The organism is Rhizobium sp. BE258, assembly GCF_031457345.1.
GTDB lineage: Bacteria > Pseudomonadota > Alphaproteobacteria > Rhizobiales > Rhizobiaceae > Rhizobium.
In genome coordinates, this window is the sequence record NZ_JAVDWL010000001.1 from 281781 (window position 1) to 338022 (window position 56242).

The 56242-nt window shown below is 63.2% G+C and carries 53 protein-coding genes (2 of these 53 only partly in view); 27 read left to right on the top strand and 26 right to left on the bottom strand.

Annotation, left to right across the window (positions count from 1 at the left end):
• From J2X43_RS01440 to cueR, 6 genes are all read left to right on the top strand, one after another.
• Positions 1-2658 carry the end of an alpha-2-macroglobulin family protein gene (locus tag J2X43_RS01440; RefSeq protein WP_310290264.1) on the top strand. Its footprint begins 2817 nt before the window's first position, so 2658 of the gene's 5475 nt are visible here — the last part of the coding sequence; its start codon lies off the left edge, out of view; it ends in the stop codon at positions 2656-2658.
• A complete protein-coding gene (gene pbpC, locus J2X43_RS01445; RefSeq protein WP_310290265.1) occupies positions 2658-4739 on the top strand; it encodes a penicillin-binding protein 1C in 2082 nt (693 codons plus the stop codon). The genes J2X43_RS01440 and pbpC overlap by 1 nt, the downstream gene beginning before the upstream one ends.
• Positions 4740-4818: 79 nt before the next feature.
• Positions 4819-5382: a dihydrofolate reductase family protein gene (locus J2X43_RS01450; RefSeq protein ID WP_310290268.1), complete on the top strand. Its 564-nt coding sequence runs from the start codon at positions 4819-4821 to the stop codon at positions 5380-5382.
• Between the two features lie 129 nt (positions 5383-5511).
• A complete protein-coding gene (gene treY, locus J2X43_RS01455) occupies positions 5512-7950 on the top strand; it encodes a malto-oligosyltrehalose synthase (protein WP_310290270.1) in 2439 nt (812 codons plus the stop codon).
• 95 nt (positions 7951-8045) lie between these two features.
• Positions 8046-10565, top strand: a complete 2520-nt coding sequence (locus tag J2X43_RS01460; protein ID WP_310290273.1) for a heavy metal translocating P-type ATPase — start codon at positions 8046-8048, stop codon at positions 10563-10565.
• A 9-nt stretch (positions 10566-10574) separates the two neighbouring features.
• A complete protein-coding gene (gene cueR, locus J2X43_RS01465) occupies positions 10575-10970 on the top strand; it encodes a Cu(I)-responsive transcriptional regulator (RefSeq protein WP_310290275.1) in 396 nt (131 codons plus the stop codon).
• 2 nt (positions 10971-10972) lie between these two features.
• On the opposite strand, the gene J2X43_RS01470 is transcribed toward cueR, so the two are convergent.
• Entirely contained in the window at positions 10973-11245 is a 273-nt protein-coding gene (locus J2X43_RS01470) for a type II toxin-antitoxin system RelE/ParE family toxin (RefSeq protein WP_112388915.1), read from the bottom strand.
• Positions 11229-11453: a TraY domain-containing protein gene (locus tag J2X43_RS01475; RefSeq protein WP_310290280.1), complete on the bottom strand. Its 225-nt coding sequence runs from the start codon at positions 11451-11453 to the stop codon at positions 11229-11231. The genes J2X43_RS01470 and J2X43_RS01475 overlap by 17 nt, the downstream gene beginning before the upstream one ends.
• Positions 11454-11573: 120 nt before the next feature.
• Here J2X43_RS01475 and J2X43_RS01480 point away from each other — a divergent pair, with 120 nt between their 5' ends.
• Genes J2X43_RS01480 through J2X43_RS01490 form a run of 3 tightly spaced genes read left to right on the top strand, consistent with a single transcriptional unit; the run spans position 11574 to position 13607 of the window.
• Positions 11574-12113, top strand: a complete 540-nt coding sequence (locus tag J2X43_RS01480) for a sigma-70 family RNA polymerase sigma factor (protein WP_112388913.1) — start codon at positions 11574-11576, stop codon at positions 12111-12113.
• The gene (locus J2X43_RS01485) at positions 12100-12870 is read left to right on the top strand and encodes an anti-sigma factor (protein ID WP_310290284.1); all 771 of its coding nucleotides are present in this window, start codon (positions 12100-12102) and stop codon (positions 12868-12870) included. Before J2X43_RS01480 ends, J2X43_RS01485 begins: the two co-directional genes overlap by 14 nt.
• A gap of 20 nt (positions 12871-12890) precedes the next feature.
• Complete coding sequence (locus J2X43_RS01490) at positions 12891-13607, top strand: Bax inhibitor-1/YccA family protein (protein WP_112388911.1); 717 nt, start codon at positions 12891-12893, stop codon at positions 13605-13607.
• A 128-nt stretch (positions 13608-13735) separates the two neighbouring features.
• Here the strand turns inward: J2X43_RS01490 and J2X43_RS01495 are convergent, their stop codons facing one another.
• The 3 genes from J2X43_RS01495 to J2X43_RS01505 form a co-directional block, all read right to left on the bottom strand.
• On the bottom strand, positions 13736-14851 hold the full coding sequence (locus J2X43_RS01495) for an RHE_PE00001 family protein (RefSeq protein WP_310290287.1): 1116 nt from the start codon (positions 14849-14851) through the stop codon (positions 13736-13738).
• A gap of 76 nt (positions 14852-14927) precedes the next feature.
• Positions 14928-15647 carry a histidine utilization repressor gene (gene hutC, locus J2X43_RS01500; RefSeq protein ID WP_310290290.1) on the bottom strand — a complete coding sequence of 240 codons (720 nt, stop codon included), beginning with the start codon at positions 15645-15647 and terminating at the stop codon, positions 14928-14930.
• Positions 15648-15705: 58 nt separating this feature from the next.
• A complete protein-coding gene (locus tag J2X43_RS01505) occupies positions 15706-17052 on the bottom strand; it encodes a formimidoylglutamate deiminase (RefSeq protein ID WP_310290293.1) in 1347 nt (448 codons plus the stop codon).
• Positions 17053-17168: 116 nt separating this feature from the next.
• On the opposite strand from J2X43_RS01505, the gene hutI reads away from it, so the two are divergent.
• From hutI to hutU, 3 genes are read left to right on the top strand one after another with little or no spacing between them, the layout of a single operon-like run.
• A complete protein-coding gene (gene hutI / locus J2X43_RS01510; protein WP_310290295.1) occupies positions 17169-18419 on the top strand; it encodes an imidazolonepropionase in 1251 nt (416 codons plus the stop codon).
• Entirely contained in the window at positions 18416-19951 is a 1536-nt protein-coding gene (hutH, locus tag J2X43_RS01515) for a histidine ammonia-lyase (RefSeq protein WP_310290297.1), read from the top strand. The genes hutI and hutH overlap by 4 nt, the downstream gene beginning before the upstream one ends.
• 1 nt (position 19952) lies before the next feature.
• Complete coding sequence (gene hutU, locus J2X43_RS01520; protein ID WP_310290300.1) at positions 19953-21638, top strand: urocanate hydratase; 1686 nt, start codon at positions 19953-19955, stop codon at positions 21636-21638.
• Positions 21639-21640: 2 nt separating this feature from the next.
• On the opposite strand, the gene J2X43_RS01525 is transcribed toward hutU, so the two are convergent.
• Both J2X43_RS01525 and J2X43_RS01530 read right to left on the bottom strand, forming a co-directional pair.
• A complete protein-coding gene (locus J2X43_RS01525) occupies positions 21641-22030 on the bottom strand; it encodes a type II toxin-antitoxin system VapC family toxin (protein WP_310290303.1) in 390 nt (129 codons plus the stop codon).
• Positions 22027-22290, bottom strand: a complete 264-nt coding sequence (locus J2X43_RS01530) for a type II toxin-antitoxin system Phd/YefM family antitoxin (protein WP_112516477.1) — start codon at positions 22288-22290, stop codon at positions 22027-22029. The genes J2X43_RS01525 and J2X43_RS01530 overlap by 4 nt, the downstream gene beginning before the upstream one ends.
• A gap of 74 nt (positions 22291-22364) precedes the next feature.
• Between J2X43_RS01530 and J2X43_RS01535 the strand changes: the two genes are divergently transcribed.
• A complete protein-coding gene (locus J2X43_RS01535; protein WP_405049553.1) occupies positions 22365-22949 on the top strand; it encodes a HutD family protein in 585 nt (194 codons plus the stop codon).
• 30 nt (positions 22950-22979) lie between these two features.
• On the opposite strand, the gene J2X43_RS01540 is transcribed toward J2X43_RS01535, so the two are convergent.
• From J2X43_RS01540 to J2X43_RS01555, 4 genes are read right to left on the bottom strand one after another with little or no spacing between them, the layout of a single operon-like run.
• The gene (locus J2X43_RS01540; protein ID WP_310290307.1) at positions 22980-23792 is read right to left on the bottom strand and encodes a 3-methyl-2-oxobutanoate hydroxymethyltransferase; all 813 of its coding nucleotides are present in this window, start codon (positions 23790-23792) and stop codon (positions 22980-22982) included.
• A gap of 12 nt (positions 23793-23804) precedes the next feature.
• Positions 23805-25028, bottom strand: a complete 1224-nt coding sequence (locus J2X43_RS01545) for an FAD-dependent oxidoreductase (protein WP_310290310.1) — start codon at positions 25026-25028, stop codon at positions 23805-23807.
• Positions 25029-25037: 9 nt separating this feature from the next.
• On the bottom strand, positions 25038-25352 hold the full coding sequence (locus J2X43_RS01550) for a MocE family 2Fe-2S type ferredoxin (RefSeq protein ID WP_112388900.1): 315 nt from the start codon (positions 25350-25352) through the stop codon (positions 25038-25040).
• A gap of 24 nt (positions 25353-25376) precedes the next feature.
• Positions 25377-26462 carry a fatty acid desaturase family protein gene (locus J2X43_RS01555; RefSeq protein WP_310290315.1) on the bottom strand — a complete coding sequence of 362 codons (1086 nt, stop codon included), beginning with the start codon at positions 26460-26462 and terminating at the stop codon, positions 25377-25379.
• 135 nt (positions 26463-26597) lie between these two features.
• On the opposite strand from J2X43_RS01555, the gene J2X43_RS01560 reads away from it, so the two are divergent.
• Positions 26598-27626 (top strand): LacI family DNA-binding transcriptional regulator, encoded by a 1029-nt coding sequence (locus J2X43_RS01560; RefSeq protein WP_310290318.1) that lies wholly within the window; start codon positions 26598-26600, stop codon positions 27624-27626.
• A gap of 156 nt (positions 27627-27782) precedes the next feature.
• A complete protein-coding gene (locus tag J2X43_RS01565; protein ID WP_310290321.1) occupies positions 27783-28595 on the top strand; it encodes a TIM barrel protein in 813 nt (270 codons plus the stop codon).
• On the opposite strand, the gene cobM is transcribed toward J2X43_RS01565, so the two are convergent.
• Entirely contained in the window at positions 28592-29356 is a 765-nt protein-coding gene (gene cobM, locus J2X43_RS01570) for a precorrin-4 C(11)-methyltransferase (RefSeq protein ID WP_310290323.1), read from the bottom strand. The genes J2X43_RS01565 and cobM overlap by 4 nt on opposite strands.
• Positions 29353-30591, bottom strand: coding sequence for a precorrin-6y C5,15-methyltransferase (decarboxylating) subunit CbiE (gene cbiE / locus J2X43_RS01575; protein ID WP_310290326.1), 1239 nt, complete (start codon positions 30589-30591; stop codon positions 29353-29355). The genes cobM and cbiE overlap by 4 nt, the downstream gene beginning before the upstream one ends.
• Between cbiE and J2X43_RS01580 the strand changes: the two genes are divergently transcribed.
• A complete protein-coding gene (locus J2X43_RS01580; RefSeq protein ID WP_310290329.1) occupies positions 30590-31360 on the top strand; it encodes a cobalt-precorrin-6A reductase in 771 nt (256 codons plus the stop codon). The two genes, cbiE and J2X43_RS01580, sit on opposite strands and share 2 nt — an antisense overlap.
• Here the strand turns inward: J2X43_RS01580 and J2X43_RS01585 are convergent.
• Genes J2X43_RS01585 through J2X43_RS01610 form a run of 6 tightly spaced genes read right to left on the bottom strand, consistent with a single transcriptional unit; the run spans position 31324 to position 36100 of the window.
• The gene (locus tag J2X43_RS01585; RefSeq protein ID WP_310290332.1) at positions 31324-32088 is read right to left on the bottom strand and encodes a precorrin-3B C(17)-methyltransferase; all 765 of its coding nucleotides are present in this window, start codon (positions 32086-32088) and stop codon (positions 31324-31326) included. The genes J2X43_RS01580 and J2X43_RS01585 overlap by 37 nt on opposite strands.
• Positions 32085-32816, bottom strand: coding sequence for a precorrin-2 C(20)-methyltransferase (locus J2X43_RS01590; protein WP_310290335.1), 732 nt, complete (start codon positions 32814-32816; stop codon positions 32085-32087). Before J2X43_RS01590 ends, J2X43_RS01585 begins: the two co-directional genes overlap by 4 nt.
• A complete protein-coding gene (locus J2X43_RS01595) occupies positions 32813-33445 on the bottom strand; it encodes a precorrin-8X methylmutase (protein ID WP_112388891.1) in 633 nt (210 codons plus the stop codon). Before J2X43_RS01595 ends, J2X43_RS01590 begins: the two co-directional genes overlap by 4 nt.
• Before the next feature lie 2 nt (positions 33446-33447).
• Positions 33448-34791: a precorrin-3B synthase gene (gene cobG, locus J2X43_RS01600; RefSeq protein WP_310290341.1), complete on the bottom strand. Its 1344-nt coding sequence runs from the start codon at positions 34789-34791 to the stop codon at positions 33448-33450.
• A 56-nt stretch (positions 34792-34847) separates the two neighbouring features.
• Entirely contained in the window at positions 34848-35606 is a 759-nt protein-coding gene (gene cobF / locus J2X43_RS01605; RefSeq protein WP_310290344.1) for a precorrin-6A synthase (deacetylating), read from the bottom strand.
• Between the two features lie 14 nt (positions 35607-35620).
• Positions 35621-36100, bottom strand: a complete 480-nt coding sequence (locus tag J2X43_RS01610; RefSeq protein ID WP_310290347.1) for a DUF2938 domain-containing protein — start codon at positions 36098-36100, stop codon at positions 35621-35623.
• A gap of 154 nt (positions 36101-36254) precedes the next feature.
• Between J2X43_RS01610 and J2X43_RS01615 the strand changes: the two genes are divergently transcribed.
• The 9 genes from J2X43_RS01615 to J2X43_RS01655 all read left to right on the top strand — a co-directional run bounded on the left by J2X43_RS01615 (position 36255) and on the right by J2X43_RS01655 (position 45394).
• The gene (locus J2X43_RS01615; protein WP_310290350.1) at positions 36255-37181 is read left to right on the top strand and encodes a dihydrodipicolinate synthase family protein; all 927 of its coding nucleotides are present in this window, start codon (positions 36255-36257) and stop codon (positions 37179-37181) included.
• A gap of 131 nt (positions 37182-37312) precedes the next feature.
• Positions 37313-37885, top strand: a complete 573-nt coding sequence (locus tag J2X43_RS01620; protein WP_112388886.1) for a GbsR/MarR family transcriptional regulator — start codon at positions 37313-37315, stop codon at positions 37883-37885.
• Between the two features lie 4 nt (positions 37886-37889).
• Positions 37890-39593, top strand: coding sequence for a thiol reductant ABC exporter subunit CydD (cydD, locus tag J2X43_RS01625; RefSeq protein ID WP_310290354.1), 1704 nt, complete (start codon positions 37890-37892; stop codon positions 39591-39593).
• Positions 39590-41281, top strand: coding sequence for a thiol reductant ABC exporter subunit CydC (gene cydC, locus J2X43_RS01630; protein ID WP_310290360.1), 1692 nt, complete (start codon positions 39590-39592; stop codon positions 41279-41281). The genes cydD and cydC overlap by 4 nt, the downstream gene beginning before the upstream one ends.
• Positions 41282-41353: 72 nt before the next feature.
• Positions 41354-42934, top strand: a complete 1581-nt coding sequence (locus tag J2X43_RS01635; RefSeq protein ID WP_310290363.1) for a cytochrome ubiquinol oxidase subunit I — start codon at positions 41354-41356, stop codon at positions 42932-42934.
• Positions 42935-42939: 5 nt separating this feature from the next.
• Positions 42940-44091 (top strand): cytochrome d ubiquinol oxidase subunit II, encoded by a 1152-nt coding sequence (gene cydB / locus J2X43_RS01640; protein WP_310290365.1) that lies wholly within the window; start codon positions 42940-42942, stop codon positions 44089-44091.
• A gap of 12 nt (positions 44092-44103) precedes the next feature.
• Positions 44104-44214 (top strand): cytochrome bd-I oxidase subunit CydX, encoded by a 111-nt coding sequence (gene cydX, locus J2X43_RS01645; protein ID WP_112388881.1) that lies wholly within the window; start codon positions 44104-44106, stop codon positions 44212-44214.
• Between the two features lie 18 nt (positions 44215-44232).
• Positions 44233-44637, top strand: coding sequence for a hypothetical protein (locus J2X43_RS01650; RefSeq protein WP_310290369.1), 405 nt, complete (start codon positions 44233-44235; stop codon positions 44635-44637).
• 139 nt (positions 44638-44776) lie between these two features.
• Positions 44777-45394, top strand: coding sequence for a TerC family protein (locus tag J2X43_RS01655; RefSeq protein WP_112597985.1), 618 nt, complete (start codon positions 44777-44779; stop codon positions 45392-45394).
• Positions 45395-45447: 53 nt separating this feature from the next.
• On the opposite strand, the gene J2X43_RS01660 is transcribed toward J2X43_RS01655, so the two are convergent.
• The 6 genes from J2X43_RS01660 to J2X43_RS01685 all read right to left on the bottom strand — a co-directional run bounded on the left by J2X43_RS01660 (position 45448) and on the right by J2X43_RS01685 (position 53432).
• A complete protein-coding gene (locus J2X43_RS01660) occupies positions 45448-46491 on the bottom strand; it encodes a siderophore-interacting protein (RefSeq protein ID WP_310290372.1) in 1044 nt (347 codons plus the stop codon).
• Positions 46488-48476, bottom strand: coding sequence for a Fe(3+)-hydroxamate ABC transporter permease FhuB (fhuB, locus tag J2X43_RS01665; RefSeq protein WP_310290374.1), 1989 nt, complete (start codon positions 48474-48476; stop codon positions 46488-46490). Before fhuB ends, J2X43_RS01660 begins: the two co-directional genes overlap by 4 nt.
• Complete coding sequence (locus J2X43_RS01670; protein WP_310290376.1) at positions 48460-49332, bottom strand: ABC transporter substrate-binding protein; 873 nt, start codon at positions 49330-49332, stop codon at positions 48460-48462. Before J2X43_RS01670 ends, fhuB begins: the two co-directional genes overlap by 17 nt.
• Before the next feature lie 5 nt (positions 49333-49337).
• The gene (locus J2X43_RS01675; protein WP_310290378.1) at positions 49338-50117 is read right to left on the bottom strand and encodes an ATP-binding cassette domain-containing protein; all 780 of its coding nucleotides are present in this window, start codon (positions 50115-50117) and stop codon (positions 49338-49340) included.
• Between the two features lie 84 nt (positions 50118-50201).
• On the bottom strand, positions 50202-52376 hold the full coding sequence (locus J2X43_RS01680) for a TonB-dependent siderophore receptor (protein WP_310290380.1): 2175 nt from the start codon (positions 52374-52376) through the stop codon (positions 50202-50204).
• A gap of 171 nt (positions 52377-52547) precedes the next feature.
• Positions 52548-53432, bottom strand: a complete 885-nt coding sequence (locus J2X43_RS01685) for an AraC family transcriptional regulator (RefSeq protein WP_310290382.1) — start codon at positions 53430-53432, stop codon at positions 52548-52550.
• Between the two features lie 141 nt (positions 53433-53573).
• Here J2X43_RS01685 and J2X43_RS01690 point away from each other — a divergent pair, with 141 nt between their 5' ends.
• Both J2X43_RS01690 and J2X43_RS01695 read left to right on the top strand, forming a co-directional pair.
• A complete protein-coding gene (locus tag J2X43_RS01690) occupies positions 53574-54032 on the top strand; it encodes a YbaK/EbsC family protein (RefSeq protein ID WP_310290384.1) in 459 nt (152 codons plus the stop codon).
• Between the two features lie 81 nt (positions 54033-54113).
• Complete coding sequence (locus J2X43_RS01695; RefSeq protein WP_310290386.1) at positions 54114-55121, top strand: Tim44 domain-containing protein; 1008 nt, start codon at positions 54114-54116, stop codon at positions 55119-55121.
• A gap of 16 nt (positions 55122-55137) precedes the next feature.
• Here the strand turns inward: J2X43_RS01695 and J2X43_RS01700 are convergent, their stop codons facing one another.
• Positions 55138-56242 carry the 3' portion of an L-fuconate dehydratase gene (locus J2X43_RS01700; RefSeq protein WP_310290388.1) on the bottom strand. Its footprint extends 173 nt past the window's final position, so only the last 1105 of its 1278 coding nucleotides appear in the window; its start codon lies off the right edge, out of view; the stop codon is at positions 55138-55140.

Here is a 56242-nt window from a genome sequence, read left to right on the forward strand (position 1 = left end):
GCCGGCTGGTTCGTCGAGACGACCTCGACGGAGACGCCAGATGGTCTCGAAATCGCTCTCGACAAGGACAGCTACAAGGTCGGCGAAACGGCCAAGCTGAAGGTCACCTCGCGCTATGGCGGCGAGCTGATGGTCACCGCGGGTTCCGAGAACCTGGTGGCTGTGCAGAACGCCACGATGGGCGAGACCGGCGGTGAAGTCGATATTCCCGTCACCGCCGATTGGGGTGCGGGTGCCTATGTCACCGCCACTCTATTCCGCCCCGGCGACAGCCAGGACAATCACATGCCGATGCGCTCCATCGGAATCAAATGGCTGAAGGTCGATCCCGAGCAGCGGGCGCTGCAGGTCAAGGTCGATGCACCTGACAAGATGCTGCCGCGCGGGCCACTGAATATCAGTCTCGCAGTTGCCGGTGCCGGCGCCAACGAGGATGCCTATGTGACGGTTGCCGCCGTCGATGTCGGCATTCTCAACCTGACGCGCTATGAGGCGCCAAACCCCGAGGACTGGTATTTCGGCCAGCGCCAGCTCGGTCTCGAAATCCGCGACCTCTACGGCCGCCTGATCGACGGATCGCTCGGCGCAACCGGCAAGCTGCGCACCGGCGGTGACGGCGGCGCCGTGGCGCTCTCGGCCAGCCCGCCGACGCAGAAGCTCGTCGCCTTCTTCTCAGGACCGGTCAAGCTTGATGCTGAAGGCAAGGCGAATGTCAGCTTCGACATTCCCCAGTTCAACGGCACAGCCCGCGTGATGGCGGTTGCCTGGTCGAAGGACGGCGTCGGCCATGGCGTCAAGGATGTCATCATCCGCGATCCCGTCGTTGTCACCGCCAGCCTGCCGCGCTTCCTGGCGCCGGGAGACAAGGCCGAACTGCGCCTCGACATCGCCAATACCGATGCGCCAGCAGGCGACTTCAAGGTGGCGATATCAGGGAATGACGCTGTCGGCGTCGATGCCGCCTCGGCTTCCAAGACGATCCATCTCGATGCTGGCGCCAAATCCGACCTGACGCTTGCCGTGATCGGCACGCAGCCCGGCCAGGGTTCCGTCTCGATCAACCTCTCCGATGCCTCGGGCCTCTCGCTCGACCAGACTGTAGACGTGCCGGTTCGCCCGGCTTCGCTGCCGGTCACCGAGCGCCGCGTCATCGCGCTGAAACCGGGGGCCTCGTTGAAGATCGACAAGGAGCTGCTGGCCGACAGCGTGCTGCCCGGCGCCTCCGTCAGCGTGAACGTCACCCGCTCCGCCGCCTTCGATATCCCGGCGCTGCTGATGACCCTCGACCGTTATCCTTTCGGCTGCGCCGAGCAGACGACGAGCCGCGCCATGCCGCTGCTCTATCTCGGCGAACTCGCCAAGCAGGCAGGACTTGAAGACGACGCCGATGTGAAGAAGCGGGTGCAGGACGCGATCTACCGCGTGCTCTCCTACCAGGCATCCGCAGGCAGCTTCGGCCTCTGGGGACCTGACTCAGGTGACCTCTGGCTCGATTCCTACGTCACCGACTTCCTGACCCGCGCCCGCGAAGAGAAATACGACGTGCCGGATCGGGCGCTCGTGCAGGCGCTCGAGAACCTGCAGAACGCGCTCAGCTACGACGTCGACGTCAAGACGCAGGGCGACAATATCGCCTATGCGCTCTACGTTCTCGCACGCAACAAGAAGGCGGCGATCAGCGATCTGCGTTACTACGCCGACACGATGATCAACGACTTCCCGACGCCGCTCGCCAAGGCCCATATCGCCGCGGCGCTGGCGCTCTACGGCGATGCGACACGCTCGAAGAACATCTTCGTCGATGCACTGCAGATGACCGAGACGTCGATGGTCCAGCGCGTCAATCTTTCGCGCACCGATTACGGCTCGATCCTGCGCGATGGCGCGGCGATCCTCGCGCTGGCGGCTGAAAGCCGTCCGGTTCCGCCCGTCATTCCGGAGCTCGCTAAGGCCGTCGCCAAGGAGTTCAACCGCTCGAAATGGACCAGCACCCAGGAACAAGCCTGGATGCTGCTCGCGGCCCGCGCCATCCAGAGCGGTGACGATGCGCTGAAGGTCGATGTCAACGGTGCCGAACATACCGGCTCCTACATGGCGTCGATGAGCGGTGATGCGCTGCTGAACAATCCGCTGACGCTGACCAGTGGCACCAGCGACACGGTCTCCGCCGTAGTGACGACGGTTGCCGCTCCAGTGACGCCGCTACCCGCCGGCGGCGACGGCTTTGCGATCGAGCGCAGCTACTACACGCTCGCTGGCGAGGAAGCGAATGTCAGCGAAGCCAAGCAAAACGAGCGCTATGTCGTCGTGCTGCATGTGACCGAAAGCAATAACTGGCCGTCGCGCATCGTCGTCACCGACCTGCTGCCGGCCGGTTTCCAGATCGACAATCCGAGCCTGGTCGATAGCGCCCAGCTGACGAATTTCGACTGGATCGGCGAGCAGACGGCCGCCCATACCGAGTTCCGCGACGACCGCTTCGTCGCGGCCTTCAACCGCTCGGAAGGCGACAACCGCGAGATCAATGTCGCCTATGTCGTGCGCGCCGTGACCCCCGGCACCTACGATCATCCGGCTGCCGTCGTCGAGGACATGTACCGGCCGCAGCTCTCGGCCCGCACCGCGACCGGCAAGATGGAGGTTGTCGCAGCACAATAATGCGGCTCTGGCACAGGCTCACCATTGCATCGGCCGCCGGCGTGATCTTCGCCGGCGCGCTGGCGCTTGGCCTCGATGCGCTCGACAAGGCCTACCCGCCGCCGCTCGATACTGCCGGGCAGGTCTCTGCCGAAGTGCTGGATGCCGACGGCCAGCTGCTGCGCGCCTTTGCAACGCCCGAGGGACGTTGGCGGTTGAAGACGGATGTGTCCGACGTCGATCCGCAATTCCTGCGCATGCTGGTCGCCTATGAGGACCGGCGCTTTTATGACCATCGCGGCATCGATCCGCTGGCGATCGGCCGGGCAGCAGTGCAGCTCGCCACCAGCGGCCGAATTGTCTCCGGCGCCTCGACGCTGTCGATGCAGGTGGCGCGGCTGATCGAGCCGCGCAGCGGCCGCTCGCTGTCGGCCAAGCTGCTGCAGGTGGTGCGCGCGATCCAGATCGAACGGCGGCTATCGAAGGAGCAGATCCTCGATCTCTATCTGACCCACGCCCCCTATGGCGGCAACCTTGAAGGTGTGCGGGCAGCAAGCCTTGCCTATTTCGGCAAGGAGCCGAAGCGGCTGACGGTGGCACAGGCCGCTCTACTCGTCGCCTTGCCGCAGCTTCCAGAAAAGCGGCGCCCCGACCGCAATCTCGCCGCGGCCGAAGCCGCGCGCAAGCGGGTGCTGGAGCGTGTCGCAGTCGCCGACGCCGTCGGTGATGGTGAAGCCGGGCGCGCCGAGGCGACGCTGGTGCCAGCGCGGCGCATGCAGTTGCCGGCGCTTGCGGCGCATGTTGCCGAAGCGGCGCTGCGCAAGGCGCCCAAAGAGCGCGAGCACAAGACGACGCTGAAGAAACAGGTTCAGGAAGGGCTGGAGCTGACCGCCAGGAACGCGGCCATGCGGCTCGGCCCGAAGCTGTCGATCGCCATGGTGATGGCCGACGCCCGCTCCGGCGAGATCGTCGGCGAGGTCGGCTCGGCCGATTATTTCGATGCCAGCCGCTCCGGCTGGATCGACATGACCCGCATCAGCCGCTCACCGGGCTCGACGCTGAAACCCTTCATCTATGGTCTCGCCTTCGAGCAGGGCCTCGTCGCCCAGGAAACCATCATCGAGGACCGTCCGGCGGATTTCTTCGGCTATAGGCCGCGCAATTTCGACATGAGCTATCAGGGCGACGTGACGATCCGCGAGGCGCTGCAGCTGTCGCTGAATGTCCCGGCCGTGAAGCTTCTCGATGCCGTGAACCCGACGCGGCTGATGGTGCGCTTCCGCCGCGCCGGGGTGCAGCCGAGCCTGCCGCCGAACGAGACGCCGGGTCTGGCAATTGGCCTCGGCGGCGTCGGCATCACGCTGAAGGATCTGGTGCAGCTCTATACGGCGCTCGCCAACAACGGCCAGCCGGTCAGGATCGGCGATGGCGTGACCGGCATTCCCGGCAAGATCGATGGCGAGCCGTTGCTGGAGCCCGTCGCCGTCTGGAACGTCGCCGATATCCTCTCCGGCGTCATTCCGCCCGCCGGCGCGCCGCAGCGCGGCATCGCCTACAAGACGGGCACGAGTTACGGCTACCGTGACGCCTGGTCGGTTGGCTATGACGGCCGCTATGTCCTCGGCGTCTGGGTCGGCCGCCCTGACAACGGTGCAGTTCCCGGCCTCACGGGATACGGCACCGCAGCCCCGATCCTCTTCGAAGGTTTCGCCAAGTCCGGCATCGCTACGACTCCGCTGCCCCATCCGCCCTCCGGCGCGATCCGCATCGCCAAGCAGGATCTGCCGGTCAGCCAGCGCCGGTTTGCGTTGAATGCCAGCGGCCTTCTGGTCAATTCGTCACGCGAGTCCGCACCGCAGATCGTCTATCCGCCCGAGGGCGCGCATGTCGATCTCGGCGCCAAGAGCGGCGATCTGTCACCGCTCGTGCTGAAGCTGCAGGGCGGCCGGGCACCATTCCGATGGCTGGCAAACGGCAAGCCGCTGCCGGATCTCTCGCGCCGCCGCACCAATCAGTGGCTGCCGGACGGCGGCGGTTATTCCAAGCTCACCGTCATCGACGCCATGGGCCGTGCGGCCAGTGTCGGCGTCTTCATCGACTGATGTCCCGATTTTTCGGCAGCGCTGTCGGAACCTGCGCCCTCGCTACGTCCTTGGATCAGAACAACGCGAGGAGACAGCAATGCGAGACCTGATCCTGACCATGGCCATGTCGCTCGACGGCTTCGTCTGCGGTCCCGAAGGCGAGATCGACTGGATCTTCAACGGCGACCAGGAGGCGATTGCCTGGAAGGTGGAGACGGTAGCGAATGCCGGCCTGCACATCATGGGCAGCCGCAGCTTCAGGAGCATGGCCGGATTCTGGCCGACCGCGGCAGGGCCGTTCGCCGCGCCGATGAACGAGATACCGAAGGCCGTCTTTTCGAAGTCGGGAGCGGCCGTCCTGGAGGCTGCCGAGACCGGCAACTGGCCGGACGCCTATGTGGCGAGCGGTGATCTCAGCGAGGAGATCGCCAAACTCAAGGCCACCGGCGGAAAGCCGATCGTTGCCCATGGCGGCGCCAGCTTCGCACGGAGTCTCATCGCCGCCGATCTGGTCGATCAATACCGGCTGATGGTCTACCCGTTGGCGCTCGGCAGCGGCCTGCCGATCTTCTCCGGCGTCACGCCGCTCCGCCACCTTGAGCTGGTCAGTTCAAAGGCCTTTCCAAAGGGGACACAGGCACAGATTTTCAGCCGCGCCTGACCATGGCTGCGCGGGCCGGATAATAGGCGGAAGAAGATTTCCCCGCCGACTGCCGCAAGAGTGAAATGGCGGGAACAAAAGCCCGCCGCCGCCGTTCCGGATCGTTATCCTTCCGAACAAAGGCGGCTCATGACGCTTCCCACATCCACCTACCGGCTCCAGTTTCGCAACGGCATGACCTTCGACCATGCGGCCGAACTCGTGCCCTATCTCAAGGCGCTCGGCATCAGCCATCTCTATGCCTCGCCGATCTTCACGGCGGTCTCCGGCTCGACCCATGGCTATGACGTCACCGATGCCAACGAGATCGACCCGGCGATCGGCGGGCGCCAGGGGTTCGAGCGGCTCTGCGCCGAGCTCAAGGCAGCCGGTCTCGGGCTGATCCTCGATATCGTGCCGAACCACATGGCGGCCTCGACCGAAAATGCCTGGTGGCGGGATGTCCTGCGGTATGGAAAACAGAGCCGCTATGCCGGCTATTTCGACATCGACTGGTCCGAACCGCTGACGCTTCCTATCCTCGGCAAACCCTTCGAGGAAGCGCTGGCTGACGGGGAATTCAAGGTAGTTGGAGACCCGGAGACCGGCGAGCAGACCCTTGCCTATTTCGAGACGCATCTGCCGTTGCATCCCGATAGTGCCGAAACTGGCGACATCTGCCGGCTCCACGCGGCGCAGCACTGGCGGCTCACGCACTGGAAGACGGCCGCATCTCATCTGAGCTACCGCCGCTTCTTCGAGGTCACCGGCCTCGCCGGCCTGCGCGTCGAGGACGAGGCCGTCTTCGAGGACAGCCATCGCGTCATCCTCGATCTTGTCCGGTCGGGCAAAGTGCAAGGCTTGCGCCTCGATCATATCGACGGCCTTGCCGACCCCAAGGCCTATCTGGACCGGCTGCGCAAGGCCGCCGGACCGGAGACCTATATCATCGTCGAAAAGATCCTCGGCCATGGCGAGAGCCTGCCTGCGGATTGGCCGATCTCGGGGACGACGGGCTATGAGTTCATTTCCGCTCTTGCCGATCTCTTCATCGACCCCAAGGGAACGGCCGAGTTGCAGAAGGCGTATACGACCATCGCACCGGCCAACGCGGATTTTCAAGCGGGGTTGAGAGCCGCCAAGATGCTGATGGTGGAGCGGAATTTTGCCGGCGAGGTGAACCGCCTAGGCAAGCTCGCGACCGCCGCGCTCCCCGATACACCGGAAGCGGATATCAGGAACGCCATTCGCGAGCTTCTGATCGCCTTTCCTGTCTATAGGAGCTACGGCCAAGGCGGTGCGATGGACGCACGCGAGGCCACGGTGCTGGAAGAGATAAGAGGATCGGCCGCCAGGCATGTCAAAGACCGCAGGGCGCTCGACGGCGTCTACGCATTGCTGGCCAACGGCCACGCGGAAGAATTCCAGCGGCGCTTCCAGCAGTTGAGCGGTCCCATCATGGCAAAGGCGATGGAGGACACGCTGTTCTACCGCCACAACCGGCTTCTCGCCGCAAACGAAGTCGGCGGCGAGCCGGACGCGATTCCCGAAGGCGGTGAGGCTTTTCACCGCTTCATGCAAAAGCGTGCGGAAGAACAGCCGCATGGGCTTTCGGCAACCTCGACACACGACACGAAACGCGGTGAAGACGCCCGCGCCCGGCTCTATGCCCTCAGCGAGGAGCCGGACCTGTGGCGCCGCAGCGTCGATCGCTGGCGCGAGATGAACCGCGAACACCTCACCGAACTGCCGGGCGGCCTGACGCCGGAGGGCAATGTCGAATGGATGCTCTACCAGGCGCTGGCCGGCATCTGGCCGGAAGATTTCAGCGAAGGCCGGGCGGAAGCTTTGACGGAGCGATTTGCCGCCTATGCCGAGAAAGCGATCCGCGAGGCCAAGCTCGGCACCAGCTGGGACGAACCGCATGCGGGATATGAGGCCGCGGTGAATGCCTACGCATCGGCGCTCACAGCCTCATCGAACCTCAATTTCCATGAGGACTTCGCCGAAACGCTGCGGCCGCTCCTTTCCGCCGGCTATCTCAACAGCCTGTCGCAGACGCTGATCAAGCTGACCGCTCCCGGCATCCCCGATATCTATCAGGGAGCGGAAGGCTTCGATTTCAGCCTCGTCGATCCCGACAACCGCCGCCCGGTCAATTTCAAGGCACTCCGCAAGTCGCTTTCGGCGCATGGCGAAATCGGCGAGCTGACGGCACCGGTTCTGAAACAGCGAATTATCGAGATCGGCCTGCACCTGCGCCGCCGCCAGCCGCAGCTGTTTGCCGCTGGCCGGTATCTGCCGCTCAGCATCACGGGAAGCCGGAAGGACCACGCCGTCGCTTTCGCCCGGCAACTCGACGGCGACTACGCGATTACGGTCGTGCCGCGTTTGATGCTCGGCTGGCTGGACCCCGGTGTATTGTTTTCAGGGCCGGAGTTCTGGGCTGATACCGCGGTCGAGATCCCGCCAAGTCTGCAGGGCATCAAATGCGATCTTCTTACCGGACATCATCTCGATCCCGGAGCTAGGCTGCCGCTCGCCGGTATTCTCGGCGTCCAGCCAGTCGCCCTGATCGAGCCTGATTGACGATTTTCAGGCGGGTTGAAATTTCCCGCTTGACCTTCCAGTTGCTGGAAGGTTCATAAGCCTATCCACTGCCCTTGCGGGCAAAGGAGAGTCTTATGGATCGTCACGACCATTCCCATCATCACGGCCACGAAGCGCAGGGCTGCTGCTCCGGCCATAGCCACGGCGCACCGGCCGAGGCGCCCGTCACGCGCGATCCCGTCTGCGGAATGACGGTCGATCCGGATGCCGGCAAGCCGAGCCTCGTCCTTGAAGGACATAACTACCATTTCTGCTGCGATGGCTGCCGCAAGAAATTCGAAGCAGTGCCCCAGGATTATCTCACCGCCAAGGATCCGGTCTGCGGCATGTCCGTCGATCGCTCAACGGCGAAGCATTTTTTGAAGCACGAGGGCGACAAGTTTTATTTCTGCTCGGCAGGCTGCAAGGCGAAGTTCGAGGCAAGCCCGGGCGATTATCTCGATGGCAATCGCCCAGAGGCAAAGCCGATGCCGAAGGGCACGCAATATACCTGCCCGATGCATCCGGAAATCGTCGCCGACCACCCCGGCGACTGCCCGAAATGCGGCATGGCGCTGGAGCCGATGGGCATTCCACCGGCAGATGAGGGTCCGAACCCAGAGCTCGTCGACTTCACCCGCCGCTTCTGGATAAGCGCTGCGCTGGCCGTTCCGCTGCTGGCGCTGACCATGGGACCGATGATCGGTCTGCCGCTGCGCGAGATGATCGGCGAGGCGCGTGCCGTCTGGCTCGAACTCGCCCTGGCGACACCCGTCGTGCTTTGGGCCGCCATCCCCTTCTTCCGCCGTGCCTGGGCCTCGCTTGTCAACCGCAGCCCGAACATGTGGACGCTGATCGGCCTCGGCGTCGGCACCGCCTATCTCTACAGCCTCGTCGCGACATCTGCGCCGGGCCTCTTCCCGATGAGCATCCGCGGCCACGGCGATATGGTGCCTGTCTATTTCGAGGCAGCCGCCGTTATCGTCACGCTCGTCTTCGTTGGCCAGCTTCTGGAGCTGAAGGCGCGCGAGCGCACCGGTTCGGCAATCCGTGCCTTGCTCGATCTTGCCCCGAAGACCGCGCGGCGGATCACCACCGATGGCAGCGAGATCGATATCGAAGTCGATGACATCGCCAAGGGCGACCGCCTGCGGGTCCGCCCCGGCGAGCGTGTCCCTGTGGATGGACGGGTCACCGAGGGGCAGTCGACCATTGATGAAACGATGATCTCTGGCGAGCCGTTGCCGGTCGAAAAGACCAATGGTGATGCCGTGACCGGCGGTACCATCAACCGCAACGGCAGCTTCATCATGACTGCCGAACGGGTCGGCGCCGAGACGACGCTGTCGCAGATCGTCGATATGGTCGCCAAGGCGCAGCGCTCCCGTGCGCCGATCCAGGGTGCCGTCGATCGCGTCTCCGCCGTCTTCGTTCCCACCGTCGTTGCCGTGGCGATCCTCGCCTTCGGTGCCTGGATGATGTTCGGTCCGGAGCCACGCCTCGCCCATGCACTGATTGCCGCGGTGGCGGTACTGATCATCGCCTGCCCCTGCGCGCTCGGCCTGGCAACGCCGATGTCGATCATGATCGCCACCGGCCGCGGCGCTCAGGAAGGCGTATTGATCAAGGATGCCGAAGCGCTGGAGCGCTTCTCCAAGGTCGATACGCTGATCGTCGACAAAACCGGCACCTTGACCGAAGGCAAGCCACGCCTGACCGACACGGTTGCCCTTGAGGGCATCGACGAAAGCCGGCTGCTTGCCGTGGCGGCAAGCCTCGAACGCGGCTCCGAGCATCCCCTCGCCGAAGCGATCGTTGCCGGTGCTGAGGAACGCAGCATTGCGCTATCCGAGGTCACATCGTTCGATGCCATCACCGGCAAGGGTGTCACCGGCCTTGTCGATGGCGCTAAAATCGCGCTCGGCAATGCCGCGATGATGGGGGATCTCGGCATCGATACCGCGGCGCTCGACGAACAGATCAGTGATTTGCGCGACGACGGCAAGACGGTGATGTTCGTCACCATCGACGGCAGCCTCGCCGGCTTCGTCGCAGTGGCCGACCGGATCAAGCCGACAACGGCAGCGGCCATCCGGGCGCTGCATGACAGCGGTCTGCGGATCATCATGGCGACCGGCGACAACGAGCGCACAGCAAAGGCCGTTGCCAAACAGCTCGGCATCGACGAGGTGCGTGCCGACGTGTTGCCCGAGGGCAAGAAGGCGCTGATTGACGAGTTGCATGCCAAGGGCGCAGTCGTCGCCATGGCCGGCGACGGCGTCAATGATGCGCCGGCGCTCGCCGCAGCCGATGTCGGCATCGCCATGGGCACCGGCGCCGATGTGGCGATGGAAAGTGCGGGCATCACGCTGGTGAAGGGCGATCTTACCGGAATTGTCCGCGCCCGCCGTCTGGCGGAGGCAACGATGCGCAACATCCGCCAGAACCTTGGCTTTGCCTTCGGCTACAACGCGCTCGGCGTTCCCGTCGCCGCAGGCATCCTTTACCCGGTGCTCGGCCTGCTGCTCTCGCCGATGATCGCGGCGGCGGCGATGAGCCTGTCATCTGTCTCGGTCATCGCCAACGCGCTCAGGCTGCGCGTGCAGAAACTCTAGGAGGCTGCCATGAATATCGGCGAGGCATCGGACCGGTCCGGTCTTCCGGCAAAGACGATCCGCTACTACGAGGATATCGGCCTAGTCCGCCCTGAAAGGGGCGGAAACGGCTATCGTGACTACGACCTGTCCGATGTCCACAAGCTGCGCTTTCTGCAGCGTTCCCGCGGCCTCGGTTTCTCGGTCGAGGAATGCCGGCAGCTTCTGGCGCTCTACGAAGACAAGAGCCGCGCCAGCGCCGACGTCAAGGACATCGCCCAGACCAAGCTGACCGAGATCGACCAGAAGATCCGCGAGATGATGGAGCTGCGCCGCGCGCTCGAGCATCTCGTCCACGCCTGCCACGGCAATGACCGGCCCGATTGCCCGATTTTGGATGGGCTTTCGGATGGTAAGGCAGTTTAGCCTCAGCGCCGGTAGACCTCTCGGCGATTGCCGATCCGGACGATCAGGATCTCCACGATCCCATCCTCGATATGCGCGATGATGCGGTAATCGCCGACACGATATTTCCAGAAATTTCCGAGCTCGGATCCCTTCAGCGCTTCACCGATCGAACGCGGATCATCGAGCTTCGCTAGCCTGCCGTGAAGAAAGACAAGAATTCGCTTGGCGGCATCCGCGCCGAGTTTGGAAAGCTCGCGTTCTGCCGAGCGCTCGAGCCTAATCTTCCAGACCATAGGCCTTCATCAGATCTTCGAGCGCGACGCTGTCGCTCCGCCCACTGCGAACATCTTCCAATCGCTTCTCGGCGAGATAGATATCTTCCAGATCGTCCAGGTATTCGAGAATGGCCTCGCGCGCGTAAAAGCTCTTGCTTCTGCCGGTGCGCCTGGCAAGTTCATCAAGCCGGGCTTCAACATCCGGCGGCAATCTGAGGGCGAGCATCGGTGTTCTCCTTGCTATACATGTATAGCAAATCCCGCGTGGCGCGGCAATCGAACGAAAAATCTGAAAGTGCCGAAAATTTTCGGGAATAAATCCCGGCCAGCATCCGTATACTCAATCATGGAACGGAAAGAACGCCCATTCGATGTTATCGGACAGCTCGCAGCGCTCAGGCGCTACGCGCGTGCTCTGGTGCGCAACTCGGATGACGCGGAAGATCTGGTGCAAGATGCCTTGCTGCGGGCCTACGAGAAGCGTCAGAGCTTCCGCGGCGGCGGCAATCTTCGCACCTGGCTGCTTTCCATCGTTCACAATGCTCACATCGATCGCGTTCGCCAGAACCGGTCGCTCACACGCAGGCATGACGAAGCGGCCCTCGAGGCGGACCAGTCGCTGCCGGCGGGACAGGAACATGCCGTGCGCCTCCAACAGGTTCGCGACGCTTTCTTCAACCTGCCGGAAGAACAGCGGGAGGCGCTGCATCTCGTCGCCATCGAAGACCTTTCCTATCAGGAAGCGGCCGCATCGCTCGGCATTCCTGTGGGAACGCTGATGTCGCGGATCTCGAGAGCCCGCGCCCAGCTTCGTGAATTCGAGGAGAAGACACCGCGCGTTTCGCACCTGCGCCTAATCGGAGGGAACGGCAATGAAAGCAGTTGATCCGATCATCGACACCGATCTCGACGCCTATGTGGATGGCGAGCTCGATGTGGCGCGCCGCATCCAGGTGGAATCCTACCTTTCGGAGAACCCGGATATCGCTGCGAAGGTGATGGCCGATCTCAGCATCAAGGGCGAACTGCGCCTGGCGCTGGCCGGCGAGAATGCCTTCGGCCGGATCGAAACCCGGGATGCCGCACGGCGGCTGGAGCGTGGTCTGTCCTATGGCCGCATCCTGCACACCGTCCAGCGGATCGCTGCCGTTGCCGTGCTCGTTGCTGCCGGCTGGGTCGCCCACACGTCGTTCGGCGCCTTCACGGCAACCGAAGTTGCTGCTTCGACACCGGCGCCTGCCTATGTCGAAGATGCGGTCCGCGCCTACCGGACGGCGCAGCTCCGCCAGACCATGCCGTCACAGGCGGCGGCACCACACTACAACGCCGACGACATTCGTGCGGCGACTGCAATTACCATGCCCGAACTGCCGAAGGGCTGGAAGGTCTCTGATGTTCAGATCTTCCCGTCTGCATTCGGCCCGAGCGTGGAGATGGCTATCCAGGAAGCGAACGGCAAACAGCTCTCGTTGTTTGCCGTTAGGCCGGGGGCGTTTGCCGTGCAACCGGTTGGCCATCTCGCGCTCGACAATACCGAAGCTGCCTACTGGCAAATCGGCGAAGTGGCCTATGCCCTCGTTGCCGGTGATGGCGGCCTCAATCTCGACAGGGCGGCCGAAGGCCTAGCCCGCTCGCTCTACTAGTTCAACCCGAGGAGATCGCAATGAACCAGATCAATCCGCGTTACGGCTACGGCTCTGCCGCCGGCTCGCAGGCGCTCTTCGACGAGGGACTGCGCCAGCATATGCTGCGCGTCTACAATTACATGGGTGTCGGCCTCGTCATTACCGGCATCGTCGCCTTCATCGTCGGCTCGACGCCGGCGCTCTACGTGCCGATCTTCCAGTCGCCGCTGAAGTGGGTCGTCATGCTCGCTCCGCTGGCCTTCGTCTTCTTCTTCTCGTTCAAGATCCAGACGATGTCGGCCAGTGCTGCACAGATGATGTTCTGGGCGTTCTGCGCCGTCATGGGCCTGTCGCTTGCCTCGGTGTTCCTGGTGTTCACCGGCACGAGCATCGCCCGTACCTTCTTCATCGCCGCAACGATGTTCGGCGCGACCAGCCTCTACGGCTATGTCACCAAGCGTGATCTGGCGAAGGTCGGCTCGTTCCTGATGATGGGCCTGATCGGCGTCGTCATCGCTAGCATCGTCAACATCTTCCTTGGCTCGTCTGCGCTGCAGTTCGCCATCTCGGTCATCGGTATCGTCGTCTTCGTCGGCCTGACCGCTTGGGACACGCAGAACATCAAGGAACAGTTTTCCGAGAACCACGATCAGGAATCGAACCAGAAGCTTGCCGTCTTCGGTGCTCTGTCTCTCTACCTGAACTTCGTCAACATCTTCCAGCTGCTGCTCAACTTCACGGGCGAGCGGGAATAGGACTGCGCTTCTGGGGGCAATGGAAGCGCTAGAGCGTCCGGCCCGCAATCTGTGACAGGATGGCGGGCCGGACGTTCACCCTTAGAGAGAAGGCCGGAGCGAAAGCTTCGGCCTTTTTTGCGTTTCGCTTAGAGGATGCCCCAGGCACGGTAGCGGCCGCGGCCGGTCATCTCGCGGATGCCGATCTCGTTGAGCAGATTGAGCGCGCCGCGGCTTGTGACCTTCAGCTGCTTGGCAACCATCGCCGAAGAAACCATCGGCCGCGACAGCACGAAATCGGCAAGCTGCGGCAGGCTGCTATTGGAGCGCCGGTCCCGGAAGCGCAGCTCCATCTGGGTGCGGGCCAGAGTCAGGCGATCCATCTCCTTGAGGCCGGTGGCCGCGCTTTCACTCATCGCTTCTAGGAAGGCCAAAAGCCGGGTCAGCCTGTCGCGCGAGCGGCGGCGCTCGTGGCGCACCGTCTTCAGCCCGCCGTAGAAAGAAAAGAGATGCGAGGCGACCTTGCCGCGCGCCCGCAAATGGCTGGAGGCCAGCAATCCGCCAAGCCAGTTCTGCCGCCGGAGCGGCTCGATCCTTTCCCAAGCCTCGAAAAGAACGGCGGCGGCGAGCACCGGAGGCAGATCGCCGGCAAGCGGCAGGACTGCACGCCAATCCGCAAGCCGCAGCCCCTCGTCCCACTCGTCGTCGCCGAAAAGCCCGAGTGGATCGTCGCTGCGCTTTTCCTTCGGCCGTTCTTCCGGCTCGGCCTCCTTGCCGATATGGGCATCGAGCAATTTCTGAGAGCGGGCGAGAACCGCATCGATCTCGGCAAGCTCGGCGGCCAGAAGCTCGTCGGGATCGTCTGCCTCCTCCTCGACGGGGCGCAGGCTCTTGATCTCCGGCGCCGTCCCCTCGTCCAGCCCGGCTCCGGCAAGCGCGTTCAATCCTGCGGCGCTCAGCGCCCAGGTGGGGTCCGCAGTCCAGATCCGCCGCCTTGCGCGAAGAACCGCATGCGCGATCGTCAGTTCGTGGCTCGGCGTGCGGCTGTCCATATGGGCGTCGTGCAGAACGAGATCCTCGATATGAACGAGCTCTCCAGCGACCCAGAGCGCGCCTGCGGCATCGAAAAAGTGGCCACGCTCGGTAAAGCCTTCGCCCACAGGCGAGCGCGCGGCGCGCTCATCGAGACGCGCCAGCATGTCCTCGGCTTGCACCACCGCTGGCAGCAGACTTTTCAGCAGAGCGTTGTCGATCTCATAGCGCATGTCATTTTCCGGAAGCCATCTTAGTGTTTACTTCCGCTATTTGACGCATGATTCGCAATAAGCAGGCGGTCGATTCTCAGGAGGCCGGGCTGAAACGGGCGACAAGCGCATGCCGGTCGCCAGGATAGGTGAAGCGCACATGGGTGACCGGCCCGGCATTGCTCCAGGTTCGGCGCTCGATGACGAGGCAGGCCGTGCCGCGGGCAATATCCAGCGCGTCGGCAGCAGCATTGCCCGCCGACAGCGCATGGATCTTGTGCTCAGCCGTCGTCCAGGGCACCTGCTTCAGAAGCCAAGCTCCTGGCGCAACATCGCCGAAATCCGCAGTCGCGGCATCGGGCACGGTTTCGAGATTGATCAGACGCTCTTCCAGGCAAAAGGGGCGCGGCCCGGCAAAGTGAACGCAGGCGAGCTCCAGAAGCGGCGTACCGGCTGCCAGATCCGGCAACCGCCCGTCTCCCGCCTTTGCCTTCCGGCTCGATTTCGCTACGACGCGATAGCTGTAGGGCAGGTTCAACGATTGAACCTCGGCCTTTATGTCGTGGATCTCAAGAACGGCCGATTGCGCCTGCGGCTGGGTGACGAAGCTGCCGGATTTCTTCCGCCGCTCGATCAGCCCAGCCTTGGCAAGCTGAGTCATCACCTTGTTCACGGTCATACGCGAACAGCCATACTGCTGGGCGAGATCGACCTCGAAGGGAATGCGGTGCCCCGGCGGCCACTCGCCGGAGACGATACGGCCCTCGATCTCGCTCAAGATGCTTTGATGCAGTGTCGCATCCTTGCTACCGTTCATCTCTGGCTCCGGTTGGCGTCCTCCCCGCTCTAGAGCTTATACGGAAGGAAGGGAAGGCTCATGCATCCAGCAGCTCGCGCATCGCGGCAAGGAAACGGCGATTGATGGCCTCCCGCTTCTTATGGCGGCCACCCTCGACCTGCTTGCGTCCGAGCGACCAGACACTGTCTATCCCGACACCACCGGCAAAGATCCAGTGATCGAGCAGCTGATCGCCGGAGAGATAGGGAACGGCGGTGCAATCGAGCGAGATGATATCGGCATCGCTTCCTTCACCAAACCCGGCCGCGGCAGACAGTGCCGCATTGCCGCCCTTGAGGGCATTGTCGAACAGGGCGCGCGCCGTCGAACCGCCGGGCGCGGCAATGACGTTGCGGGCGCGGCGATGCAGACGCTCGGAATATTCGAGCTGGCGCAGCTCGCCGGACAGCGAAATCAGCACGTTGGAATCCGAGCCGATACCATAGCGCCCGCCCTCTTCCAGAAAGAGCGGCGCGGCAAACGTACCGTCGCCGAGATTGGCTTCGGTGATCGGGCAGAGGCCGGCAATCGCGCCGCTTCTCGCCATGCCGCGCGTCTCGTCATTCGTCATGTGGGTCGCATGGATCAGGCACCAGCGGCCGTCGACCGGGGCGTTGGCAAGCAGCCACTCGACCGGACGCGCGCCGGACCAGGCGATGCAGTCCTCGACCTCCTTGACCTGCTCGGCGATGTGGATGTGAACAGGGCCGTTGCCTGCCAGCGGCAAAACCGCATTCAGCTCGTCCGGCGTTGCAGCCCGGAGACTATGCGGCGCGATACCGAGTTTGGCGCCCTCGATCCCGCCCGTTATCGCCGTGCAGCGCTCCATCAGGCTGCCGAAGCTTTCCACCGAGTTGATGAAGCGGCGCTGCCCCTCGATCGGTGCCGCGCCGCCGAAACCGGAATGGGCATAGAAGACAGGCAGAAGCGTCAAGCCGATACCGGTATCGGTACTGGCGCTGGCAATGCGCCCGGCAAGCTCTGCAATATCGCCATAGGGACGGCCATCCTTGTCATGGTGCAGGTAGTGGAACTCGCCGACGCGGGAGAAGCCAGCCTCCAGCATTTCCATAAAGAGCTGCGCCGCCACGGCCTCGACGTGGTCGGGCGTCATCGACAGCGCAAACTTGTACATCACTATGCGCCAGCTCCAGAAGCTGTCATCGGCGGGGCCGCGAACTTCGGCGAGGCCCGCCATGGCGCGCTGAAAAGCATGGCTGTGGAGATTGGGCATCGCCGGGACCAACACCGAGTGTAGCTCATCGCCTGCGGCGGCCGCGACACCGGTCTCGACCTTGGCAATGCGGCTGCCCTCGATCGTCAGCCTCACATCACTTTGCCACCCCTGCGGCAGCAGCGCGCTTTTTGCATGAAGTGTCGTCATCGGCTTCTCCCTTCAGGGCGTCCCATCTTTCTTTTCCATGGAAGCGCCCAAAATTCCACTTGTCACTTGATTATTATGTATATACATGTTTCGACATAAGGAAAGGCGTAAAGCTGATGACAGGGGATAATCTTTTCACCGGAACGGACCGTCCAAGCCTCTGGCGCAACGCCAGACTGGCGACGCTCGATCCTTCACAGTCCGGTCTCGGCATCGTCGAAAAAGGTGCTGTCGTTACCGAAGGCGGCCAGATCACCTATGTTGGCCCGGAAGGCGAATTGCCTGTTTCAATGATCGAGCGTGCCGAGATCATCGATCTCGAAGGACGCTGGGTTACCCCCGGTCTTGTCGATTGCCACACGCACATCGTTTATGGCGGCAACCGCGCCCGCGAGTTCGAGATGCGCCTCGAAGGCGCGACCTACGAGGAAGTCGCCCGCGCCGGCGGCGGTATCGTTTCCTCGGTCAAGGCGACCAATGCGCTGTCGGTCGACGGCCTCGTTCAGGCCTCGATACGTCGGCTCGATACGCTGCTTTCCGAAGGCGTCGCGACCATCGAGATCAAGTCCGGCTACGGACTGACCAGCGACGGTGAGCTGAAGATGCTGGAAGCCGCCCGCGCGCTCGGCGCCATCAGACCCGTTCGGGTCAAGACCAGCTATCTCGGCGCCCACGCGACACCCGCGCATTACAAGGGCCGCAACGGCGACTATATCAACGATGTCGTGCTGCCGACGCTGGATGAAGCGCACAAGCGCGGTCTTGCGGACGCCGTCGATGGTTTCTGTGAAGGCATCGCCTTCTCGACCGACGAGATCGCCCGCGTCTTCGATCGTGCCAAGGCGCTTGGCCTGCCGGTCAAGCTGCATGCCGAGCAGCTTTCGAACCTTGGCGGCGCCAAGCTCGCAGCCGGTTACGGCGCACTGTCCGCCGATCATCTGGAATATCTCGACGACGAAGGCATTGCGGCGATGGCAGCGAGCGGAACCGTTGCCGTGCTGCTGCCCGGCGCCTTCTACGCGATCAACGAAAAGCAGAAGCCACCAGTCAGGGCGCTGCGCGCCGCAGGCGTGCCGATCGCCATCGCGACCGACTGCAATCCCGGCACCTCACCGCTGACTTCTCTGCTGCTGACGATGAACATGTCGGCAACGCTTTTCGGCCTCACCGTCGAGGAATGCATCGCTGGCGCCACCCGCGAGGGTGCTCGCGCCCTTGGCCTTCTTGGCGAGACCGGAACGCTGGAAGCCGGAAAATCCGCCGATATGGCAATCTGGGATATCGAGAGCCCCGCCGAGCTCGTCTACCGCATCGGCTTCAACCCACTTCATGCACGCGTCTACAAGGGCGAAAGGATCGGCCGTTGACCATCACCCTCCATCCAGGCTCCGTTTCTCTGAAACAGTTGGAAACCATCTACTGGACCGGCGAACCGGCCAGGCTCGATACGTCTTTCGACGCCGGGATTAGCAAGGCTGCCGCGCGCATCGCCGAGATCGCCGCGGGCAACGCGCCCGTCTACGGCATCAATACCGGCTTCGGCAAACTGGCTTCGATCAAGATCGATGCCGCCGATGTCGCCACGCTGCAGCGCAACCTCATCCTGTCGCATTGCTGCGGCATCGGCGCGCCGCTGCCCGAGAATGTCGTGAGGCTGATCATGTCGCTGAAGCTGGTCTCACTCGGCCGCGGCGCATCCGGTGTTCGCCTCGAACTCGTCCGGCTGATCGAGGGCATGCTTGAAAAGGGCGTGATCCCAGTTATCCCGGAAAAGGGTTCCGTCGGCGCCTCCGGCGACCTTGCACCGCTCGCCCATATGGCAGCCGTGATGATGGGCGAAGCCGAAGCCTTCTTCGCAGGCGAACGCCTCTCGGGTGCCGCCGCATTGCAAAAAGCCGGGCTGACGCCTGTCGTGCTCGCCGCCAAGGAAGGCCTGGCGCTGATCAACGGCACGCAGACATCGACGGCGCTGGCGCTGGCAGGCCTCTTCCGCGCCCACCGCGCCGCGCAGGCTGCGCTGATCACCGGCGCGATGTCGACGGATGCCGCCATGGGTTCCTCCGCGCCTTTCCATCCCGACATTCACACGCTGCGCGGCCACAAGGGCCAGATCGATACGGCAGCGGCGCTACGTGCCCTCCTTGACAACTCTGTCATCCGCCAGAGCCATATCGAGGGTGACGAGCGCGTGCAGGATCCCTACTGCATCCGCTGCCAGCCGCAGGTCGATGGCGCCTGCCTCGATCTTCTCCGTTCAGTTGCCCGCACGCTTGAGATCGAATCCAATGCAGTCACCGACAACCCGCTGGTTCTCTCCGACAACTCCGTCGTCTCGGGCGGCAATTTCCATGCCGAGCCGGTCGCGTTTGCGGCCGATCAGATCGCCATCGCCGTCTGCGAAATCGGCGCGATCGCCCAGCGCCGCATCGCACTGCTCGTCGATCCCGCCCTCTCCTACGGCCTCCCGGCCTTCCTCGCCAAGAAGCCCGGCCTGAATTCCGGCCTGATGATCGCTGAAGTGACCTCGGCGGCGCTGATGAGCGAGAACAAGCAGATGTCGCACCCGGCGTCGGTCGACTCGACGCCGACCTCGGCAAACCAGGAAGATCACGTTTCCATGGCCTGCCATGGCGCTCGCCGCCTGCTGCAGATGACCGAGAACCTCTTCGGCATCATCGGCATCGAAGCGCTGACGGCAGCGCAGGGTGTCGAGTTCCGCGCACCGCTCGCCACCAGCCCCGAGCTGCTGAAGGCGATCGGCGCGATCCGCGCCGTGGTCCCGACGCTCGAAATCGACCGCTATATGGCCAACGACCTCGAGGCCGCCAGCGGCCTTATCGCCACCGGGGCGCTGAACGCGTCCGTTTCCGCCAACATCCTTCCTTCTCTGGAGATCTGAGATGAGCAATCCGCGTCACAACATTCGCGAAATCCGTGCGCCACGCGGCGACGAACTGAATGCCAAGAGCTGGATGACCGAAGCGCCGTTGCGCATGCTGATGAACAATCTCGATCCCGATGTGGCCGAGAACCCCAACGAACTGGTCGTCTACGGCGGCATCGGCCGCGCCGCCCGCACCTGGGAAGATTTCGACCGGATCGCCGCAACCCTGAAGACGCTGAACGAGGACGAGACGCTGCTCGTTCAGTCCGGCAAGCCGGTCGGCGTGTTCCGCACCCACAAGGATGCGCCGCGCGTTCTGATTGCCAATTCCAACCTCGTGCCGCATTGGGCCACGTGGGATCATTTCAACGAGCTCGACAAGAAGGGCCTCGCGATGTACGGCCAGATGACGGCCGGTTCGTGGATCTATATCGGCACGCAGGGCATCGTTCAGGGCACCTACGAAACCTTCGTCGAAGCCGGCCGCCAGCACTATGACGGCAACCTAAAAGGTAAGTGGATTCTTACCGGTGGTCTGGGCGGCATGGGTGGCGCGCAGCCTCTTGCGGCCGTGATGGCCGGCGCCTGCTGCCTGGCCGTCGAATGCGACGAGACTCGCATCGATTTCCGTATCCGCACCCGCTATGTCGATGAAAAGGCAAAGACCCTCGACGAGGCACTGGCCCTTATCGACAAGTGGACCAAGGCCGGTGAGGCCAAGTCCGTCGGCCTGCTCGGCAATGCCGCGGAGATCTTCCCGGAACTGGTGAAGCGGATGAAGGCTGGCGGCCCGCGCCCCGACATCGTCACCGACCAGACCTCTGCACATGACCCGCGCAACGGCTACCTGCCGGTCGGCTGGACCGTCGAAGAAGCCAAGGCCAAGCGCGAGACCGATCCGAAATCCGTCGAAGACGCTGCCCGCGCCTCGATGCGCCAGCATGTCGAAGCCATGGTTGCCTTCTGGGATGCCGGCGTTCCGACACTCGATTACGGCAACAACATCCGCCAGGTCGCCAAGGACGAGGGCCTCGAAAACGCCTTCGCCTTCCCGGGCTTCGTACCGGCCTATATCCGCCCGCTGTTCTGCCGCGGCATCGGCCCGTTCCGCTGGGCCGCTCTGTCGGGTGACCCGGAGGATATCTACAAGACCGACGCCAAGGTGAAGGAGCTGCTGCCTGACAACAAGCACCTGCACAACTGGCTGGACATGGCGCGCGAACGCATCGCCTTCCAGGGTCTGCCGGCACGCATCTGCTGGGTCGGCCTCGGCGACCGCCACAAGCTCGGCCTCGCCTTCAACGAGATGGTCCGGAACGGCGAGCTGAAGGCGCCCGTCGTCATCGGCCGCGATCACCTGGATTCCGGCTCCGTCGCCTCGCCGAACCGTGAGACCGAAGCGATGAAGGACGGCTCGGACGCCGTTTCCGACTGGCCGTTGCTCAACGCGCTGCTCAACACCGCATCGGGCGCCACCTGGGTGTCGCTCCACCACGGCGGCGGCGTCGGCATGGGCTTCTCGCAGCATTCGGGAATGGTCATCTGCGCCGACGGCACCGACGATGCGGCGCGCCGCCTCGGAAACGTTCTTTGGAACGACCCGGCGACCGGCGTCATGCGCCACGCCGATGCGGGCTATGACATCGCGATCGATTGCGCCAAGGAGAAGGGCCTGCGGCTGCCGGGGATTTTGGGGAACTGATCTCAGACCAGCTGGATAAGACCGCCGTATCGCGCGACGGTCTTATCCACGGTTATCAGGGATAGCCCCTCAACGAGCGATTGCGCGATGAGGATGCGGTCGAACGGATCGCCGTGAATATGAGGAAGTTCGCCCACGGCCACGGCATGTTCGCCCATCAGCGGAAGCTCGAGGTAACCCTGATCTATCAGCGTTCGGCGCAACTTCTCGGCATCGACGGAGAAATCGGGAAACCGCGGCAACGATGACTTGATAGCGATTTCCCAGATACTGATCGTGGAGAAAAATACCTCGTTCTCGATGTTCTCGAGAAGTCCACGCGCTTTTTGCGGCAGCCTCCAAGACATGCCGCTCATCCACAGTAGGATATGCGTATCAACAAGGAGCTTCATCGGTCCTTGAACTTATCGGGATTGCCATAGAACATCTCTTCGATCTCTTCGGCCATCATCGTGTCGAAGTCGTCAGGGACCTTAAACTCACCGTCCATGAAACCGATACGCCGCTTCTTGGGCTTCTCGACCTCATCGATCGGCACGACCTTGCCGATCGGTTTGCCCGCCTTGGCGATGATGAAGGACTCGCCTTTCGCGACCTTCTCCATCAGGCGCGACAAGTTGGTCTTGGCTTCATGGATATTGACGATTTCCATGGTGCATGCACCTCTTTGAACTTAGTCCACTGAACTTAGTCCACTTGATCGTATTTTTCAATCCGGAGCCCGCCATGCCGCGCATTACCCATCTCAAGGCCAGCAACCATCGCCGCATGCCGTGGAAGAATGGCGGCGGGGAGACGGTGGAAATTGCTATCTTCCCCGAGAATGCGGCGCTCGGGGCATTCGACTGGCGGGTGAGCATGGCAACGGTTGCCAGCGATGGACCGTTTTCGATTTTCGAAGGAATCGACCGGACGCTGTCAATTCTCACCGGCAACGGCATGTCGCTCGCCATCGGCGGCCGGGATCCTGTTTTGCTGACCAAATCGAGCAAGCCGCTCGCCTTCCCTGCCGACGTTCCGGTGGCCGCCACCCTCGCCGACGGCACGATCACCGATCTTAATGTCATGACGCGGCGCGAAGGACTTGCGCACAGCGTCGTACGGCTTGTGATCGATGGTGATTGGACCGGCACGGTGAACGCCGGCACGGTTCTGCTTCTTTGCCGCGACGGCAGCCTCGTCTGCGAATACCGCGGAGAAAATGCAGCACTCGAGAATGACGACGCGGTCCTGGCCGCAGTGGAACACCCATCTCCACTCGTTCTTCGCGGCCGCGCAACCTGCTATCTGATCCACATCCGGCAGGCGTAGCACGACCACGCCTGCGGACTCGCCGAGCAATCAGGCGCGATCCAGCTCGCTGCGCAGCCGGTGCAGGAAGAGTTTCAGCTGCTCTTCATCGACGCCGACGAGGTGCCGCTTTTCCGGATAGGCGCCGGTTTTGACATCCTCGGCGAATTCGGTGAAGGCCGCGATACGCTCGCGCTGCAACCGGTCATGCTCAGCTGCGAAGTTGCGATAGACCTTGGCGTGGCGCGGATAGTGGTCCCGATTGGCGCCGAGCACATCGTCGGCGAAGAGATATTGCGCATCGCATCCGGTTCCGGCACCCATGGAGATCATCAGCATCGAAGTGTTCTGGCTGATCGCAGCCGCGACCTCGCCGGGCACGACCTCGATCTCGGCCGCGAAGGCGCCCGCTTCCTCCAGTGCCTTGGTCTGGCGCCAGATCTCGAAGGCGCTCGCAGCCGTCTTGCCGACAGCGCGAAAGCCGCCGGTCCAGGTCGCCTTGGATGGGATGAGGCCGACGTGACCGCAGACGGGAATCCCCTCCTCGCGCATCCGCCGGATGGTGGAGAGCCCGGCAGCGCAATAGACGGCGTCACCGCCGGCTTTCAGCGCCTTGAACGCCTCACGCATATATTCGTCCGCCGAGACCAGATCGCCATATTCAAGCCCAGGGATGGCAAATGGGCTCGGCGCCACCTCGCGGAAGACCGGCCCCAAAAGCGCCGGTGGAACCGAGACGATATCGATCTTCGCCTTCTCCGCGGCCTCCGCTTCTTCCAGCGAGGTCACGCGCAGCATCGTAAGTTGACGCTTACCTTTTTCTGCCAAAAGATCGGCGACGGTCGGCCGGATATGCTTCTTCATCTTGTTCTCCATTCAGGCCGCGAGCAGCGACTTCAATTTGACATTGGTTGAGGTCAGGGCCGCCGGATCGGGATGGGCGCGCGCCGCAATCAGCATCTCCGCAAGGCGGATGTCGCGGGCGACCGCGTTACCGGTTCCAATGCCACTTGCCGCCAGCAGGCGGCCGCCGGCATCGAGATGGAAGAGGATGAAGGCGCCGTCGCCGAGATCGCGCCTCAGATGCGTCACTGCTCCATCGGAGAGGCCTGCGATCTGCAGTGTCAGATCATATTGATCCGACCAGAACCACGGCACCGCGGAAATCGTCTCGCTGCCGCCCATCATATTGGCGGCGGCGAGGGTGCCCTGCTCCTGCGCATTGCGCCACGATTCGAGTCGCACGCGTTTACCGCCGTAAATTTCAAGGGGAAAAGAGCAGCAGTCTCCAGCGGCATAAATGTCCGCCCTGGAGGTCTGTAGATGTGTGTCGACAGCGATACCGTTATCAACAGCAAGGCCTGCTTTCGCCGCCAGTTCGACATTCGGTCGGGCACCGATCCCAACGAGAATCATGTCGGATTCCAGCGTTGCACCCGCCATGCGGATGAAGGCGTGTCCCTCCGCTTCGCCGATCGCTTCGATCGCCGCTTCGCAGCGCAGATCGATGCCTTCGTCCCGATGGCGCTCGGCGAGCGCATGGGCGATCTCCTCAGGCACGCCACGCTTCAACACCCGCTCAAGCCCCTCGACGAGGGTGACGCGCGCGCCGAGCTTGATCGCAGTCGCCGCCACCTCGAGGCCGATGAACCCGCCGCCGATAATGGCGATATGCCTGCCCGGCTGCATGACACCGCGCAGGGCGATCGCGTCCTGGTGCGTGCGCAGCGCCCGGATCCGCGCGCTCATCGCAGACGTACCGGGAAACTCCCTGGCGCTGGCACCCGTCGCCAGCAGCAGCTTGTCATAGGCGATCACCGCGCCATCGGAGAGCACCATGTTCCGAGCTTCCGGATCGAGACTCTCCACCGAAACGCCGTTCAGCAGGCGGATATTCGCCGCCTCATAGCGTTCGGCAGCGGCGATCAATTTGGGCTCGATCGTTTCGCCGAGGCTCGCCTTCGATAGCGGTGGCCGCTCGTATGGCAGCAGGGTTTCGGTTCCGACAAGCGTGATGCTGCCGTCGAAACCCTTTTCGCGCAGCGCAAAGGCAGCGCGGGCGCCGCATTCTCCGGCCCCGACAATGACGAAATGAGACACGGGAGCCTCCTAGAGAGAGATGAAGACGGCGCCGCCTTCGACCTTGACCGGATAGGTCTTCAGGTTGACGCAGACAGGAGCGCCCTTGGCCTCGCCTGTCTTGTAGCTGAAGCGGCCGTTATGTTTCGGACATTCGATGATGTCGTCCATCACCAGACCATCCGCGAGGTGAATGCGCTCGTGCGTGCAGAGCCCGTCCGTCGCAAAGAACTCGTCGTCGGGGCTGCGATAGACCGCGAAGGTTTTGCCGTCGTGATCGAAGCGGATGACATCCTCTTCGTCGATATCATCGGCCGCGCAGACTTCGATCCAGTTTCCGCTCATGTTCTTTCCTCCCAGATATGTCGTTTACTGTGCGGCGGGGGCGAGCTCGCCGTGGAACTCCTCGCGATACGGCCGTGCCGTCTGCGGCAGTTCGCGCTTCAGGAAATAGTCCTCGTTGCGCAGCTGGCGCAGGAAGGCCGGGATCATTTCCTTGTAGCCCGACCACATCGAGGCGTTCGGCGCCGGAAGATCGTGTTTGATCATCGCGTGCAGCTGCGGTAGCGCGTGATAAGGCACCATCGGGAACATGTGATGCTCGACGTGATAGTTCATGTTCCAGTAAATGAAACGGCTGATCGGGTTCATGTAGACGGTGCGGCTGTTCAGCCGGTGATCGATGACATTGTCGGCAAGGCCGCCATGCTGCAGCAGACCGGTCAGCACATGGTGCCATGCACCGTAGAGACGCGGCAGACCAATCAGCATCAAAGGCAGGAACGAGCCCAGATAGACCGCGAGCGCGATGGTCACGAGATAGATCGCCAGCCAGATGCGCGCAACCTGGATCGTCTTCGGCTGTTCCATCTCCGGAATAAAGGTCTTCTCGGCCGCACTGATGACACCGAAGGCGTTGCGCAGCATATCGATGACGGCATATCCGGCGTCGAGAATGCCGAAGAAATTGAGGATCAGCCGGAAGAGATCCGGCGGGCGCATGACGGCGATTTCAGGGTCGCGGCCGACGATGACGGTATCGGTGTGATGGCGCGTATGGCTCCAGCGCCAGGTCACCGGATTGCGCATGATCATGAAACAGGCGATCTGATAGACGGCGTCGTTCATCCAGCGCGTCTTGAATGCCGTGCCATGACCACACTCGTGCCAGCGGCTGTCGGACGCCGAACCGTAGAGCACGCCGTAGGCGAGGAAAAAGGGCACGCAGAGCCACGAGCCCCAGAAATAGATGCCGAGGCCGGCGAAGATCACCATGCTGCCGAGCCAGATGACCGTGTCGCGGATCGCTGCCGCATCGGAGCGCTGCATCAGCGCCTTCATCTCCTTGCGCGACACTTCGGTGTGATACCATTCGGCCGCGGCAAGCCCAGTCTCAACCGCCCGGCGGCTGCTCTCGCCCAGCAGGCTATAATCGCGTTTCATCGTCTCGGTCATTCTTGCCTCCCGCCGCTCCTTGGCTGCCATGAAGGTTAAGTTGACTTTGCGCCGGGCTCAATGCAGTCTTGATATATTCTATCAAAAGACATCACGACTGACTTTCATTTGTGATGGAATCCATCAGGAAAAACGATGCGCCGGCCAACCATTTCCGATCTCGCCCGCAGCTCCGGCGTCAGTGTCGCGACCGTCGATCGCGTGTTGAACGGCAGGCATAAGGTGCGCGAGGAGACGGCACGCCGGGTCTATGATGCGGCGCAGTCGATCGGTTACCACGCGGTCGGCCTCATCCGGCAGCGGGTGTTCGAGGACCTGCCGCGCTATCAACTGGCCTTTCTGCTGCAGAAGCCGATGCAATCCTTCTACCAGGCCTTTGCCCGCGAGATCGAGCTTGCGGCTGCGGCCTGCACCACGGCACGGCTGCAGGTTCAGATCGATTATCCCGCCGCCTCCACCCCTGCCGCCATCATCGAGAAGCTCAAGAGCCTGACCGCCAGCAATCAGGCGGTGGCCATGGTGGCGCCCGATTATCCGGCGGTGACGGCCGCCGTCGAGGAGCTGAAGCAGAAGGGTATTGCGGTCTTCACCGTTCTTTCCGACTTCGCGGAGGGCGTGCGCGCCGGCTATCTCGGCCTCGACAACCGCAAGGTCGGGCGCTCGGCAGCCTGGACGATCGCCCGCACGGCCCGGAAGCCTGGAAAGGTCGCCTGCTTCGTCGGCAGCCATCGCTTCCATGGCCACGAACTGCGCGAAATGGGCTTCCGCTCCTATTTCCGCGAGGAGGCGCCGAAATTCGATCTGCTCGAGACATTGATCAATCTCGATACGGTCGAGATCACCCACGAGGCGACGTCGACATTGTTGCAGAAACATCCGGATCTTGCCGGCCTCTATGTCTGCGGCGGCGGCATGGAGGGGGCGATTGCCGCGATACGCGAGGAGAAGCGCACCGGCGAAGTGGCGCTGATCGTCAACGAGCTCGTCCCCGAGAGCAAGGAGGGTCTGATGGATGGCACGGTGACCATGGCGATCAGCACGCCGCTGCCGGCACTTTGCCGCGAGCTAATCACCCAGATGACCACCGCGATCGAAACCGGGGAAGCGGGGAGCGCCGGCCAGACCTTTCTGCCGCTTGAGATCTACATCCCCGAGAATATCTAGAATGATGGAATTCCATCATTTCCGTTGAAATTCTATCACAGATGATAGGGACGCATGAGCTTCTGCCGCTAGCGGCGCTTCGAATTTCAGATAGAGATTCGATCGACCATTGATCCGCACTTGCGCACCGCAAGCGCGCCCCGGGAGGACCCACATATGACATCCATTCGCTACGCGCTGAACCATATGGCCGCGCCGAAACTTGGCATCGACGATTTCTTCGCGCTGGCGAAGAGCCTCGGCATCGATGCGGTTGAGATCCGTAACGACCTCGATGGCAACGCCATTCTCGACGGAACGCAGCCGTCGGCGATCAAGGCGGCGGCAGCCCGCCATGGCGTGACGATCATCTCGATCAACGCCCTGCAGCGCTTCAACGAGTGGAACGACACCCGCGCCGACGAAGCCCGGGAACTCATCGACTATGCCGCAGCCTGCGGCGCCAAGGCACTGGTGCTGGTGCCGAAAAATGACGGCACCGGCCGCGAGGATGGCGCACGTCAGGCCAATCTGCGCCAGTCGCTCACTGCCCTGAAGCCGACGCTGGATGCCGCCGGGGTCATCGGCCTCGTTGAGCCGCTCGGCTTCGAGATCTGCTCGCTGAGCTCAAAGACCGAGGCAGCCGAAGCGATACGTGAACTCGGCGCCGAAGGCAGCTTCAAGCTGGTGCATGACACGTTCCACCATCACCTCGCCGGCGAGACTGCTATCTTCGCTGATCTCACCGGGCTGATCCACATTTCCGGCGTCGACGACGCCAAGGTGACGGTATCGGACATGCGCGATCCGCACCGGGTTCTGGTGACGTCAGCCGACCGGCTCGACAATGCCGGTCAGGTGCGTTCGCTGCTGCAGGCTGGATACACGGGTCCCTGCTCCTTCGAGCCCTTCTCCCCGGAAGTCCATGGCTTGCAGGACCCGGCCGCAGCGCTGCGCCAGAGCATGGATTACCTCGCGTCGGCAGTCTAAAGCGTTTCCCGGCCGCGGAAGCGGCGCTGGTAGGCGGGATCGTAGAGCGAGCTCTCGCGGAAGTCGCTTGCTGACAGGGACGGACCGGCGAAGATGATCGCCGTCCGTTCGATCGGTTCAGCGGCAACCTTCGCCTCGATATCGTCAAGCGTGCCGCGGATGATCCGCTCATCCGGCCAAGATGCCTTGACAACGATCGCAACCGGGCAATCGGTGCCATAAAGGGGCGTCAGCTCGGTCACGACCTGCGGCAAGGCATGGATCGCCAGGTGAATGGCGAGCGTCGAGCCCGTCGCACCGAATTTCTCCAGCGTTTCGCCATTCGGCATCGGCGATGCGCGGCCGGAGACTCGCGTCAGCACAAGGCTCTGCGCAACCGCCGGGATCGTCAGTTCACGGCCGAGCGCAGAGGCGGCGGCGGCAAAGGCCGGAACACCCGGCGTCATCGTGTAGCCGATACCATGCTTTTCCAGGCGGCGGATCTGCTCGGCGACAGCGCTCCAGACGGAGAGATCGCCGGAATGCAGGCGGGCGACATCTTCGCCCGCATCGGCAGCCCGAAGATATTCCGCCTCGATCTCGTCAAGCGACATCGGTGCGGTATCGACGATCCGGGCGCCTGGCGGGCAATATTGCAGCAGCTCCGGCGAGACGATCGATCCCGCATAGAGGCAGACCGGGCATTTCGCGATCAGATCGCGGCCGCGAACGGTGATGAGGTCGGCGGCACCTGGCCCGGCACCGATGAAATGTACGGTCATTCCTGATCCTTTATCCAGCGCCATTGCGTGACGGGCATGGCCGGCCGCCAGCCACTCATCGTGCCGACAGGCGCTGCGCGGGAAATGTCGAGGCGGGCGAGCGAGCCACCGCGTTTTGCATATTCGGAAAGTAGCAAGGCTTCCATCTCGAGCGTCACGGCATTGGCAACCAGCCGGCCACCAGGCTTCAGCGCCGCGATCGCCGCTTCCAGGACACCCGGCTCGCTTCCGCCACCACCGATGAAGATCGCATCCGGTTCCGGCAGGCCGGCAAGGGCAGCGGGCGCCGCACCTTCGACAAGGGCCAGATGCGGCACGCCAAGCGCCGTTGCATTGCGCGCCGCGCGCGCGGCGCGTTCCGGCGACTGTTCGATGGCGATCGCTTTCAGCGACGGGTCTGAGAGTATCCACTCGATGCCGACGGAACCGGATCCGGTACCGATATCCCACAACAATTCGCCATGGCGCGGCGCCAGCGCAGAAAGCGTCACCGCGCGGATCTCGCGCTTGGTGATCTGGCCGTCATGCTCGAACAGCGCATCGTCAAGGCCGCTTGCAAAGGAGATGATGCGGGCAGCCTTGTCCGCCACGACCTCGATCGCGCAGACATTCAAGGGATCGATGCCCTCAAGCGCAAACTCGGCCGCGGTAACCGTGCGAACGCGCTCGCGCTCGCCGCCGAGGGCTTCAAGCACGGTCAGGCGGGAGCGTCCGAAGCCGATACCGGTCAGCAGCGCCGCGATGGCTGCCGGGCCATTCTCGTCGGAGGTCAGCGCAATGATCCGGCGCCCGTCGTGCAGATGGGGCAGGATTAGCTCGACCGGGCGGCCGTGAAGCGAGATTGCCGCGGCGTCCTGCAGCGGCCAGCCAAGCCGCGATGCGGCAAGAGTGAATGCCGAAGGTGCCGGGATCACACGCATCTCGCCAGCACCGATGCGCCGGGACAGCGTTGCGCCGACGCCGTAGAGAAAGGGATCTCCCGATGCGAGAACGACGACGGGCGTGCCCCTATGCGCAACAATGTCTTCGACCGAGCGCTCGAACGGGCTTTGCCAGACCCGCCGCTCACCGGAGATCAAGCCGTCCATCAGCGCATGATGCCGCGCCCCGCCGTAAACCACCGGAGCGCCTGTGATCAGACGTTTTGCCTCTTCGCCCAGCCCATCTGGACCATCCTCGCCGATACCGATAATGGTCAGCCAGGGCTTTTCGGATCGGGATGGCAGATCAGACATGGCGGCATACCGGGTTCTGATTTTGGGCGGGACGAGCGAGGCGCGCGCGCTGGCGACCGCTCTTCGCGATCGTGACGGGCTCGATATCCTGCTGTCGCTGGCCGGAAGAACCGAAAAACCGTCCGAACAGCCGGTTTCTGTCCGCATCGGCGGATTCGGCGGCGCCGAAGGTCTCGCGGCATTCCTTGCCGAGGGAAAATTCGATCTGCTTGTCGACGCGACCCATCCGTTTGCCGCGCGCATCTCGGCAAATGCCGCCGAGGCTGCGCGGATATCCGGCGTTCCGGCCATTGCGCTGCGCCGTCCGCAGTGGCGCGAAGAGCCCGGCGACCGCTGGATCCAGCTCTCTACCATCCCGGCCGCAATTGCGGCGCTCGGCACAGTACCACGCCGCGTCTTTCTGGCTACCGGACGCCAGGAGGCGCATGCGGCCGAGGCGGCGGCGCAGCATTTCTATCTTGTCAGAAGCGTCGATCCGGTGACCCCGCCTCTGGCGTTGGGCAATGCGACCTTCATCCTCGATCGCGGCCCCTTCGCGCTCGATGCCGAACTGGCGCTTCTTCGGGAATATCGCATCGATGCGATCGTCGCCAAGAACAGTGGTGGTGACGCCACCTACGCCAAGATCGAGGCGGCGCGCGTTCTTGGCATTGAAGTCTTTATGATCGGCCGTGCCGCAGCGCCCGCCATGGAGACGGTCGAGACTGTCGGGGAGGCGCTGGCGGCGATCGATCACCGGCTTCCTCCGGCCATGAAACGTGGCGTATAGACAAGATCGGACTTGCCGTCCCGGGCGATGATGCGGGTCTCCGGCGAGCCGATGATGACACAGGTTGCCATATCTGCAACCGCCGCGTCGGCAGTCGCGAGCGGCTGGACAACGATGCGCTCATCAGGCCTTCCGGCCGCTCGCCCGAAGATGACGGGCGTGGTGCCGGGCAACTCCCGGCGCAACAGCTCGAAGGCCCGCCCCAGCTGCCAGGGCCGCGCCTTGCTGATCGGATTATAGAGGGCAATCACGAAGCCAGCCTGAGCCGCAAGCGCCAGCCGCTTTTCGATGATCTCCCAAGGCTTCAGATTGTCCGACAGCGATATCGCACAGAAATCGTGTCCGAGCGGGGCGCCGGTGCGCGCAGCGACAGCCAGCATCGCGGTGATACCGGGCAGAACGACGAGATCGACGGCGCGCCATGCGGGATCACCCTTGTCGATCGCCTCGCAAAGAGCGGCAGCCATGGCGAAAACACCGGGATCGCCGCCGGAAACGACGCAGACCGTCCGTCCTCCGGCCGCCATCGTCAGCGCGGCCGCGGCACGGTCGAGCTCCTCGCGATTGTCGGAGGTGTGGCGCGTCTGGTGCGGCTCATAGGCTATGCGGTCGAGATAGGGACCATAGCCGAAGAAATCGGTCGAGACGGCAACAGCGCGTGCCGCTTCCGGGGTCATCTGGTCCGGATTGCCGGGGCCGGTGCCGATCACATAGAGCCTGCCGCTCATCGGTTCGACTCCCAGCCGGGCACAAGCACCAGCGAGAAATACGGCGCTTCGCCATCCGGCCGTTCCGCGAGCTTGACCATCGCCGCATTGGCCATCGTGCCGCGCTCGACATAGACCGCTTCGCGCAACCGGCCTGCTGCCTCCAGCGCCCGCCGGATCTTCGGCAGATTGCGACCGACCTTCATGATGACGGCGGCCTGCGTGTCGGCCAGCCTGCGGGTCAGTTCCGCCTCCGCCATCGTGCCGGGAAGCACCGACAACACGTCGTCACCCTGGACGATCGGCATGCCCGCGACCGACCAGCAGCCGGACATGGCGGTAATGCCGGGGATCACCTCGGCCGTGTAGCGATGCGCCAGCCGCACATGCAGATGCATGTAGGAACCATAGAACATCGGATCGCCTTCGCTAAGGATGGCGACGGTCTTTCCAGCATCGAGACGGGCGGCGATGGCTGCGGCCGACGCGTTGTAGAAGGCGGTGATCTGGCTTTGATAGGCCGCCTCGCCCTTATCGATCTCGGTGGTGACAGGATAATAAAGCGGCAAAAGCTCGGAGCTTGCAGAAATCAGATGCTGCACGATGGCACGTCCGTTTCCGCTCCGCCCCTGCTTAGCGAAATAGGCGATGACATCAGCCGCCCGGATCGCCTTAGCGGCCTTAATGGTCAGCAATTCCGGGTCGCCCGGTCCGGTGCCGACGCCGATCAGACGGCCGGGAGCGCTCATAGGCCGGGCCTCGCCAGCGCGTTGACGGCAGCCGCCGTCATCGCACTGCCGCCAAGGCGACCGCGCACGATCGCATAGGGCACGCCATAGGAATTCTCCGCCAGTGCATCCTTGGATTCCGCCGCGCCGACAAAGCCGACAGGCATGCCGAGGATGGCCGCAGGCTTCGGGCCGCCGTCACGAAGCAATTCCAGGAGATAAAAGAGGGCCGTCGGTGCATTGCCGATCGCGACGACGCTGCCCCCCAGCCGGTCGCGCCAGAGTTCGATCGCCGCTGCCGAGCGCGTGTTTCCCTTGGCTTTGGCTAGATCGGGCGTGCGCGGATCGCGCAACGTGCAGATCACCTCGTTGCCCGCCGGAAGCCGGGCGCGGGTAATGCCGTGGGAGACCATTTCCGCATCGCAGAAAACCGGCGCGCCGGACTGTAGAGCCGCGCGGGCCGCCTGGACGAAACCGGGGGCGAAGTCGAAATGTGCAGCCGCTTCCACCAGCCCGCAGGCATGGATCATGCGGACCGCCACATCGGCCTCGTCAGGCGCAAATCGCGACAGATCGGCTTCGTTGCGGATGATCGCGAAAGAGCGCTCGTAGATCGCGTCTCCTTCGCGGATGTAATCGTAGTCTGGCATCCCTAGTCCTGTTGCAGCGCTTTCGCGATGGTGCTGGCGCCAAGCCGCTGAAGGCAGGCAGCCACCGTTTCTCCGGCCCGCCGTTCTGTTCCGGCAAGCTGGGCGAGCCTCTCTATAGCGGATTCGATGCCGCCGCCAGCAATCGTTGCATCCGGCGGGTCACCGGCCTTGCCGTTTAGGGAAAAGGCATAGGCATTTCCGCGTCCAGCGAACGTCAGTGCCGCCTGCGGATGAGCGCAGCCCTTGGCGCAGCCGGACAGATGCACCGTCAGAGATCCATCCAGCAAATCCGGGGCGGTATCTATGATCCGGGCGGCAAGCTTTCGCGTGTCGTAGAAACCCGATGCGCAGGCGCCAGCACCGGCGCAGGCTGCGATCTTGGCAGATGGATTAACCGGGTCGGCGCTGAAACCGCAACTGCCTGCGCGAACTGCGAGCGTCTCGGCTTCCGCGGCGGCAAGGCCGGTGAGAAAAAGCTGCCGGTCGGGCGCCAGCCGGATCTCGAGTTCATCGGCAAGATCCGCCAGGAAGGCCGTCAGCGCATCTGCCCGCATCTGGCCAAATCGCGGCCGCAGGCAGAGAACGGTTCGTCCATCTGGCAATGCGAGAATCCCCGGCACCGGTTTGCGCGACGGTGAAAGGGATATGGTCTGCGGAGAATTGGGAAAGGTGACGCGCAACGTTTCCATATCGATGTCGCGGGCGCGGCTATGGCGGCCGGTCGCGATCAGGATGTCGAGGATATACCCGACGGCAGCCACGACCCCGTCGACACCACCTGAAAACACAGGCCGCGCCATCCGCGTGGTGCCGCCGACTGTTACTAACCAGTTGTGATCCGCAAGCGCAACGATGCGGATATCGGCGCTCAGATGGTCAAGACAGAACCCGCCGCGGCCATCGACCAGGATAGCAAGCTTGGGCGCGATATCGGCCGATTGCAGTTTGCCGGCAAGAGTGCTGCGCAACTGCGCTTCCAGCGCAGCCGCATCGCCGAGCTCCGCGCTGTCGATGCCATGCAGCGGCGAAAGCTCGATTGCAGGGCCGGGCGGAACCACGATGCCCGCAGCATCGATCGCCAAGGCGAGAGTGCCAACGCTATCGGGTCGCAAGCCGCGGACCTGCAGATTGCCGCGGGCGGTGATTTCAAGGATACCGTTGCCACAGGATGCTGCTGCAATCGCCAGCGCCTTGAGCTGTGCAACGGTCAGGGCGCCGCCGGCCGGGCGCAGACGGACGAGCAGGCCGTCGCCGGTCTGCATCGGCGCGGCAAGCGTCGGGCAGGCGCCGCGTCGAAGCCCGGCAACCACCGTTTCCTGCAATTGTCTGTTACCGGCTGCAGCCATGGCACACCCTTCCATCCCCTGTCCTTACAGGATGACGGCGCGCTCGGCAAAGCCGCTCACCCCTCGAAGTCGCGCCCCTTGCGCAGCAGATAGATATCCATGATCCATCCATGCCGCTCGCGCGCCGCGGCACGCATTCTGACGATCTCGTCCGAAACGTCGCCAAGGCGGCCGGAATGGATGATCTCGTCGGCAGTGCCGAGATAGGCACCCCAGAAGATCTCAGCATCTGGATCGTCGATCTGCGAAAACGCCTGGATGCCGTCGAGCATCACGACAGTGCTGTCGGCAGTCAGCCCCTCGTCGGCAAGCCGACGCCCGGTGGTGATCTCGACCGGCTTGCCGACGAGGTTGACCGGGATCTTGTGGCTGGCGGCAAGCGCCTGGATGCTGGTGATCCCCGGAATGACCGTCACCTCGAAAGCGATGCTGCCACGGATCCGCTCGAGGATGCGCAATGTGCTGTCATAGAGGCTGGGATCGCCCCAGACCAGAAAGGCCGCGGCGGCGTTGTCGCCGAGATCGCCGATCAATACGGCATAAGACGAAGCGATGGCCGCATGCCATTCATCGACACTCTCGATGTAAGTCTTTCCTTCGGTCTGCCGCTGCGGCACGGCAAACTCGATCGTCTTCGTCTTTCCGGCGTCGAGATAACGCTCGCAGATCTCGCGGCGCACGCTCGCAAGCTCCTCCTTCTTCGCTCCCTTGGTCGGGATGAAGACGCGGTCTGCGCCCTTCATGGCGTTGATCGCCTGAATGGTCACATGATCGGGATTGCCGGTCCCGATGCCGATGACGAAGATCTGTCGCATGACGCCTCCGGCCGCTAGCGGATCAAAAGCGCCGTCCCATAGAGCCCGATCGCAAAGACCGTGTGGGCAATCAGGTTCATGGCGCGTGCCTTGGCCGGGTTCGGCGTCTTGGATGCCGCCCAGCCGATGCCGAGACCGGGCTGCAACAGAAACCAGCCGGCACCGACGGTGACGATACCGAGAATCCAGGCTGGAATGAAGGTCGGCTCTGCGAGCCAGGCCGGGCCCATGATGATCGCCAGCGCCAGACCGTAGACGATGCCGGTGACGTAGTGGCTGATCCAGCCGAGCGCCAGTTCATGCTCGTAAGGCGCGGCGTTGGCGATGCTATCGTGAAACACATTGCCGTTCTTCAGGTGGTAGAACCAGCGTCCGACCGGCGCCCAGTTGGCGGCGCTCTGCCCGAAGAAGCGGTGCAGAACGATCGCCCAGATGTCCATGAGAACGGTCGCACCGATGCCGATCACGATGCCGCGCCAGATGATATCGAACATGTGAGAATATCCAGATGTGAGAACCCCTTACCGTCTTAACGGCGGCAGGCTCCGCCTGCAACAGAGCCCGACGTCATTGATGGAGCAAAACGGCTATTTCGGTTGATCACCCTTAATGGCCTGCCTAAGCTCGCGCAAAACGAGGAGGATCCAGATGAAGCTCGACCATACCGCCAAGGGCGTCTACGCCATCGCCGCCACGCCATTTCATCCGGATGGACGGCTCGATACGGTCTCGGTCGATCGCCTGACGGATTTCTATCTCGAATGCGGCGTCACCGGCCTGACCATTCTCGGCATCATGGGCGAGGCGCCGAAACTGGAGCCGGAGGAATCGCTGGCGATCACCCGCCAGGTCGTCGGCCGCGCCGGCGTGCCCATCATCGTCGGCGTCTCGGCGCCGGGCTTTGCGGCGATGCGTTCGCTTGCCCGCGGCGTCATGGATCTCGGCGCCGCCGGGGTGATGATCGCCCCGCCGCCTTCGCTGCGCACCGACGACCAGATCATCGGCTATTATGCGCATGCCGTCGAAGCGATTGGGGATGACATTCCTTTCGTCATCCAGGACTATCCGCTGACGCTGACCGTAGTGATGACGCCTGGTGTGATCCAGAAGATCGTTAACAATCACCGCTCCTGCGTCATGCTCAAACATGAGGACTGGCCGGGGCTGGAGAAGATTTCGAAGCTGCGCGCCGCGCACAAGGCCGGCGAGATGCGGGATATCTCGATTCTCTGCGGCAATGGCGGGCTGTTCCTCGATTTCGAGCTGGAACGCGGCGCTGACGGCGCGATGACCGGCTATGCCTTCCCCGACATGCTCGCCGATGTCGTCCGTCTGCAGCAGGAAGGCAGGCGCGACGAGGCGCATGATCTCTTCGACGCCCATCTGCCGCTGGTGCGCTACGAGCAGCAGCAGGGCGTCGGCCTTGCCGTGCGCAAATATGTGCTGCAGAAGCGCGGCGCGATCGCCAGCGACGCCCAGCGGAAGCCAGCGAGCGTGATCAGCGACAAGGCGAAGGCCGAGGTCGATTATCTCCTCTCGCGCCTCGCCAGATACGACAAGCGCGCCGCGTTCTAGGCCGTCACACGGCTTACACGCATCTCTGACCAAATTGACGCAGGCGGGTGCCGCCGATTGTGCGGAGCGAAAAGTGGAATATAGTGATTTCAGAAATTTCTGAAATCACAGACATTACGGAAATCACCGTCATGAACCTTCCACCACTCGTTCAATCCTTCGTTCTGCATTTCGGCGAAATGGGCTCGCGCTGGGGGATCAACCGCACCGTCGGCCAGATCTACGCGCTGCTTTACGTCTCGCCCGAGCCGCTCTGCGCCGAGGACATCGTCGATGCGCTCGGCATCTCGCGCTCGAACGTGTCGATGAGCCTGCGCGAGTTGCAGGCGTGGAACCTCGTGCTGATGAAGCACAAGCCGGATGACCGCCGGGATTTCTTCTCGACGCCTGACGACGTCTGGCTGATCCTGCGTACGCTTGCCGAAGAGCGCAAGAAGCGCGAGGTCGATCCGACTCTCTCCGTGCTGCGCGAAATTCTCATGCAGCGGCCGGCCAGTGACCACGAGCGATATGCCCAGCAGCGCATGGGCGAGATGCATGGGCTGATCGAACAGCTGACGCATTGGTACGAAGACGTAAAACAACTTGAAACCGAGCGCCTCGCAACATTACTATCTCTGGGGGCAAAAGTTACGAAGCTTCTGGAAGCCAAGGACCGGGTGATTTCGCTCGGCCGCGGCCGCCGTCCTGCGAACAAGAGTTAGCGCCATGGGGAGTGCTTTCTTAGACGCGAATGACGAGCCAGAACCGGGCGCGCAAAAGCGCGGCCGTCGCCGACAGCGTGTCGGCAAAAACAGACCCGCTTCCAAGGCCGCCGCACTGTTGCAGACAGCAGGCGCCCTCGTCTTCATTCCTCAGGCTGCTCTCATCGCTCTTTCCGTCGGCCGGATCGCCAGTGGCGGCGAGCTCGCCGCCGTGCTGTGGCCGGCACTCTTCATCGTCATTCTCGGCATCGCCAAGAGCTGTCTCGAGGCGGCTGGCGGCCGCCTGGCATTCAAGGCCGCCCGCGCCGAGCTCAGCAAGCGCCGCGCCGCCGCGGTAGAAGCGCTTGCGCGCCGCTCGCCTGTCGATCCCGCGCGGCCAGCATCCGGCGAAGCGGCCAGTGTCATCGGCGAACAGGCCGAACTGATCGTGCCCTATATTGCCCGGTTCCAACCGGCACGCTTCAAGGCAACGGCCGTGCCGTTGGCGATACTCGTCTGCATATTCCCGATTTCATGGATTGCATCGCTCATCCTGCTGATCGCCATGCCACTGATCCCGCTCTTCATGGCCCTGATCGGCTGGCGCGCCCAAGCTGCCAGCGAAAAGCAGCTTGCCGCCACAGGCGGGCTCAACGGCTTCCTTCTCGACCGGCTGCGCGGCCTGACGACGATCCGCGCGCTCGGCGCCGTCGATCAGACGGCAAGCCGCTTGCGCGCCGATGCCGACGATCTGAAAACCCGGACGATGGCGGTATTGCGGATCGCCTTTCTCTCCTCGGCGGTGCTCGAACTCTTTGCTGCGCTCGGCGTTGCGCTGCTCGCCGTCTATGTCGGCTTCAGCCTGCTCGGCGAAATCACCTTAGGCGCCTGGACCGGCGGGCTTGACCTGACCACCGGCCTGTTCCTGCTGCTGCTTGCTCCAGCTTTTTTCGAGCCGCTGCGCGATCTCTCGTCGGTCTGGCACGACCGCGCGAGCGGCGAAGCCGCGCTCTCGGCGCTGGAGGCAATTGCAACCGGCGGGCTCGATATCGTTCCCGAAGCCACCGGCAAACAAACCACGCGTTTCGATATCGAACTTGCCGATACTGGCTTCCGCTATGGCGCCGGCAAGCCACCGGCCATCGAAGCGTTCAGCTGTCGCATCATGCAGGGCGAGCATGTCGCCCTGCTCGGCGCCAGCGGCAGCGGGAAATCGACTTTGCTGGCGATGATTGCCGGCCTTGCTCCGGTCTCGGACGGTGCGATCCGCATCGGCGGCCTGCCGCTCAACGAAGCGGGCGACTGGCGCCGCCATATCGCCTGGATCGGCCAGAAGCCGCATATCTTTGCTGGTTCGCTCGCGGGCAACGTTACGCTCGGCCGCGCCGGCACCAAGGCGGATGAGGCACTCCGTGCCGCCAAGCTCGACCAAGTCGCGGCAGCTTATGGCAAGCGCCCGCTTGGTGAAGGCGGGCTCGGCCTGTCCGGTGGCGAGGCGCTGCGGCTTGCCATCGCCCGCGCCGCCTGCAATCCCGACATCCAGATCACTCTCGCCGACGAACCGACCGCACATCTCGATGCTGCGACAGCGGCGGATATCACCGAAAGCCTCATCCACCTCGCCAAGCGCAAGACGCTTGTCGTCGCCACCCACGATCCGCGGCTTGCCGCCCGCATGCAGCGGGTGATCGCGATCGGCGCGGAAACGCTTCGGGAGGCCGCGGAATGAACACGCGCCTCGGTGATCTCAAACCCGTCGTCTGCCTGTTTATCGCCGAACGGCGCCGCGGCCTGCTGATCGGCGCGCTGATGTCCGCGCTGACGGTGCTGGCCGGTATCGCGCTTCTCGGCCTTTCCGGCTGGTTCATCACCGCCGCTTCGATTGCCGGGCTATCCGTTGCCACGGCCGTCACCTTCGACGTTTTCGCGCCATCGGCTGGTATCCGCCTGCTGGCGATCGGACGTACCTTCTCGCGCTATGGCGAGCGGATGACGACCCATGATGCAACGCTGTCGGTACTGGCGGCCCTCCGGGAGCGCCTGTTTCGCGGCTGGGCGAAGGACGGCGCGGCGCGCAATCTCGCAGCCCGGCCGTCAAAGCTTCTGTTCCGCCTGACGGCCGATATCGATGCACTCGACGGCCTCTATCTGCGCGTCCTCGTTCCCGCTGCCGTTGCGATCTGCACCGCGATCGCGGCAAGCGGGGCGCTCGGCATGATCCATCCGCTGTTTGGCGCCGCGACCGGGTTGATCCTCCTGTTTGCCGGGCTCGGCATTCCCTACCTCGCCGGCCGTGCCGCCGCAAAATCCGCACGCCGCCGTATGCATGGTGTCGAAGCGGTCCGTGGCCGCGTCATCGATCTCGTCGCAGGTCAAACGGACCTGCTGATGGCCGGGCGTCTGGACGCTCAATCTGCCGCCGTTGTCACAGCCGATGCCTATATTTCGGCGGCGGACGACCGTTTGAACCGGATCGAAACCGCCGTCACCTTCGGCTTCGGCCTGACCTCCTCGCTGCTGCTCGCCGGATCGCTGCTGGCGGTCGCCGCCCTTGCCGGGACAGGCAGCATCGGCGCACCAGTTGCCGCGCTCGGTCTGCTGGTTGCCTTCGCCGCCATCGAGCCCTTTGCTGCCCTGCGGCGCGGCGCCATCGAGCTTGGACGAACACTCATCGCTGCACGCCGCGTCGGCGATCGTCTGACCGCGGCGGATAGGGCGACGGGACATGGCGCGCCGGAAACCGGCATTGCCTTTGCGCTGACAGATGTTGCAACCGTTCATGACGGGGCGGAAAAGCTCGTCCTTCGTAAGCTAACGATTACGTTGAAAACCGGCGAGACGCTGGCGCTCATCGGCTCCAGCGGCGCCGGAAAGTCGTCATTCCTGACGCTTCTCGCAGGCGAGTTGCAGCCGCAAGACGGAAGTGCGGTGATCACCGATTCGACGCTGCTGACGCAGCGCACCGAGCTCTTCGCCGACAGCATCCGCGGCAATCTCCTGATAGCCGATCCCTCGGCCAGCGAGGCACAGCTCCGCGGTGCTCTCGAGGCTACCGGATTGCTCACCACCATCGACGCCCTGCCGCAAGGGCTCCACACGAAACTCGGAGAAGGCGGGCTCGGCCTGTCCGGCGGGCAATCGCGCCGCCTGGCGCTTGCCCGGCTGTTTCTCCGCAACGCATCCCTCTGGCTGCTCGACGAGCCGACAGAGGGTCTGGATGGCGAAACCGCCCGCGACGTGATGAGCCGCCTTGCCGAAAAGGCATCCGGCCACGCCGTGGTCATCGCCAGCCATATCCGCCGGGAGGCGGCAATCGCCGATGTCATTGCGGTGATTGCGGATGGGTGCATCGTCGAAATTTCGCGCCGTGGAGAGGCGGCGTTCGAAAAGGCTCTGAACCGGCTGCGGCCGGACTGAGCGGCATGACCGCGGACGCCGGCCGGCGCCCGTGGAACTCTTGATACCGCGTGGGACCGTGGGAGAAAGATAATGGAACTCGACATAGTCGCGCTATCGCGCTTTCAATTTGCGCTGACCGCGCTCTATCATTTTCTATTCGTACCCCTGACGCTTGGGCTTTCCGTGCTGCTCGCCATCATGGAAACCACCTATGTCATGACCGGCCGCCAGATCTGGCGGCAGATGACGAAATTCTGGGGCACGCTTTTCGGCATCAATTTTGCCATCGGTGTCGCAACCGGCATCGTCATGGAATTCCAGTTCGGCATGAACTGGAGCTATTACAGCTATTATGTCGGCGACATCTTCGGCGCGCCGCTCGCCATCGAAGGGCTGATGGCCTTCTTCCTGGAGGCAACCTTCGTCGGGCTGTTCTTCTTCGGCTGGGACAAGCTTTCCAAGGTCGGGCATCTGGTCGCCACCTGGGCTGTGGCGCTCGGCTCGAACTTCTCGGCACTCTGGATCCTGATCGCCAATGGCTGGATGCAGAACCCGGTTGGCTCGGCGCTCAATCCGCAGACGATGCGCATGGAGGTCACCAGCTTCTTCGACGTGGTGTTCAATCCGGTCGCCCAGGCAAAGTTCGTGCACACGGTCTCGGCCGGTTATGTCTGTGCGTCGATCTTCGTGCTCGGCGTCTCGGCCTGGTACCTGCTGAAAGGACGTCATGTCGAAATCGCCAAACGGTCGATGACGGTCGCCGCCTCGTTCGGCCTCGCCTCATCGCTTTCGGTCGTCGTGCTCGGTGACGAAAGCGGCTACCTGGCTACGGAAAACCAGAAGATGAAGCTCGCCGCCATCGAGGCAATGTGGAAGACGGAGCCCGCTCCGGCCCCCTTCACCGCCTTCGGCTTTCCGGATCAGGAAGCCCGCGAGACGCATTTCGCCGTTCATATCCCCTGGGCGATGGGCCTGATCGGCACCCGCTCGCTGACCACCGAAATCCCCGGCATCGACAAGCTCGAGAAAGAAGCCGAAACCCGCATCCGCGACGGCATCAAGGCCTATGACGCCCTGATGCAGATCCGTGCCGTGCGCGCGCCGGACCAGCCCACGCAGGAGGTTCGCAACTCCTTCGAAGATCTCGGCCACGACCTTGGCTATGCACTGCTTCTGAAGCGCTATGTCGATGATCCGCGTCAGGCGACCGACGCGCAGATCGCCCAGGCCGCCCGCGATACGATCCCGCATGTGCCGACGCTCTTCTGGTCGTTCCGCATCATGGTCGGTCTCGGAATGTTCTTCATCGTGCTGACGGCAACCTTCTTCTGGCTTTCGGCCCGGCGTCATCTCGACAAGTATCCGCTGCTGCTCAAGGTCGCGGTCTTCGCGATCCCGCTGCCATGGGTGGCGATCGAGGTCGGCTGGATCGTTGCGGAGTTCGGCCGCCAGCCCTGGGTGATCGAAGGCGTGCTGCCGACAGCTGCCGCCGTCTCCAGCCTGGGCGCCAGCACCGTGCTTCTGACGATCATCGGCTTTGCAGCGCTCTACACGACGCTGATCATCATCGAGATGGGCCTGATGCTCAAGGCGATCAAGAAAGGCCCCGAGCCCGATGACGAGCCGGAAGCCGAGCTGATCTCCGAAACCCTCGTTCCTGCTGCGGAGTGATTGTCATGATCCTTCACGAACTCATCGACTACGACACCCTGCGCGTCATCTGGTGGCTGCTGCTCGGCATCCTCCTGATCGCCTTTGCCACAACGGGCGGCTTCGACCTCGGCGTCGGAACGCTCCTGCCCTTCGTGGCGAAGACCGATACCGAACGGCGGGTTGCCATCAATAGCATCGGCGCCACCTGGGAAGGCAACCAAGTCTGGCTGATCCTCGGCGGCGGCGCCATCTTCGCCGCCTGGCCGCCGCTTTACGCGGTCTCCTTCTCGGGCTTCTACCTGGCGATGTTCGCGATCCTCTTTGCGCTCATCCTGCGTCCGGTGGGGTTCAAGTACCGCTCGAAGCGCGACAGTGCGCGCTGGCGCAGCAACTGGGACTGGGCGCTGTTCGTCGGCGGCTTCGTTCCGGCGCTGATCTTCGGCGTCGCCGTCGGCAACGTGCTGCAGGGCGTGCCGTTCCGCTTCGCCGACGATATGCGGATCTTCTACGAAGGTTCATTCTTTGGGCTGCTGAACCCCTACGCGCTGCTCTGCGGATTGCTATCGGTGGCCATGCTCGTCATGCATGGTGCGGCCTGGCTGATCCTGAAGACCAACGGACCGGTCGCCGAACGCGCCCGGACCTATGGCAGCCTTGCCGCCTTCGCCGCCATCCTGCTCTTTGCGCTCGGCGGCATCTTCCTCGCAGCCGGCGTCGATGGCTACCGCATTACCAGCGACATCAGCCCGACCGGACCGTCCAATCCGCTCTTCAAGACGGCCGAACATGCCGGCACCTGGTTTGCCAATTACGGCGCCTACCCGTGGCTGCTGATCGCACCCGCCTGCGGCTTTGCCGGAGCGGCTCTCGCTCTGCTCAGCATGCGCGTTCGACTGGAGGTCACCACGCTGCTCTTCAGCAAGCTGTCGATCTTCGGCATCATCTCGACGGTCGGCGTTTCGATGTTCCCGTTCATTCTGCCGTCCTCTCTCGACCCGCGGTCGAGCCTGACGGTTTGGGATGCGTCGTCGAGCCATCTGACGCTGTTCATTATGCTCGTCGTCACGGCAATCTTTCTGCCGATCATCTTTCTCTACACCGCCTGGGTCTACAAGGTGCTGTGGGGCAAGGTGGATGAAAAAGCCATCACCGACAAAAGCGGCCACGCCTATTAAAGGAGAAAGACGATGTGGTACTTCGCATGGATCCTCGGCCTGCCGCTCGCAGCCGCCTTCGCCGTCCTCAACGCCATGTGGTACGAGCTGATGGACGACGAAGCCAAGAAGAAGAAATCCTGAGCTTCACGAATTGAGACGATGCCGGGCGCCACAATTGCCGCCCGGCATCCCGCAAACCTGGCACAAGCCTTGCTTCATATTATACAGGCGGAATATGCCCGCCTGAAGAAGAGGGGTAGCATGGTGTCAGTCACGGATATGATCGGTGCAACGTGGCGTCTCGAGGATGCGATCCGGGACGTGATCGCTGAAAGCCTGAATTTCTCCAGCAATTCCAAACCGATGAGGGACAAGGCGCGCCTGCTGCCGCACCTCCTCGTGCAGAAATATCCGCAGCTGTCGGACATCGAGCACGAGCTGCGCGGCGTCTTCGAAACCTGCCGCATCGCGATTGACCATAAATCCATCAGTCCGGTCGTTGCGAAGGCAGCCATTGCGATCGCGGACGAATATCGCGAGATCATCATCAAGCTCAAACATTAGGCGATAGCCTCCCCGCGCGTTTCCAGCCTGGGACTGGCAGGACACACATCCGGGACATTTGCGTGGACCCGGATGATTGCCGGTTGACGTAACGTTTTGCGGGCTCTAGTTCGGCTCCGAACATCGGGGGACGTTTTTCATGGAAATCTTTACTGCCGCGGGGCTGACTGCGCTTATGCAGGTCATCGCGATCGATCTCGTGCTTGCCGGCGACAACGCCGTCGTCATCGGCCTTGCCGCCGCCGGCCTTCCGGCCGATCAGCGCAAGAAGGCCATTCTGGTCGGCATTCTGGCCGCCACCGTTCTGCGTATCATCTTCGCTTCGATCACCGTTCAGCTGCTCGCCATCGTCGGCCTGCTGCTCGCCGGTGGCCTGCTGCTGCTCTGGGTCTGCTGGAAGATGTGGCGCGAGCTGCGTTCGCAGCATGGTGCGGAAGGCGAAGACGCGCTTGAGGGCGCCGAGGGCAAGCCGAAGAAGACCTTCTGGCAGGCCGCCAGCCAGATCGTCATCGCCGACGTCTCGATGTCGCTCGACAACGTGCTGGCTGTCGCCGGAGCTGCCCGCGAACACCCGACGGTCCTCGTCGCAGGCCTCGCCCTGTCGATCGCCATGATGGGTATTGCCGCAAACTTCATCGCGCGCCTGCTCACCAAGCACCGCTGGATCGCCTATGTCGGCCTGGCTATTATCCTCTACGTCGCGCTCGACATGATGTATCGCGGTGCACTTGAGGTCTGGCCCTATCTGGCCGGCTGACAGGCTTTTCTGAAAAGAGACATCAGGCGGATCGGCGAAAGCCGGTCCGCCTTTTACTTTTCCCAGTAGCTGCCGACGCGCATGCACTGCCGGTCATATTGCAGCTCGTCCTTCAGATATTCGCGGATCGCCACGGCTTCCGCCTTCTCGCAGCCAACCCAAATGAAGGTGGGCGCGGCGCATCGCGGCGCCAGTGAGCGGATCAGCCGCTGCAGACTGCCCGTCGTTCCGGCCGCAGCACCGTTGCGATGCAGCCAGACAGTCTGGATATCAGCCGCTGACGCGATCGGCTGCTCTTCGGACGCGCTGTCAACCTCGCCGAAGAAGCGGACCTTGATTCCGGCCGGTGCCGCTTCGGCAATGCGCAGCATGGCCGGCAGTGCCGTCTCGTCTCCGGCGAGGATAAGATCGGTCGCCTCAGGCATCCAGCCGCCACCCGGTCCCATGATGCCGATCAGATCACCGGCCGCCGCCGCCGCCCCGAAAGTGGCGCCGGGCATGGTTTCACCGTCGTGCAGCACGAAATCGATATCGACCTCACCGCGCTCCAGATCAACCTTGCGGATCGTGTAGATGCGGACTGCGGTGATTTTCTCGTCCGGCCATTGAATGCGGCCATCGTCGCCGACAGTGGGCCAGACCGGCGCCTCGCCATTCTGCGGCAACAGCAGGCGCACGTGCAGCCCGCCCCGCTGGAAATCCTGAACATTGGGGCAGGAGAAGGTGACCCGGCGCATATGCGGCGTGATATTGCGGGCACCCGTCACCGTCGCCAGCCGCATATTGCCCGGCAGCGCCGGCTTCGGCTTTTCCGACCAGGTCAGCTCGAATTTCTTCTCACCGGCAAAATGGAAGAGATGCTCGGCCAGCACGGTGCGGATCATCGTCAGCTCGTCTTCGCTGTTCGAGGCAAGCTCGATCGCCAGCGTCTCGCCGGCGATGCGAATATCGGCTGCGCCGATCTCATGCTCGAGATGCACGGTTTCCCCGTTGCGGGTCACCGACGCATGCTCGGCGAAATGCTCGGCGATCTCTTCCAGCATATGCCTGGCATCCGGTGGAATTGCCGTACCCGAAAGCCGGAATTGCGCCGTCATGCCGCTTCCTTTCGCGTCAGGAGCCAGATGAGATAGGGGCCGCCGACCAGCGCCGCGAAGAGACCGACCGGGACCTGATAGGGATAGATCACCACCCGCGAGAGCCAGTCGGCCACGACAAGCACGCCTGCGCCAATCAGGATCGCGGCAGCAAGCTGCTGGCCCGGCCGGTGAAAGCCGGTGAGCCGCGCGAGATGCGGCGCGATGAGGCCGGTGAGGCTGAGCGGCCCGACGAGAAAAGAGGCGACCGCTGTCATCAGCGCCGCGATCATCGCCAGCAACAGACGGCTGGCGCCGACAGGCAGGCCGAGGCTGCGCGCCGAGGGACCGCCGAGTGGCAGGATGGTGAGCCAGCGGCTGAGGAAAGGCAGCGGTGCGGCGAGAACGGCGAGCGAGATCACTGCCGTCCAGGCTTCAAAGCCGCCGGCACGGTTGGTCGAGCCGGTGAGCCAGGTCAGCAGCACGTAGCCGCGCATATCGCCCTGCGCCAGCACCATCGAGACGATCGCCATCGAGAAGGCGCCGATGGCGATACCGGCAAGCAGCAGTCGCTCGGGCGCGAACTGGGCGCGAGCGGCGATGGCGATCATGATCAGGAAGGCGACGAGCGCGCCGATTGCCATCGACGCCAGCATGACGAAGGGCGGTGGGAAGCCGAAGATGAAAAGCGCAACCGTCAGCCCCGCGCCACCGCCGGTGCTGACGCCGAGCACTTCCGGGCTGGCGATCGGATTGCCGGTCACCCGCTGCATGATGAAGCCGGCGGCCGCCAGCATCGCGCCCGCACCGGCGGGAACGATGGTGCGCGGCAGGCGAAGCGGCAGCAGATCGGTAAATAGCGTACCGGTGGCGATATGCCAGCCGTCGTCGGCCGGTGCCGTGGTCAGCACCAGGGCGACGACAAGGGCAAGCGCCAATAGTAGCATGAGGAACACCCGGCCAGGGCTTTGAAGACGCCTGATCGCCACGGTCGTCTGCGCCGTGACCGACGCGAAGGAGTGGACGCGTGGCAGGAGATAAAGCAACAGCGGGCCGCCGAGCAGCGCGGTTGCGGCGCCCGCGGGAGCAAGATCGGTAAAGCCCGGACCAAGAAGCTGCGTCACGCAATCGGTGAAGAACAGCAGCGCAGCGCCGGTCAGCGGCGCGGCAATCACCAGCTGTCGGGTGGTGCGCGCACCGGCAAAGCGGGCGATTGCCGGCGCTGCAAGGCCGAGAAAGCCGATAATGCCGACCTCTGCAGTGACCGAAGCCGAGAGCCAGACGGCGAGCAGCAGCACAGCGAGCCGGGTCGTATGCAGGGCGACGCCGAGGCTTTTCGCACCCGCATCGTCGAGCGACAGCACCTGCAGCGGGCGCAGCAGAAGAACGGCGGCAGCAAGGCCCACGATTAGCCGTGGCGCCAGCGATATCACCGCATGCCAATCCTGCTGGCTGAGCGAACCCGCGCCCCAGATGAAGATCGACATGGCATATTCGCCGCGGGCGAGAATGAGGGTGACGCTGAGCGCCGAGGCGATCAAGGTCACGATCATGCCCGACAGCGCGACGGTTACCGGATCGAGACTGCGCCGCCAGCTAAGTGCCAGCACGATCGCCACCGCCACAAGCCCGCCCGCAAACGCCACCAGCTCGCGCGAAAGCCCGAGCAGCAGCGGCGAAACGCTGATGCCGATGGTCATCGCAAGCTGCGCACCGGACGCGATACCGAGCGTCGAGGCATCGGCGATCGGATTGCGCAGCACCCGCTGCAGCAGGAAGCCGGAGAGACCGAGTGCGGCGCCGGCGATCAGCGACAGCGCGGCGCGCGGCATCATGCTCTGCCACAGCAGCACCGCATCGAGCGCCGCCTGCCCTTCTGGCAGACGTGGCCGGAAGGCGACGAGCAGAGCGAAAACCAAGGCGCAGGCCGCAAAAGACGCGGCTATGCCGATGAGCGTGCCGTTCGGGCGGCCATCGGCAACCCTGCGGCTAACCATTCCATGCATCGGTAAGCCCCTTCGCAAGCAGATCGGCGAAGCGCGATGCCGCAGGCAAGGCGCCATAAGGATTGATGGAGCCAAGTGTCAGCACCCGGCCTTCCTGGACGGCGGGAAGCGCCTGCCAGAAGGCACCGCTCTGCAGCGTCACCATCGCATCCGGCGGATGCGGCGGGATGAAGACGATCCAGGTGTCCGGCATCGATGCCAGCGTCTCGATGCCGATCGGCGCCATCGCCGTATAGCTCGTCTTGCCCTGCCAGGCGTTTTTCAGCCCGGTACGGGCCAATACTTCGCCGAACATGCTGTCGCTGCCGAAGACGCGGTAGTGGCGCGCATCGCCGAGATTGATCGGCAGGATCGTGCGGCCATCACCGGCCGCAAACAGTGCCCGGTAATTGTCGAGCCTGGCCATCAGATCGTCGGCATAGCGCTTGCCGCTATCGAGCTGCAACTCGGCCGCCATCGCCAGTGTCACATCCTGCGCCCGTTGGAAGGGACTATCGCCCATGCGGTAGATCGCATGTGTCTTCACCGGCGCGATCCGGCTCATCAGGCCATCGGCCCAGCTGTAGAAATTGGAATTGAAGATCAGGTCCGGCCTGGCGAAGCGCAGCACTTCGAAATTCGGCGTGCCCCGAAGGCCGAGATCGGCAACGCCCTCGGGCACGGCGGGTTCGACGGCGATCTGCCGGTAGCCGCGCAACTCGCTTCCCGCCACCACATTGGCGCCGATCGCCAGCAACGTTTCCAGCAGGGCCCAATCGAGCGCGGCCACACGCGGCGGCGCGGCAGCCCTAAGCACCGAAGGAGCGGCCAGAGCCGCCGACATCGCCAGGAAATTGCGCCGTGTCAGAGCTTGCATCGGCATCACAGCAGATAGCTGACCGGCTCGCCGCGTGCCGGGTGGGTGAAGACGCCCATGCCGACGCCGAAGATCGATTGCAGCCGATCGGCCTGCATGATCTCTTCAGGCTTGCCCTGCGCGGTGATCCGGCCGCGATTGAGCGCGATGATCTCGTCGCAATGACGGGCCGCCAGATTGATGTCATGGAGAACGATGACGACGGTCAGCCCGCGCTCGTGGCTGAGCGATTCCACCAGCGACAACATGGAGGCCTGATGTGCCAGATCGAGTGCCGAGGTCGGCTCGTCCAGCAACAGGCAGCTGGCATTCTGCGCCAGCATCATGGCAATCCACGCCCGCTGGCGCTCGCCGCCGGACATGTTGGCAACCGGACGCGCGGCGAATTCTTCGAGACTCGTGCGGGCGATGGCGTCATCGACCAGATCGTGATCCGCCTTGCCGAAGCGGCCAAGCGTGCCGTGCCAGGGAAAGCGCCCCAGCGCCACCAGCTCACGCACCGTCATGCCATCGGTCGCGGGCGTGAACTGCGGCATATAGGCGATCTTGCGGGCAAATTCCCGCGCCCCCCAGGCGGCCGCGTTCCTGCCTTCGAGTTCCAGTGTCCCGCCGGTTGCCGCATGCTGGCGGGCGATGATCTTCATCAGCGTGCTCTTGCCGGAACCATTCGGCCCGACCAGCCCATAGATCCGCCCGCTCTCAAGTGTCAGATCGATGCCCGAGAGGATGGTGCGCTCACCTGCAGAAAAGCGGACATCCGACATTTTCAGAAATGGCTCGGACATGAAACGGGCTCCTGAAACAGCTACGGGAGGGGCACAGCCCTCCCGCCGTTTTGCTTGGTGCAAAACTTTACTATGATTGTCAACTTACCATTTTTTGCTGAGCTTGAAGGTGACGGTGCGGGCGTCGCCGTAGCCGCAGGTGGTCAAGCCGCCGCAACCTTTCACGTATTCCTTGTCAAAGAGATTGGTCACGTTGAGAGACGCTCCCCAACCCTCGTTCTCGTAGCGAATAGCAGCGTCGAAGACAGTGGCACCCGGAACCTTGCTCGTGTTGGCAAAATCAGCCCAGGACCAGCCCTGATAGCGAACACCACCGCCGACGCTGACGCCTTCCAGCGCGCCGCGCGGGATCGTGTAGTCCAACCACAAGCTGGCCTGAACCTTCGGCTGAAGATAAGGCGAGTTGCCGATGAGCGACGTGTTGGCGTCCTCGGTGATTTCGAGATCAGTATAGGAGAAGCCAGCGATTGCCTTCCAATCGTCGGTGATATTCGCCTTGCTTTCGAATTCGAAACCACGTGAACGCACCTCGCCGATCTGGCTGGACAGTGTGGTACCGGGATCCGTGACAACAACGTTCTGCTTGGTGATCTGGAAGAGCGATGCGGTGATGGTCCCGTCGAAGAAGGTGGGCTCGTATTTCACGCCTGCTTCGACCTGGCTACCTTCCTCAGGCTTGATGGTGTTCGACAGGCTTGTCGCGATGATCGGATTGAAGAAGGTAGCGACACTCACATAAGGCGTGATGCCATTGCTGAATTCATATGCAAGACCAGCCCTGCCGCTGACGGCCGTCTTGTCGTACCCGTAGCTATTGTTTTGCGTCGGCGCCCAGAAGGTCGGGCCGTTGTCGGTCTTCGTGTCCACGTAGTCGTAGCGGCCGTTCAAAGTCGCGAGCCAGCCACCACCGAAGCGGATCTGATCCTGGATATAGGCGCCGAGCTGCTGCTGGGTGGTGACCTGATTGATGTAGCTGCGATTGGCGGGCTGCGGGAGCCCGTAGATCGGGTCGGTTACGCTGATCGGCGTCGCGCTGTTTGCAGCCTGCACCTGATCGATCTGGAAATACTTGTAGTCCAGCCCAAGCATCAGCTTGTGGCTCGTCTCACCAAGATCGAATTCGGTCTCGGCGCGATTGTCGACAGAGAATGAATTGACTTCGGTCTGATGCTCGAAGTTGATGCGATTCAACTCGGTTGGGCTCGCATAACCATAGGCGTAAGGCGCAACCTCATGCTTGTTGAGATGCCCATAGCGGGCGTTCTGCGTCACCGTCCAGCCGCTGTCGAACTCATGCTTGATCTCGTAGCCAAGCATCTGTTGCTGGTAATTGCCTTGATCGATATCCGGTTCGCCCGGGAAGAAGTCGCGCGGAATCCTGCCAAAGGGCGCATCGACGACAGTCCCGACATAGGGGAAGAAGCCGTTGCCGGTGTGAACCTGATCGAGCGCTCCCGCATAGCCCCAGATATTGATGGAAGTGGCATCATCGGGTGCGATCGTCAGCTGCGGCATGATAAAACCGCGCGTGTCGTGCGAAAAGTCGGAGTAGTTGTCGCCACCAGCAACCTTGCCAGTCAGGCGATAGGTCATCGTGTCGCTTGAGCCGACCTTGTCGGAAAGGTCAACACCGGTGAAAGCGTTGCCGTTACTATTGATACCGATATCGGTATAGTAGAGCGGCTCATCGGTTGGCCGCTTGCGGACCAGATCAATGATACCACCAGGGTTCGAACCACCGTATAGAACCGAAGCGGGCCCTTTCAGCACTTCGACGCGTTCGAGCATAAAAGGATCGGTCTGGAAGCCGCCGAAGCTGTAGCTGAACAGGTTGAGGCCGTCCATGAACACGCCGGTCTGGGTCGCGTCAAATCCGCGTATATAGAACCAGTCCGTATCACCGTCATTGCCGAAAGGCTGCGCGTTGACTCCGGGCGTATAGGACAGAGCCTCGTCCACCTTGTTGACGACACCGCGATCATCCATTTCCTGCGTTCCGATCACCGACACCGACTGCGGAATCTCGTTGATCGGCGTGTCGCTCTTCGACCCCGTCGCCGACCGCTTTGCCACATATCCCTTGACCGGGCTGGTCGCCGTCGCCTCGGAATTTGCCGGTCCGGCCTGCCCCTGGATGGTGATCGGCGCCAATGCCGTCGCGTCCTGGGCCTGCGCCGGCATGGCGGCGGCAAGGCCGATGGCGGCAGCGCCGGTCAGGAGGTTGGTCTTGAAGATGAGAGCCTTGGTCTGCCCACGCATTGTCTTACCCCACTCGCGCCGCGCAAACCCCAAAGTCACCCGGCTAAACAGCTTGTTGATAAGATGAGCGTTTAACTCAAATTTAAGGGGTTGGATTGTCGCGATCCGGGGAATTTGAACGTTCTTGGGCAAATTTCCGCACTTTAAACAAATGCTCGTGAGGCGTGGTTTTCAGGCAACGTGAGCCTTCTTCCACAGCGCCGGGGTGGCGCCAGTCGTCTTGCGGAAGACGCGGGTGAAATGGGCCTGGTCGGAGAAGCCGGTATCGGCGGCAATCGCCGGAAGACTGAAATCGCCCTGCAGAAGCAGACGCTTGGCTTTTTCGACACGGGCATTGGTCTGCCACTGATGGGGCGCGATCCCGGTCGAGGCCTTGAAGGCGTGGCTGAAATGCGATTGCGACAACCCGGTCAGGTTTGCAAGCTCCTCGAGCCTGATGTTGCGAAGGCAATTCTGTTCAATGAAATCAGTGGTGCGGCGAAGCTGCCAGGTGGCCAGCTTGCTGCGCTTGCGCGGTTGCGCCTTGGTCAGCTTCAACACGTCGATGATCAGCGACAGGCACAGGCCATCGCCATAGAGATCGTGCAGCGGCTGCTGGTTCAGGCATTCAGCACCGATCAGATTGGCAAGCGCCATCACCCGCTCGTCGTGAAACAGCAGTCGGGCATCGGCAAGCCGTGACGGGTCGATATCTTCCATCAGCCGCCGTCCGACGATGTCGGCATCGAAATGGATATCGAGATGGCGGACGAACTGGACATCGACGAGATCGGCCCAGAGTTCCATCCCGGCGGGCACATAGGAGATCGGCCGGCGCACGGTGTCCTGGACGGCTCCTGCGCTCTTCGGTGTCAGCTTGACGCGTGAATCGCCGGGGCCGCGCATGTCGAGCAGAATGAAAAGCCGCGGATCGTGGGCGACATAATAGCCACCAGCATAGGGCGCGCACTCGACATCCCAGACATCGGCCACGATGCCATTCCAGTTGCGGCGGTTCATTTCGCCGACCACGGAGAAGCCTTCGATCCTGTTCTGCATGCGCGGTTGAAAGGTCATTTGCGGCCCAATTATACCTTCTTTTTATAATCAAGTTTTCTCTAGCGAATATAGGCGGGAATGGCAATAAGCATTCGCTGCAGCGCAATAGACCGGAAGAGGCCCCTTCATTTCCGGCTGCGGCTGTTCTAGCATCGGCCCATGAGCCTCGAATCCGTCCGCGCCTTTTTCAGCGCCCATGCACCCGATATCGCAATCATCGAAACCGAAGCCAGTTCTTCGACCGTGACGCTTGCGGCCGAAGCTCACGGGGTAGAACCCGCGCAGATCGCCAAGACGATCTGCCTGCGCGTCGGCGACGAGACCATGCTTGTTGTCGCCAGCGGCACGGCGCGGCTGGACAACCGCAAATTCAAGGACACGTTCGGCGGCAAGGGCCGCATGCTCGGGGCCGACGAAGTGCTCGAAATCACCAGCCATCCTGTCGGCGGCGTCTGCCCTTTCGGCCTGCCGTCGCCGCTGCCGGTTTATTGCGATGCGTCGCTCAAACAATTCGCCGAAGTCATCCCCGCTGCCGGTTCCCCCAACTCCGCGGTGCGCATTCAAACCGGGCGACTGGCGGAGCTGACGGCTGCAAAATGGGTCGATGTCTGCCAATAGACTTTTGGCTGGCTTCAAATCGCGGGAAGAGCCCCTATATTAGGCTGCAACATGCCGTAGTTGTGCATGAGAGGAGATGAAATGCCGGGTGCCGTTTCGCGTTTTGCCAAGATTGCGGCGATTGCCGTTCTGACGAGCGCTACTGTTTTTGCTGCCTATGGTGAGGCCGAGGCCCGGCGCGCGGGCGGCGGTTTCAGCAGCTTCGGCAGCCGTGGCACACGCACCTTCCAGGCTCCTCCCGCAACCCGTACGGCGCCGGCACCTGCTGCACCCGTCGAGCGCTCCATGACACCCCAGCCGCAGACCACGGCCCCTTCGATGGCGCAGCCCGGCGTGGCGGCGCAGCGCCCCGGCGGCATGTTCGGCGGTTTCGGGCGCTCGATGGTCGGCGGCCTGATCGCCGGTGGCCTGCTCGGCATGATGCTCGGCCATGGTTTCGGCGGCGGCTTCGGCTTCCTCGGCCTGCTGCTGCAGATCGCGCTGATCTTCGGCGCCATCACGCTCGCCATACGCTTCTTTGCCAATCGCCGCCAGCCGTCCTACGGCTCGGCAGGCGGGCCGTCCTATAGCAACATGTCGTCGAACAATAACAGCTCGTTCCGCATTCCGACGATCGGTTCGGGCGCCACCGCCACTGGTCCACAGCGTAACAACCAGCGCCCCAGCGACGAAATCGGCCTGGCACAGGCAGACCTCGACCAGTTCGAGGAACTGCTGACCGAGGTACAGACCGCCTATGGCGCCGAAGACTACGGCACGCTGCGCAAGCTGACGACGCCGGAGGCGATGTCCTATCTGGCGGAAGAGCTTGGCGAGAATGCCACAAACGGCGTTCGCAACCGCGTCTCCGACGTGAAGCTGCTGCAGGGCGATATTGCCGAAGCCTGGCGTGAAGACGGCCTGGACTACGCAACGCTTGCGATGCGCTATTCGTCGATCGACGCGATGGTCGAGCGCGACAGCGGCCGCGTCGTCTCCGGCGACGACCAGCGCCCAACCGAAAGCACCGAAGTCTGGACCTTCGTTCGCAAGAACGGCGCCGACTGGAAGCTTTCCGCCATCCAGGGCACCGAGCAGCGCGCCGCCTGAGCGGCGCGTTCTCTCCTCAACCCTTGAAGGTGTAGTCGGCGATCGACTGCGCCTTCATCTCGATCGAGAATCCCGGCTTCGACGGCGGCATATAGGCCGCGTTCCTGATATCGCAGGGTTCGAGAAAATGTTCGTGCAGGTGGTCGACATATTCGATCACCCGTCCGTCCTTGGTGCCTGACACCGCGATGTAATCGATCATCGACAGGTGCTGGACATATTCGCAGAGCCCGACGCCACCGGCATGCGGCCAGACCGGCAGGTCAAATTTCGCGGCAATCAGCAGCACCGCCAGAACCTCGTTCAATCCCCCCATGCGGCAGGAATCGATCTGCACGATATCGATCGCGCCTTCGGCGATGAACTGCTTGAACATGATGCGGTTCTGGCACATCTCGCCGGTCGCGACCTTCACCGGCGCGATCGCCTGGCGGATCTTGCGGTGGCCGGCAACATCGTCGGGGCTGGTCGGCTCCTCGATGAAGAAGGGCTTGGCGAAGGCGAGCTTGTTCACCCAGTCGATCGCCTGCGGCACTTCCCAGACCTGATTGGCATCGATCATCAGATAGCGGTCCGGGCCCATCACTTCGCGGGCGATCCGCAGGCGACGGATATCGTCTTCCAGATCGCGGCCGACCTTCATCTTCACATGGTTGAAACCGGCATCGATCGCTTCCTGGCAGAGACGGCGCAGCTTCTCGTCGTCATAACCCAGCCACCCGGCCGATGTCGTATAGCAGGCGTAGCCCTCGGCCTGCAGCGTCGCAATCCGCTCCGCCTTGCCGGGCTCGGCCTTCTTCAGGATCGCCACGGCCTCGTCGCGCGTCAGCACGTCGGTCAGGTAGCGGTAATCGACGATATCGGCGATCTCTTCGGCCGGGAGTTCTGACACCAGCTGCCAGACGGGCTTGCCTTGCTTCTTCGCCAAGAGATCCCAGAAGGCGTTGACGACAGCGCCGGTTGCCAGATGCATGGCGCCCTTGTCGGGACCGATCCAGCGCAGCTGGCTGTCGCCCGTCAGATGCCTCCAGAACTTTCCGGGCGCGGCGCGGAAGGCCTCGAGATCCTGGCCGACGACCAGATGGTCCATCGCCTTGATCGCCATGCAGCAAATGTCGTTG

Excerpts from the sequence above, each read along its gene's own strand:
- J2X43_RS01565 (WP_310290321.1), top strand. The coding sequence starts at position 27,783 with ATGACATCCATTCGCTACGCGCTGAACCATATGGCCGCGCCGAAACTT.
- J2X43_RS01660 (WP_310290372.1), bottom strand. The coding sequence starts at position 46,491 with ATGACGGCGCAATTCCGGCTTTCGGGTACGGCAATTCCACCGGATGCC.
- treY (WP_310290270.1), top strand. The coding sequence starts at position 5,512 with ATGACGCTTCCCACATCCACCTACCGGCTCCAGTTTCGCAACGGCATG.
- J2X43_RS01670 (WP_310290376.1), bottom strand. The coding sequence starts at position 49,332 with ATGCAAGCTCTGACACGGCGCAATTTCCTGGCGATGTCGGCGGCTCTG.
- J2X43_RS01460 (WP_310290273.1), top strand. The coding sequence starts at position 8,046 with ATGGATCGTCACGACCATTCCCATCATCACGGCCACGAAGCGCAGGGC.
- J2X43_RS01480 (WP_112388913.1), top strand. The coding sequence starts at position 11,574 with ATGGAACGGAAAGAACGCCCATTCGATGTTATCGGACAGCTCGCAGCG.
- J2X43_RS01695 (WP_310290386.1), top strand. The coding sequence starts at position 54,114 with ATGCCGGGTGCCGTTTCGCGTTTTGCCAAGATTGCGGCGATTGCCGTT.
- J2X43_RS01535 (WP_405049553.1), top strand. The coding sequence starts at position 22,365 with ATGCCGCGCATTACCCATCTCAAGGCCAGCAACCATCGCCGCATGCCG.
- J2X43_RS01550 (WP_112388900.1), bottom strand. The coding sequence starts at position 25,352 with ATGAGCGGAAACTGGATCGAAGTCTGCGCGGCCGATGATATCGACGAA.
- cydX (WP_112388881.1), top strand. The coding sequence starts at position 44,104 with ATGTGGTACTTCGCATGGATCCTCGGCCTGCCGCTCGCAGCCGCCTTC.
- J2X43_RS01610 (WP_310290347.1), bottom strand. The coding sequence starts at position 36,100 with ATGTTCGATATCATCTGGCGCGGCATCGTGATCGGCATCGGTGCGACC.
- cobM (WP_310290323.1), bottom strand. The coding sequence starts at position 29,356 with ATGACCGTACATTTCATCGGTGCCGGGCCAGGTGCCGCCGACCTCATC.
- J2X43_RS01585 (WP_310290332.1), bottom strand. The coding sequence starts at position 32,088 with ATGAGCGGCAGGCTCTATGTGATCGGCACCGGCCCCGGCAATCCGGAC.
- J2X43_RS01490 (WP_112388911.1), top strand. The coding sequence starts at position 12,891 with ATGAACCAGATCAATCCGCGTTACGGCTACGGCTCTGCCGCCGGCTCG.
- J2X43_RS01530 (WP_112516477.1), bottom strand. The coding sequence starts at position 22,290 with ATGGAAATCGTCAATATCCATGAAGCCAAGACCAACTTGTCGCGCCTG.
- J2X43_RS01690 (WP_310290384.1), top strand. The coding sequence starts at position 53,574 with ATGAGCCTCGAATCCGTCCGCGCCTTTTTCAGCGCCCATGCACCCGAT.
- J2X43_RS01685 (WP_310290382.1), bottom strand. The coding sequence starts at position 53,432 with ATGACCTTTCAACCGCGCATGCAGAACAGGATCGAAGGCTTCTCCGTG.
- J2X43_RS01655 (WP_112597985.1), top strand. The coding sequence starts at position 44,777 with ATGGAAATCTTTACTGCCGCGGGGCTGACTGCGCTTATGCAGGTCATC.
- cobF (WP_310290344.1), bottom strand. The coding sequence starts at position 35,606 with ATGCGACAGATCTTCGTCATCGGCATCGGGACCGGCAATCCCGATCAT.
- J2X43_RS01680 (WP_310290380.1), bottom strand. The coding sequence starts at position 52,376 with ATGCGTGGGCAGACCAAGGCTCTCATCTTCAAGACCAACCTCCTGACC.
- J2X43_RS01540 (WP_310290307.1), bottom strand. The coding sequence starts at position 23,792 with ATGAAGAAGCATATCCGGCCGACCGTCGCCGATCTTTTGGCAGAAAAA.
- J2X43_RS01505 (WP_310290293.1), bottom strand. The coding sequence starts at position 17,052 with ATGACGACACTTCATGCAAAAAGCGCGCTGCTGCCGCAGGGGTGGCAA.
- J2X43_RS01675 (WP_310290378.1), bottom strand. The coding sequence starts at position 50,117 with ATGTCCGAGCCATTTCTGAAAATGTCGGATGTCCGCTTTTCTGCAGGT.
- cydC (WP_310290360.1), top strand. The coding sequence starts at position 39,590 with ATGAACACGCGCCTCGGTGATCTCAAACCCGTCGTCTGCCTGTTTATC.
- fhuB (WP_310290374.1), bottom strand. The coding sequence starts at position 48,476 with ATGCATGGAATGGTTAGCCGCAGGGTTGCCGATGGCCGCCCGAACGGC.
- hutC (WP_310290290.1), bottom strand. The coding sequence starts at position 15,647 with ATGAACGGTAGCAAGGATGCGACACTGCATCAAAGCATCTTGAGCGAG.
- cbiE (WP_310290326.1), bottom strand. The coding sequence starts at position 30,591 with ATGTCTGATCTGCCATCCCGATCCGAAAAGCCCTGGCTGACCATTATC.
- pbpC (WP_310290265.1), top strand. The coding sequence starts at position 2,658 with ATGCGGCTCTGGCACAGGCTCACCATTGCATCGGCCGCCGGCGTGATC.
- J2X43_RS01635 (WP_310290363.1), top strand. The coding sequence starts at position 41,354 with ATGGAACTCGACATAGTCGCGCTATCGCGCTTTCAATTTGCGCTGACC.
- J2X43_RS01475 (WP_310290280.1), bottom strand. The coding sequence starts at position 11,453 with ATGCTCGCCCTCAGATTGCCGCCGGATGTTGAAGCCCGGCTTGATGAA.
- cydD (WP_310290354.1), top strand. The coding sequence starts at position 37,890 with ATGGGGAGTGCTTTCTTAGACGCGAATGACGAGCCAGAACCGGGCGCG.
- J2X43_RS01450 (WP_310290268.1), top strand. The coding sequence starts at position 4,819 with ATGCGAGACCTGATCCTGACCATGGCCATGTCGCTCGACGGCTTCGTC.
- cueR (WP_310290275.1), top strand. The coding sequence starts at position 10,575 with ATGAATATCGGCGAGGCATCGGACCGGTCCGGTCTTCCGGCAAAGACG.
- J2X43_RS01580 (WP_310290329.1), top strand. The coding sequence starts at position 30,590 with ATGGCGGCATACCGGGTTCTGATTTTGGGCGGGACGAGCGAGGCGCGC.
- J2X43_RS01560 (WP_310290318.1), top strand. The coding sequence starts at position 26,598 with ATGCGCCGGCCAACCATTTCCGATCTCGCCCGCAGCTCCGGCGTCAGT.
- J2X43_RS01590 (WP_310290335.1), bottom strand. The coding sequence starts at position 32,816 with ATGAGCGCTCCCGGCCGTCTGATCGGCGTCGGCACCGGACCGGGCGAC.
- J2X43_RS01555 (WP_310290315.1), bottom strand. The coding sequence starts at position 26,462 with ATGACCGAGACGATGAAACGCGATTATAGCCTGCTGGGCGAGAGCAGC.
- hutI (WP_310290295.1), top strand. The coding sequence starts at position 17,169 with ATGACAGGGGATAATCTTTTCACCGGAACGGACCGTCCAAGCCTCTGG.
- J2X43_RS01620 (WP_112388886.1), top strand. The coding sequence starts at position 37,313 with ATGAACCTTCCACCACTCGTTCAATCCTTCGTTCTGCATTTCGGCGAA.
- J2X43_RS01485 (WP_310290284.1), top strand. The coding sequence starts at position 12,100 with ATGAAAGCAGTTGATCCGATCATCGACACCGATCTCGACGCCTATGTG.
- J2X43_RS01650 (WP_310290369.1), top strand. The coding sequence starts at position 44,233 with ATGCCGGGCGCCACAATTGCCGCCCGGCATCCCGCAAACCTGGCACAA.
- J2X43_RS01525 (WP_310290303.1), bottom strand. The coding sequence starts at position 22,030 with ATGAAGCTCCTTGTTGATACGCATATCCTACTGTGGATGAGCGGCATG.
- cobG (WP_310290341.1), bottom strand. The coding sequence starts at position 34,791 with ATGGCTGCAGCCGGTAACAGACAATTGCAGGAAACGGTGGTTGCCGGG.
- J2X43_RS01495 (WP_310290287.1), bottom strand. The coding sequence starts at position 14,851 with ATGCGCTATGAGATCGACAACGCTCTGCTGAAAAGTCTGCTGCCAGCG.
- cydB (WP_310290365.1), top strand. The coding sequence starts at position 42,940 with ATGATCCTTCACGAACTCATCGACTACGACACCCTGCGCGTCATCTGG.
- J2X43_RS01470 (WP_112388915.1), bottom strand. The coding sequence starts at position 11,245 with ATGGTCTGGAAGATTAGGCTCGAGCGCTCGGCAGAACGCGAGCTTTCC.
- J2X43_RS01595 (WP_112388891.1), bottom strand. The coding sequence starts at position 33,445 with ATGCCAGACTACGATTACATCCGCGAAGGAGACGCGATCTACGAGCGC.
- hutU (WP_310290300.1), top strand. The coding sequence starts at position 19,953 with ATGAGCAATCCGCGTCACAACATTCGCGAAATCCGTGCGCCACGCGGC.
- J2X43_RS01615 (WP_310290350.1), top strand. The coding sequence starts at position 36,255 with ATGAAGCTCGACCATACCGCCAAGGGCGTCTACGCCATCGCCGCCACG.